The organism is Geodermatophilus sp. URMC 64, assembly GCF_053502555.1.
In genome coordinates, this window is sequence record NZ_CP199955.1 from 618,291 (window position 1) to 674,668 (window position 56,378).

The window sequence follows — 56,378 nt, forward strand, 5'->3', positions numbered from 1 at the left end:
CGGGGCTGCCGCTGCACGACGCAACCGGCGCCGGCGGCGAGCTCGGCGGGGCCTGCGTGACGCCCGAGCCGGGGCTGGACGGCATCGTCGTCAGCTGGCGCCAGCACGACCGGATGAGCGTCGACCGCGTCCACGGCGCCGCGCCCGACGTCGTCGTCCAGCAGGTCATGAACCGCGCCCTGGCCGAGGTGCTGGCGGCCCGCGGCTTCGCGGTGGAGCCCTTCGCCGGCGGTCACGTGGTCCGGGCGGCCGGCTGATCCTGCTGCGGCTCGGGCAGCGTGCGCGGGGCGCCGAGCAGGTGGGTCAGCACCACGACGGTCATCGACTCCGCGCACAGCAGCCCCACCAGGACGACGACCTGGAAGCGCGCCGCGTCCAGCGCACTCGCCCCGCCCAGCAGCGCCCCGACGAAGGCGCCGGGCAGCGTCACCAGCCCGACCGTCCGCGTCTGGTCGAGCGCGGGCACCAGCGCCTCGGCGGCCGCGTCGCGGGCGATGGCGACGACGGCGCGGCGCGGGGTGGCGCCCAGGGCCAGCCACGCCTCGACCTCCTCGCGCCGCCGCCGCAGGCCGTCGAGCAGGCGCCGGCCGGCGAGCGTCGCCGCCGTCATGGTGCCGCCGACGACGATCCCGGAGACGGCGACGAGGGTCCGCACGGAGCGGTCGAGGACCGGTAGCCCGCAGATCAGCCCGATCGTCACCGCGGCCCCGGCGCCGCAGGCCAGCACCACGGCACCGGCCGAGCCGGGCATGCCGCGCAGCCGGCGCGCCGCCGTCCAGGTGGCCACGCCGAACATGACGGCCAGGACGAGGACGACGAACCCCGGCGCGGCGAACACCCCGCGCAGGGCCAGGGCGACGACGGTCAGCTGGACCACCGCGCGGCCCGAGGCGATCAGGACCGCGCGCCGCTGCCCCACCCGGGCGAGGGTGAGCACCAGGACGGCGATGCCGGCGAGGACGGCCAGCCCGATCCCCAGACGCACGGAGTCGTTCACGCATCCTCCTCGGGGACGGACCCTAGGCTTCACCCCGACTGGAGGACCGGTGGCCGAACCGCGCCCGATCGACGAGAAGGACCTGCTGCTGACGTTCCTGCGCGGCCAGCGCGAGCACGTCCTCGGCATCCTCGACGGCCTGTCGGACGTCGACCTGCGCCGGCCGCTGCTGCCGTCCGGGTGGTCCTGCCTGGGGCTCGTGCACCACCTCGCCGTCGACGTCGAGCGGTTCTGGTTCCGCGCCGTCCTGGCGGGCGAGCAGGTCGAGCTGCACGAGGGCGACGGCGGCTGGCGGGTGCCCGACGGCATGTCCGCCGACGCCGTCCTCGCCCTCTACCGCGACGAGACCGAGCGCGCCGACGCGGTGATCGCGGCGCACGAGCTCGACGCCGGCCCCGCCTGGTGGCCGGCCGAGCTCTTCCCCGGCCTGCCGGTCCGGGACCTGCGCCGGCTGCTGCTCGCGGTGATCACCGAGACGGCCACCCACGCCGGCCACCTCGACGCGGTGCGCGAGCTCATCGACGGCCGGACCTGGCTGGTGCTGACCGGGTGAGCGTCGTGGAGCGGCTGCGGGCCGCCGGCTGCGTGTTCGCCGAGGAGGAGGCGCGGCTGCTCCTGGCCGGAGCCGCCACACCGGCGGAGCTCGAGGCGCGGGTGGCCCGCCGCGTGGCGGGGGAGCCGCTGGAGCACGTCCTGGGCTGGGCGGAGTTCCGCGGGCTGCGCATCGCCGTCGACCCCGGCGTCTTCGTCCCCCGGCGGCGCACCGAGTTCCTGGTCGAGCGGGCGGTCGCGCTGACCGGGTCCGGCGCCGTCGTCCTGGATCTGTGCTGCGGCTCCGGCGCGCTGGGCGTCGCCGTCGCCGCCGAGCGGCCGGGGATCGAGCTGGTCGCCGCCGACGTCGACCCCGCGGCCGTGCGCTGCGCCCGCCGCAACGTCGAGCCGGTCGGCGGCCGCGTGGTCGAGGGGGACCTGTTCGCCCCGGTGCCCCGGGCGCTGCGCGGGCGGGTCGACGTCCTGCTGGCCAACGTCCCCTACGTGCCCACCGGCGAGATCGCGCTGATGCCCCCCGAGGCCCGGCTGCACGAGGCGCCGGTCGCGCTCGACGGCGGCGGCGACGGGCTGGACCTGCTGCGGCGGGTGGCGGCCGACGCGGCCGGCTGGCTGCGGCCCGGCGGCTCGCTGCTCACCGAGACCGGCGGGCAGCAGGCCGCGACGGCGGCCGCCGTCCTCGCCGCCGGGGGACTGCTGCCCAGGATCGCCACGGACGACGAGGACGACGCCACCGTGGTCGTCGGTACCCGACCGGGGTGACATCGGGCGCCGCCTCGTTGACGGCGCCGTCGTGACCGGGCACCTTCGGGCCCCGAGCCGGACCACCGATCGCGTCCGCCGACCGCGAGGTGGTGCCCGTGCCGATCCGCCGCACCGGCCTGGCGACGCTGGTGGCCTGCACCCTGCTGACCGGGTGCACCTCGGTCGTCGCGGGGACGGCGTCCCCCGCCGACGGGCTGCGCACCGACGTGAGCGACAGCGAGTTCCCGGTCAACCTGGCCGGGGACGGCGACACCGACCGCATCGCCCGCAACTCCCTCGCCGACGTCGTGGCGTACTGGGAGCAGACGTTCCCGGAGGTCTTCGGCGAGGACTTCGGCACCGTCGAGGGCGGCTTCTGGTCGATCGACCCCGATCGGACCAGCGACTCCGACCTGCCCGACGACAGCGGCTGCTTCCGGCAGGACGCCGACGACCTGGCCGGCAACGCCTTCTACTGCCCGCCGGACGACGCCGTGTACTACGACCGCGCCTGGATGACCGACCTCGCCGAGGAGTACGGCCCGTTCGTGATCGCCGAGATCATGGCGCACGAGATGGGCCACGCCGTCCAGGGTCACGCCGGCATCGAGGACGACTCGATCGTCGTGGAGACGCAGGCCGAGTGCTTCGCCGGCGCCTGGACCCGCTGGGTGGTCGACGGCAACTCGCGGCACTTCACCGTCCGCGCGCCCGCGCTGGACCCCTACCTGCTCGGCTACCTGTACTTCGGCGACCCGGCCGGCAGCGACCCGACCATGGACGGCGCGCACGGCTCGCTGTTCGACCAGCTGTCGGCCTTCCAGGAGGGCTACGCCGACGGGCCGCGGGCGTGCGTCGCGTTCGACTCGAGCCGGGTCTACACCGAGCAGGAGTTCGACCCCGACGACGCCGGCGGCGACCTGCCCTTCGACGAGAGCGTGGACGTCGTCGACGACACCCTCGGCGCGTTCTGGACCCAGGCGTTCACCACCGGCTTCGCGGACACCCCGGCCCTGGGCGGGCGGTTCACCGCGCCGGAGATCCGGGCCGCGGACGGCGACGGGATGGTCTGCGGCGGCGAGGGCGAGGAGCTGGACCTGGAGTTCTGCGCCGAGGACGGGTCGGTGCGCTACGACTCCGGCGACCTGCTGGAAGCGGCGCACGACGACGTCGGCGACTTCGCCGTCGACACGCTGATCAGCCTGCCGTACGGGATGGCCGCGCGGCAGCAGCGCGGCCTGTCGAGCGACGACCCGGAGGCGGTGACCAGCGTGGTCTGCGCCGCCGGCTGGTACGCCCGCGAGCTCTACCTCGGGGCGGTGGCGGACAGCCCGGTGGTGATCTCACCCGGCGACGTCGACGAGGCCGCCGTCGTCCTGCTCAAGTACGCCACGCGGCGCAGCGTGCTGCCCGACACCGGGCTGTCCGGCTTCGAGCTGGCCGACTACTTCCGGCAGGGCTTCGTCGACGGCGGCACCGCCTGCGGCCTGTAGATCGGTCAGTTGTCGAGGAACTCCTCGATGACCGGCGCCAGCTGCTTCGCCTCGGTGATCAGCGCCAGGTGGCCGCCCCGGTAGAGGTGCAGCCGCGCGTGCGGGATCAGCCGCGCCATCATCCGGGGGTTGATCGACGGGATGATCGGGTCGTCGTCACCGGCGACGAGCAGCGTCGGCTGCCGGATCAGCCGCAGGAACGGCAGGCTGCTCCAGCCGGCGGCCGCGGCCAGCTGGTAGTAGTAGCCGCGCCGCGGCCCCAGCCGCGTGTAGGCGTGCAGGACGCGGGCCGCCCGCTCCGGGTCGAGGCGCGTCGTGCCGCCGTAGATCTCGCCGGCGATGTCACGGGCGTAGTCGGGGTCGCGGTGCCGGCGCGGCGTCAGCATCCGCGACAGCACCCGGGGGTGCGCCGGGACCATGATCGAGCCGGTGCCGGTGGCCGCCAGCACCAGCCGCCGGACCCGCCGGCGGTGCTGCACGGCGAAGTGCTGCGCCAGTCCGCCGCCCCACGAGAGCCCGAGGACGTCGACCTGCTCGTCGTGCCCGAGCTGGTCGAGCAGGGACGCCACCACCGGCGTGAAGGTGGCCAGCACGTAGGGCACGACGGGCCGCGGCGAGCCGCCGACCCCGGGGACGTCGAAGCGGATCACCGTGCGCCGCTCGTCCACCTCGTCGACGAACGGCTGCAGCACCTCCAGGCTGGCGCCGATCCCGTTCATCAGCAGCAGCGGCGGCGTGGCGGGGTCGGTGCCGGCGCGGACCGAGACCCGCAGTGTCCGGCCGGCCGCGGTGAGCGACCGCACGGTCTCCCGCGGGTGCGGTGTCTGGCTGTTCGTCGAGGACACGGTCTGGGCTGCGGAGGACACGGGCCTACTTGTCGAAGACATACGTGCCCGGTGCGTCGCCGAGCACCTCGAGGTCACCCCCGAGGGTGTCCGGTGCCGGGATCTCCTCCCCGGAGCGCTCGCCGAGCCAGGACATGAAGTCCGGCCACCACGAGCCCTTGATCGTCTCGGCCTGCGCCAGCCAGTCCTGCGGATCGGGCGGCGTGGACGACGCCACCTGGAACGTCGACTTCGGATTGCTCGGCGGGTTGACCAGCGAGGCGATGTGCCCGTTGGTGGACAGGATGAACCGGCTCTCGCCGCCCAGCAGCTGGGTGGTCCGGTAGCAGGCCTGCCAGGGGCAGAGGTGGTCGGCGACGCCGGCGGTCACGTAGGCGTCGACGTCGATGGTCGCCAGGTCCACCGGGGTGCCCAGCATCGTCGCCGTCCCCGGGGTGTTGAGCGCGTTCTGCAGGGCGACCTCGATGAAGTCCCGGTGCAGCGCGGCGCTCATCCGGGTCGTGTCGGCGTTCCAGAACAGGATGTCGAAGGCGGCCGGCGGCTTGCCCTGCAGGTAGTTGTTGACCCAGTAGTTCCACACCAGGTCGTTGGGCCGCAGCCACGCGAAGACCTCGGCCAGCGAGGCGCCGTCGAGGTAGCCCTTCTTGCGCGACTTCTCCGTGGCCTCCTTGACCGCCTCGGGATCCATCAGCGCGCCGACGGTGCCGGCCTTCGTCCAGTCGAGCACCGTCACGGCGAAGCTGGCAGCGGCCACCCGGTCCAGCCGGCCCGTCGCGGCCAGGTGGGCCAGCAGCATCGCGGTGATGATGCCGCCGGAGCAGAACGCCTGCAGGGCCAGCTGCCGGCTGCCGGTCGCCTGCTCGACGGCGTCCATCGCGTCGAGGATCGCCTGCCCGTAGGTGTCCAGGCCCCAGTCGGCGTGCCGCTCGTCGGGGTTGCGCCACGAGATCATGAAGACCTGCTGGCCGCTGCCCACGTAGTGCTCGACGATGCTGCGGCCGGGCGCGAGGTCGGCGATGTAGTACTTGTTGATCGTCGGCGGCACCATGAGCAGCGGGACGGCGCGGACCTGCGGCGTCGTCGGCTTGTACTGGATCAGCTCGAACACGTCGGTCCGGAAGACGACGGCGCCCGGCGTGACGGCGAGGTCCTCGCCGACGGTGAACGCGTCCGGCTCGACCATCGCCGGCACCCGCGGCGGCGAGCCCAGGTCGCGGATCATGCGCCGGATGCCCTGGACGGCGTTCTTGCCGCCGGTGTCGATGACCGCCTTCCACAGCAGCGGGTTGAGCGGCGTGTTGCTGGGGGCGAGGGCGTCGACGACGTTGCTCAGGGTGAACCGGATCCGCTCTTCGTCGCGCCAGTCGAGGTCGGCGTCGTCGACGAGCTTGGCCGCGGTCTGGGCGGTGGCGATGTGCGCCTGCATGACCCGCTTCAGCAGCGGGTTGCCGCTCCACGCCGGATCGGCGAACCGCTTGTCCTTCTTGTGCGGTGCGACCTCCGAGCGCCCGACGCCGATCCGGCCCAGCTCGCGGGCGAGGTAGCGGGCCCGCTTGCCGACGACGTCCGGCTTGCGCCCCAGCGCCCTGGCGAAGTTCAGGGTGGTGCGGGCCGGCGGGACGAAGCGGCGCAGCGGGCCGCGGGCGCCGTCCACCAGCACCATGTCCAGCCCGGTGACCGACTCCGCGGCCTCCGGCTCGGCCTCGGGCGCCGCGCCGGCCGGCTGCTGCGCCTTCGGCGCCTCGCGGCCCTCGGTCGTGGTGGCGTCGGTGGTGCCCGGCGCCGGCTCGGCGGTCTGCCCGGCCGCGGCCTTGCCACCGCTCCGGCCGCCGCGGCTGCTCGTGCTCCGGCCGCCACGCTTCCTCGGCGCGACCTGCGTCATCGCGGGCCTCCTCCTTGGCTGGGGCGAGGGGGACGCGCAGGGCGCCGTCCCCCGGACGCCGGTACTTCAGCCACTCAACCACACGGCGGGCGCCCCGGCAGTTGCAGCGCCGGTCACGCGGCCTCGGGCACCAGGTCGGTGCGCGGTGCGCTGTTCGGCGCCCGCCGCCACGACCGGTTGCGTTGCCAGAACACGTAGGTGAGGACGCCGAGGGGGATCGGCAGCACGTAGGTGAGGACGCGGTAGACGAGCACACCGGCCGTGACCGCGGACCGCACGCCGCCGGCCGCGGACAGCCCGGTGATCAGCGCGAGCTCGATGACCCCCAGCCCGCCGGGGGTGAACGGGATCGCGGTGAGCAGCCGGGCGAAGGCGAACACGGCCAGGATCTCCGGCCACGGCACCTGCTCGGCACTCACCCCGCAGAACCGCAGGGCCAGCAGCAGGACCAGGAACAGCGACAGGTGGCTGACCACCGTGGTCAGCGTCAGCCAGTGCCAGCGGGCCCGCAGGAGCAGCACGGTCCGGTCGCGGAACTTGGTCATCGCCTTGTCCCAGCCGGTCACCGGCCCGCGGTGCAGGGGGCGCAGCACGGCGGAGACCAGGCGGGCCAGGCCGCGCCCCATCCGGCCGGCGCTCTCCCGGCTGCGCAGCGCCAGCCAGAGCAGGACGACGGCGGCGACCAGCCCGGCCAGCCCCAGCGCCCCGCCCAGCAGCCGGCCCGGCGTCGGCGGGGCCGTGAAGGCGAGCAGCACCAGCGCCAGCACGGGCAGGCCCAGCTTGGCGAAGTTGTTCCACAGCCCGGACAGCAGCAGCGACACCGACGTCCGCGAGCGGGAGAAGCCCCAGGAGGAGTTCATCGTGTAGGTCAGGCCGACCGCGATCGCCGCGCCGCCCACCAGCGTGTTCGACACCGCGGTCGTGGTCTCGGTGGCGACCGTGGCCTGCCGCAGGGTCATCCCGGGCGTGGTCGTCACCATGACGAACTGGTACGTCGCGAGGTTCCACACCGCGACCAGCACCAGCACGGTCACCTCCCACCAGGTCATCGCCTGCACCGCCGCCCAGACGTCGGACAGGTCGGTGAACTGGGGCAGGAACCAGAAGTAGACCGCGACGACCAGCACCACGGAGAACGCCGGGCCGATCAGCCGCCGCCAGACCGGCTTCCTGTCGCGCTGCGGCGGGCGCTCCTGCTCGACGGTCGTCATGGTCAGCCGTCCCCTCCGGCGGGATCGAGGTCGAGTCGCCCGCCGCTCTCCTCGCGCACCTGCTGCTGCAGGTCCTCGCGGGAGACCACGCCGACGACCTGGGAGGCCAGGGCCAGCGCCTCCCCGGGGCTCTCGCTGTCCAGAGCGAAGACGAACGTGAGGCAACCGCCCTCGAACAGGTAGTAGCGCTCGCCCAGGTAGGTCGGGTCCATCCGGTCCACCCGCTCGAGCCGCAGCATCCCCTCGCGGTCGCTCGGCGCGGGGCTCGCGCCCTGGGTGTCGCAGGAGGCCTCGAGGCGGACCTCGACGGCCCTGTCGCCGTCACGGTTGGAGTCCAGCCAGAACCTGGACAGCCCGTTGACGGCCTCGAGGTGACGGAAGCCCCACCCGAGCGGCAGGGCGGCGCGGATGCAGGGCACCCACGTCGCCGAGGGGACGGACTGCGCCATGAGGATGACGCCGTTGCCGGCGCCGTCGTCCCCCACCGAGCACAGCGGCTCGGTGGTGATCGCGCTGTTCGGGGCCTCGCTGGCGCAGCCCGTCAGCGAGCTCGCCGCCAGCGCGCCGAGGAGGAGACCCGCGGGCGCCCGCCTCACAACGGATTCTCCAAGAGCATGGGGATCGTGATGATGAGCGCGAGCGCGAGGACCAGCAGCGTCGCCAGGGTGAGGCCGACCCGGCGCCAGCTCCACCGCTGGATGCGCACGGGCGGCAGCCGGTAGGGCAGCAGCGCGAGGAACTCGGCGTGCAGATCCCGGCCCTGCTGGCGCAGCATCCGGCGCAGCTGGGTCGGCATGGTGAGCCCGCGGGTGGCGGCGAAGGCCTCGGCGATCTCCTCGTCGGTGAAGTGCCGGACCGCCCGCCGGTACACCCGCTCGGCGTCGGTGCGCAGGCCGAGGACGAGCATCATGTTCGCCAGGTCCACCGCCTGCCGCCACGGGCTGGGCCGCACCTCGGCGAACGCGGTGTCGATGATCACCAGGCGCCCGTCGCGGACGAGCAGGTTGGCCGGCTTGATGTCCCTGTGGGCCAGCCCCACCTCCCACATCCGCCGGACGACGGCGAGCCCCTGGTCGATGATCGCGTCGTCCACCTCGGCCTCGCCGATCTCCGAGCCGCGGACGAATTCGTTGACCAGCAGGTACTCCCGCTCGGGGGTGATCTCGACGATGCCGAGCGGGCGGGCGACCGGCAGCCCGGCGTCGTCCAGGAGGCGCAGGACGTAGTCCTCGTACTGCACCAGGCGGCGCACGCTGTGGTAGGGCTGCTCGTCCTCCAGCCGGCCGTAGAGCAGCGTTCGGCCGAGCTTGTACCAGCGGTCGGAACGGACGTGCGTGGCCGCGTAGAGCTTGCCGAACACGAAGGTCTCGCCGCCCTCGTCGTCGGACTTGACGGCGATCTTCAGCGGCGTGGAACCGCCCGAGCCGGCGAGCCCGAAGGGCTTCACCGAGGTGACCAGCAGACCCAGCTGGTCCTGCAGCGCCCGCACGATGGCCTCCCCGCGGAGCCCGGTGACGTCGAGGTGGGCCGCCCGTCCGCGGCTGTAGCGGACCGGGAAGACGTCGTTCGGCGTCAGCAACCGGAAGGCGGCCAAGGTCAGCGCCACCCCGATGACGACCCCGACCACGATGTCGGTGGGGTGGTCCTGGGCCAGGTAGAGCCGGGAGAGGGCGACGAGGACGAGCACGCCGCAGGCCACCCACTTCCCGATCGTGCGGAACCGGCCGGCGGGCACCTGGCAGTACAGGATGCTGAGCAGGAGGGCGGCGAGGAGGGTCATCGGCAGCGACGGCATGGAGTAGCCGGCCCACCTGCCGAGGATCTCCACCTCGAAGGGGCGGGGGCGCTGCAGGGCGCCGGCCATGCCGGTGGCGAACGCGGTGACCACGATGCTCACGCCGACCGCGACGAACAGGTGCCGCCATCGCCGGAACACCGCCAGCGCCACCAGGTTGGCCACCCACAGGATCTGGATCGCCGGACCGGTCGCCAGCACGCCCACGACCTCCGCCGCTCCCGTGAGGGCCGGGGAGCGCAGGCCCGCCATGGCCTGGAGCACCCGGGTGTCGGCGACGTCGAAGTGCGCCACGCTGCCGGTCAGCCACACCGCGATGCAGGTGAGCACGACGACCCCGGAGGCGACGAGCCACCACTTGCCCGACTTGGCCAGGTGGCGGGGCAGCGGCGGTGGTTCGCCGGAGGGACGCCGGCGCCTCCGGACACGGCGCAGTGCTGGAGGGTCAGGGCGAGCGACCGTCCCCGTCGCGGTCACGGCTGGGGGCAGCGTCGCCATGCCGGGGAATGCTCCTCCGCCGAGGGGTGCCGCGAACACCCCTTTCCGCCTAGCCTGGCTGCCTCCCGTGCCGAGGAGGCGCCGTGCGGGCTCGCCGGGTGTTCCAGGCCGCACTGGCGGTCGTGGTGTTCGCGCTGGTCGCGTGCGCGCCGGAGGGCCGCAACGCCCCCGAGCCGGTGCTCCTCGAGGGGACGATCCGCTTCGCCGCCTACGACTTCTCCGAGAACGAGGTCCTGGTCGAGGTCTACGCCGAGGCGGCCCGGCGGGCCGGGCTGCCGGTGGTCGTGCAGCCCGGGGTCGCCACCCGGGAGGTCCTGGTGCCGGCCCTCGAGCAGGGCAAGGTGGACGTCGTCGTCGACTACCTGGGGACGGTGGAGGCCTTCGTCCGCCGCGGCCGGCCCGCCTCGGACCGGACGCCGGAGGAGCTGCACGCCGCCCTGACGCAGGAGCTGGCCCCGCGGGGCGTCACCGTGCTGGCCGCCGCCGAGGCCCAGGACCAGAACGGCTTCGCCGTCACCGCACGCTTCGCTGCCGAGCACCGGGTCCGCCGGCTCTCCGACCTGGCCCCGCTGGCCGGGGATCTGGTCCTGGGGGCGCCGCCGGAGTGCCCGGACCGGCCGCTGTGCCTGCCCGGCCTCCGGGAGGTGTACGGCCTGGAGTTCGGCAGGGTGGTCAGCCTGACCTCGCGCCGGGCCACGGTGGAGAACCTGGTCGCCGGCGCGATCGACGTCGGCCTGCTGGAGACCACCGACGCCCGGCTGACCGGCGCCTCGCTGCTGCTGCTCGCCGACGACCGGTCGCTGCAGCCGCACGAGAACATCGTGCCGCTGGTGCGCAGCGCCGTCCTGGACGGCGCGGGGGACCGGCTGAAGAAGGCCTTGGACGAGACCACCGCGCAGCTGACCCAGCAGCAGGTCGTGGCGCTCAACAAGACCGTCGAGGTCGACGGGCTGACACCGCAGCAGGCCGCCGCCCGCTGGTGGGACGCCCGCTAGCAAGGGTTCCGTCGGTCGTCCGGTTCGCCCGGCCAGGCCCCCTGCAGGGTCCCGCCGCGAGCTTCGAGCGGTGGGGGCAGGGGTTCTCAGACGATGGCTCCCCGTCCCGTCACGGCCCGCCCCACGATCAGGCTGTTGACCTCGCGGGTGCCCTCGTAGGAGTAGATCGCCTCGGCGTCGGCGACGTAGCGGCCCACGTGGTTCTCCAGCAGGATCCCGTTGCCGCCCATGAGCTCGCGCGCCCAGCCGACCGTCTCACGCATCCGCATGGTGCTGAACATCTTGGCCAGCGAGGCGTGCTCGTCGGCCAGCCGGCCCTCGTCCTGCAGCTGGGAGACCCGCGTGCACAGCGTGGCCGACGCGGTGATGTTGCCGAGCATCCGCACCAGGAGGTCCTGGACCAGCTGGAACTCGGCGATGGGCTTGCCGAACTGGGTGCGGTCGAGGGCGTAGGCCAGGGCGTGCTCGTAGGCGCCGCGCGCGCAGCCGACCGCCGACCAGGCGACGCTGGCCCGGGTCATCCGCAGCACGTTGGCGGTGTCGCGGAAGCTGTTGGCCCCCTGCAGCCGGTTCTCCTCCGGCACGCGGACGCCGTCCAGCGTGATGAGGGCGTTCTGCACGGCCCGCAGCGCGATCTTGCCCTCGAGGTCGACGGTGCTGAAGCCCGGGGTGTCCTTCTCGACGACGAAGCCGAGCACGCGGTCGGTCTCCACGTCCTTCGCCCAGATGATCACCAGGTCGGCGAAGCTCGCGTTGCCGATCCACTTCTTCTGCCCGTCGAGGACCCACTCGTCGCCGTCCCGCCGGGCCGTCGTCTCGACGCCGCGGGCGACGTCGGACCCGTGGTCGGGTTCGGTCAGCCCGAACGCGCCGATCAGCTCCATGCGCGCCATCGGCGGCAGCCAGCGCTGCTTCTGCTCCTCGGAGCCGCAGAGGTAGATCGTCCCCATCGCCAGACCGCTGTGGACGCCGTAGAAGGTGGCGACCGACGGATCCCCCCGGGACAGCTCCATCGCGACCATGCCGTCGGTGAGGAAGGACCGGCCGGGGCAGCCGTAGCCGGAGTAGGGGGTGCCCGCGATGCCGAGCTCGGCCATCTCGGGGATGAGGTGCCGCGGGAACTTGCCGCGGGTCCACCACTCGTTGATGCACGGCTCGACCCGCTCGTTCATGAACGTCCGCACCCGCTGCAGCAGTTTGCGGCCGTCGTCGTCGAGCAGGCCGGCCAGGTCGTAGAAGTCCGAGGTGCTGATCAGGTCCATCACGGCTCCTTCGGCGCGGGGTCCCGGCATGCCCCGCGACGGAGCTGGGCACACCCCCGGACCTCATCCCCCTGCGAAAGGCTCCGACGTGCCCCGATCGATCGCCGGCCAGACCACCGAGGAGCTCGGCGGGCCGGGCAGCGTGCTCGCCCGCCAGCGCCGTGACCACGAGGACCTCGACCGGCTGCTCGAGGAGCTCGACGGCACCACCGGCACCGCGCAGGAGGAGGTGCTGCAGCGCATCGACCGGCTGGTGTTCAGCCACGCCTTCGCTGAGGAGACCGTGCTGTGGCCGGTGCTGCGCCGGGTGCTGCCCGACGGCGACCAGCTGACGCTGCGGGTGGAGGAGGAGCACCAGGAGGTCAACGAGCTGGTGACCGCGCTGGAGCGGGACGGGCTCGACGACCCGCGCCGTCCCGAGCGGCTGGCCCGGCTGGCCGCCGTCCTGCGCGAGGACGTGCGCGACGAGGAGGACGTGCTGCTGCCCCGGTTGCAGGAGAAGCTCGGGGACGACGAGCTGCGCCGGCTCGGCCGGCAGTGGGAGCTGGTGCGGCGCGTCGCACCGACCCGGCCGCACCCGACGGTCTCCCGCCGTCCGCCCGGCAACGCGCTCTCGGCGCTGCCGCTGTCGCTGCTCGACCGGACCCGCGACCTGGTCGACGCCGGTGCCCGGCGGGCGCCCGGCGCTCTCGCCCCGGCGGCCCGGGCCGTGAGCACGGGGCTGGCCGCGGTCGCCGGCCTGGTCGAGCAGCTACCGCCCGCGCGCCGCGGCGACGAGCCCCCGACCAGCCGCTGAGGGAGTGGGAGGGACGCGGGAACCGCGCCCTCCCACCCTCCCCTCAGGTGGTCTGCTGCGGCTTCGGGTTCTCGCGCGCGTCGAGCTGGATCTCCTTCTCCGCGCGCGGCACGCCCTCCTTGAGCTCCTTGGACCGTTCGATCTCGGAGTCGAGCTCGATGCCGAACAGCAGGGCCACGTTCGTCAGCCAGAACCAGACCAGGAAGATGATCACGCCGGCCAGGGCGCCGTAGGTCTTGTTGTAGCTGCCGAAGTTGGCGACGTAGAAGGCGAACAGCGCCGAGGCGACCGCCCACACCAGCAGCGCCACGGCGGCGCCGGGGCTGACCCACTTGAAGCCGCGCAGCCGCACGTTCGGCGTCGAGTAGTAGAGGACGGCGATCATCAGCGCGACCAGGACGACGATCACCGGCCACTTGGCGACGTTCCAGACGGTCAGCGCGGTCTCGCTCATGCCGAGGGCCCCGCCGATCGCCTTCACCACCGGGCCGCTGAGCACCACCATGCCGACGATCACGGCCGCGAACAGCACGCCGATCAGGGTGATCAGCAGCTGCAGGGGCTTGAGCTTCCAGATCTTGCGGCCCTCGGGCGTCTCGTAGACCACGTTGGCCGCGCGGGTGAAGGCGCCGACGTAGCCCGAGGCCGACCAGATGGCGCCGGCGAGACCGAAGATCAGGCCGAAGCCGGCGGCGGTGTTGCCCGCGATCTGGTTGACCACCGGCTCGATCGTGCGCGCGGCGCCTCCGGGGATCACCGCGGTGATCGCGTCGCTGATGGTCCGGGGCTCGGCCACCAGCCCGATGATCGACAGCAGCGCCAGCAGGGCGGGGAACAGCGCCAGGACGCCGTAGTAGGTGAGCGAGGCCGCCCAGTCCGTGAGGTTGTCCTCGCTGAACTCCTTGACGGTGCGCTTCAGCGTGGCGAAGAAGGTGGGGCGGGCATCAGCCCCGGTGGGCGCGTAGTCAGCGCGGGTGCCGCTGATCGTCTCGTCGTCGGGTGCCGGGTCGCCGGCACGGTTGCCGGAGAAGCGGGTCTCCGACTTGGTACGGCTGGAGCCGGTTGCTCGGGCCATGGTGGTCCTCCGGTCACTGGATCGTGTGCCACCGTTCGTGCCCCGGTCGATCCGGTTCCATTCCCGCCCGCGACGTCCGGGCGCGTCCCCGCGGGTCAGCGCAGCCCGGACACCGGCGACCACTCGCCGGCCCGCGCGGTCGCCTCCTCGAGGTCGGCCGGCTCGTCCGGACGACGTCCGGCGCCGGACCGCAGCCCGACGAGACTGACCGCCGCCACCGCCGCGGCGCTGCCCAGCCCGACCACCCCGATGAGCGCGTACGCCGACTCGCGCGGCAGGCCGGTCACCGGGTCGAGGCCGGCGGCCAGCAGGGCCACCGCCACGGTGCTGCCCAGCGCCTGGCCGCTGGCGCGGGCGATCGAGTTCACCGCGTTGGCCACGCCGGTCTCGTCGCGCCGGACCGCCTGCACGACCAGCGTGGGCAGCGCGGCGTAGGCGACGGTGACGAACAGCTGGGTGAGCAGACCGGCGGCGACCAGCAGCCACGGGGCGCCGCGGAAGAGGGCCAGCACCGCGAAGCCGGCGATCCCGCAGCCGGCGCCGATGAGCAGCGTGGCCAGCGCGCCGATCCGGTTCACCACGCGCCCGGCCAGCGGCGCGACGACGATGCCGGCCACGCCGCCGGGCAGCAGGTAGACGACCGCGGCCTCCAGCACGCCGGCGCCGAACCCGTACCCGGCCACCTCGGGCGGGGTCTGCACGTACTGCAGCACCGCGAGGAACGAGGTGAAGATGCCGACCCCGGTCAGCAGGCCGGCGAGGTTGGGCAGCACCATGCGCCGGTCGGTCAGCAGCGCCGGGCGCACCAGCGGGTCGGTCAGGCGGCGCTGCAGCAGCACCCACCCGGTGAGGACGACGACCGCGCCGGCCAGGCATCCCAGCACGGCGGGGGAGCCCCAGCCCCAGTCGGCCGCCTGGGAGAGCGGCAGCAGGAACAGCACCAGCCCGCCGCCCAGGAGGAGGGCGCCCCACCAGTCGACCCGCCCGGAGGCCGTCGGCGGGCGGGCCGGCAGCACCCGGACGGCCAGCGCCAGCGCGAGGACCGTGACGGCGAGGCCGAGCCAGAAGGAGCGGTGGTAGTCGCCGTCGTCCCCGGTCAGCAGGCCGGTGGCCACCAACCCGACCACTCCGCCGACCGCCAGCGTGCTGCTGGCCACCGACATCGCGACGCTGAGCCGCTCCCGCGGCAGCTCCCGTCTCAGCACGCTCATCGAGAGGGGGAACAGCCCGTACGAGGCGCCCTGCAGCACCCGCGCGACGATCAGCAGCGGCAGCGAGGAGCTCAGCGCGGCGAGCAGGGTGCCCAGCGCGACGGCGACCAGGATGCCGAGGATCACCGGCCGCTCCCCGCGGGTGTCGCCGAGCCGCCCGAGGACCGGGGTGAGGACGGCGGCGGCGAGCAGGTTCGCGGTCAGCACCCAGCCGGCGGCGGCGGTCGACACGTCCAGCTCCGCGGCGATGGTCGGCAGCACCGGGACGACGAGGCTCTGCAGCATCGACAGCGTCGTGACGCCCACGGAGAGCGCCAGGACGAGCACCGCGGGCTTCGGCGCGCGTGGACTCTGCGACGCACCGGTACCGGATGCTTTCTCGGCGGCCGGCGACACATCAGGATCAGACCACGCACCCACGGGCACCGCGCCGCGGCGGTGGTGGGGCACGCCATGACCGTCGTCACACCCGGACGGGGGATTCCGGGGACCGACGATTGGAACGACGCCGGTCCGGGGAAGAAGCTCAGCACGTGACCGTGCTGCCCGGGCCCGAGCCCAGGCGGCAAGCGATGCGCTGACATGGGGGAGAACTGATGGTGCTGTGGCCGGCCGTGAGCCTGATCGGGTTCCTCGTGCTGACCGCCCTGGTGATCGCGATGGGCACCCGCTCCACCGCTCGCTACGAGCGCGAGCAGCGGGCCGCCGTCTTCGCCGACAACACCGCCACCGAGACGGTCGGGGCCGCCTAGCCGGTCAGAGGCAGCGCTCGTCGGCGTCGAGGACCGTGCGGTCCAGGGACTCCAGCAGGTCCAGCTGCACGTGCACCTTGGGCAGCTCCCAGCGGTGGAAGTACCGCGCCGCGATCCGCTTGCCCTCGTGGAACGCGCTGTCCGCGGCCCCGGTGGCGAGCGCCTGCTCCAGCCACAGCCACGCGACGACGATGTGCCCGGCCGCTTCGAGGTAGGCGCTGGCGTTGGCCAGTGCGAGCTCGGCGTCCCCGGTGCCCCGCAACGTCGCCGTCACCGAGCCCAGCCGGGCCGCCGCCGCGTCGAGGTCCGCGGCGAACGCGGACCACTCCGTCCCCGCCGCCCGTGCCGTCGTCGCGCCGATCGTCTCGCCCAGCAGCCGGAGCCCGGCGCCGCCCTGCGCCACCACCTTGCGGCCGAGCAGGTCGAGCGCCTGGATGCCGTTGGTGCCCTCGTGGATCGGGTTGAGCCGGTTGTCCCGGTAGAACTGCTCCACCGGGTAGTCGCGGGTGTAGCCGTATCCGCCGTGCACCTGGATGGCCAGGTCGTCGGCGACCGGCCCCCACTGCGACGGCCACGCCTTCGCGATCGGCGTCAGCGTCTCCAGCAGCAGGTGCGCCCGCGTGCGGTCGGCCTCGCTCTCGGCCGTCTGCTCCTCGTCGACGAGTCGCGCGCAGTACAGCCCCAGTGCCAGCCCGCCCTCCGCGTAGGACTTCGCGGCCAGCAGCATCCGGCGGACGTCGGGGTGCTCGACGATCCGCACGGGCGGTGACGCCGGGTCCTTGGCCGCGGCCGGCCGGCCCTGGGTGCGGGTCCGCGCGTACTCGAGGGCGTGCAGGTAGCCGGTGTAGCCGAGCACGGTCGCGCCCATGCCGACGCCGATCCGCGCCTCGTTCATCATGTGGAACATGTAGGCCAGGCCGCGGTGCGGCTCGCCCACCAGATGACCCACGGCGCCGGCCCGCCCGCCGGGCGTGTGCACGCCCTCGCCGAAGTTGAGCAGCGTGTTCGTCGTCCCCCGGTAGCCCATCTTGTGGTTCAGCCCGGCGAGGACGACGTCGTTGCGCTCGCCGAGCGAGCCGTCCTCGTTCACCAGGAACTTCGGCACGATGAACAGCGAGATGCCCTTCACCCCGGGTGGCCCGCCGGGGATCTTGGCCAGGACCAGGTGGACGATGTTCTCGGTCAGCTCGTGGTCGCCGCCGGAGATCCACATCTTGTTGCCGGTCAGCCGGTAGGTGCCGTCGTCCTGGGGCTCGGCCCGGGTGGTGATGTCGGCCAGCGACGAGCCGGCCTGCGGCTCGGACAGCGCCATCGTCCCGAACCAGCGGCCCTCCACCTCGGGCCGCACGTAGGTGGCGATCTGCTCCGGCGAGCCGTGCGCGATGAGCAGCCGGGCGTTGGCCATGGTGAGGAACGGGTAGGCCGAGGTGCCGACGTTGGCCGCCTTGAACCAGGCGAAGACGGCCTGCCCGACGGTGTGCGGCAGCTGCAGGCCGCCGTACTGCTCGTCGAACTCGCTCGACATCAGCCCGGCCTCGGCGAAGACCCGCAGCGCCTGCGCCACCTCGGGGATCATCTCCACCTTGCCGTCGACGAACCGCGGCTCGTTCTCGTCGGCGGTGCGGTTGTGCGGCGCGAAGTGCTCGGTGGCGATCTCCTCGGCCAGCTCGAGGACGGCGTCGAAGGTCTCCCGCGAGTGCTCCGCGTAGCGCGGGCGCTTGGTCAGGGACTCCACGTCGAGCCACTCGTGCAGCAGGAACTCGAGGTCGCGGCGGGACAGGATCAACGACGAGCGCACTCCCTCACGGTAGGCCCCGGTCAATCGAGGAACGGCTCCAGGAGGGCGAGGGTCTCGGCCGGTCGCTCCTCCACGAGGAAGTGCCCGGCGTCCACCGGGCCGCCGCGGACGTCGGTGGCCCTCTCGCTCCAGACCGAGAGCGGATCGTCCGGGCCGGTGCCGACGACGCTGCGGGATCCCCAGACCACCAGCAGCGGCGCCGACACCCGCCGGCCGGCCGCGGCGTCGGCCGCGTCGTGGTCGAGGTCGACGCTCGCGCCCGCCCGGTAGTCCTCGAGCATGGCGTGCCGGGCCGCCGGGTCGGCGTAGCTGCGCTCGTACTCGGCCAGCGCCTCGGGGGCGTACGCGTCGAGGGCGCTGCCCCAGCCGCCGAGCAGGCTGTGCAGGTAGCCGATGGGATCGCCGGCGATGAGCCGCTCCGGCACCGGCTCGGGCTGGACGTAGAAGAACCAGTGGTAGTAGGCCGTGGCCAGCCGCCGGTCCACGTGCGCGTAGACGTGCGCGGTCGGCAGGATGTCGAGCACGGCGGCGCGGGTCACCGCCTCGGGCTCGTCGAGGGCGAGCCGGTGCGTCACCCGGGCGCCGCGGTCGTGCCCGACGACGGCGTAGCGCTCGTGGCCGAGCGCGCGCATGAGCGCGGCCTGGTCGGCGGCCATCGCCCGGAACGAGTAGCCGGCGTGGCCCGGGCCGGCGTCCGGGCGGCCGGAGTCGCCGTAGCCGCGCAGGTCGGCGGCGACGACGGTGTGCCGCTGCGCCAGCCGCGGGGCCAGCTCGTGCCACATGGCCGAGGTCTGCGGGTAGCCGTGCAGCAGCAGAAGCGGCGGGCCGGACCCGCCGGTCACCGCGTGCACGCGGCACGTGCCGCCGTGCGGGGACGAGACCTCCACGTCGAGGGCGTCGAACTGCTCGAACACGCCGGTCACCGTTCCAGCTCCGGGCCGGCTCGGCCACTGCCCGGACGCCACGAGGGCCCCTCACCGCGGGTGCGGGAAGGGGCCCTCTGGTGAGGTGGCGGTCCTTACCCTCTGGGCTTGCCGGCCGGCGGTGCCGTCGACGTCGGCGCGGCGGCGCCGGCGGCGTGCGCGGTCTCCTCCTGCGGAGTGCGGTCGACGGCGGGTGGGACGGCGTCCGGCTCGGGGCCCTCGCCGGCGGCCGCCTGCTGGGCCTGGATGCCGGACATGTTCCGCAGCGGCACCTGCGGCAGGAACAGCAGGACGAAGAAGCCGACGGCGACGACGGCCGCGGCGACCAGGAACACCAGATCGAGGGTGTTCGAGAAGCCGACCCGGAACGGCGTGACCAGCGCCGGGAAGGCATTGATGCCGGTCGTGTCGGCCAGAACGCTGTCCGCCCCGGCCTGCTGCAGGGCCTGCGCCTGCTGCGCGGCCTCCGGGTTGGCCTGAGCCGCCTGGAGGATCTGCTTCGGGATCTCGGTACCGAGCCGGGTGAACATGATCGACAGGAAGACGGCGGTGCCGATCGTGCCGCCCATCTGCCGGAAGAACGTCACCGACGAGGTGGCGACGCCGATCTCCCGCGGCGACACCGCGTTCTGCACGGCCAGGATCACGGGCTGCATGTTGAAGCCCAGGCCGAGGCCCAGCAGCAGCATGAACGGCACGAGCGTCCACACGGACGTGTCGGCCTCGACGACGAAGGACAGCGCCGCCAGGGCGACGACGATGAACACGACGCCGACCAGGGGGAACAGCTTGTACTTGCCGGTCCGCGCGATCGTCTGACCGGAGGTCATCGCGCCGGTCATGATGCCCAGCACCAGCGGCAGCATCTGCAGGCCGGCGACGGTCGGGCTGGACCCGTGCACGACCTGGAGGTACTGGGGGAGCAGCAGGATGCCGCCGAACATGCCGGCACCGAGCACGATGCTCGCGACGCTGCTGACCGAGAACGTCCGGTTGGCGAACATCCGCAGCGGCAGGATCGCCTCGTCCTTGTAGGCCCGCTCGGCCAGGATGAAGGCGATCAGGCCGACGACGCCGACGACGTAGCAGAGCACGGCCTTGCCGGAGTCCCAGCCCCACGTGCGGCCCTGCTCGGCCACGATCAGCAGCGGGACCAGCGCGACGACCAGGGCGAGGGCCCCGGGCCAGTCGATGCGGTGGTCGCGGCGGGTGTGCGGCAGGTGCAGCACCCGCATGACGACGGCGAAGGCGGCGAAGCCGAGGGGCACGTTGATCCAGAAGATCCACCGCCACCCGTCGAGGCCGAGGATCGAGGCCTGGCCGGCGAGGAAGCCGCCGATGACCGGGCCGAGCACGCTGGAGGTGCCCCAGACCGCCATGAAGTAGCCCTGGTACTTCGAGCGCTCCCGCGGCGGGACGATGTCGGCGATGATCGCCAGGGCGAGCGACATGAGGCCGCCGGCGCCGATGCCCTGGAAGGCGCGGAAGGCGGCCAGCGAGTACATGTTCCACGCCATGCCGCAGAGGGCCGAGCCCACCACGAAGACGGCGATGGCGAACAGGTAGAACCCGCGCCGGCCGTACATGTCGGACAACTTGCCGTAGAGCGGCGTGGCGATCGTCGAGGTGATCAGGAACGCCGTCGTCGCCCAGGCCTGCAGGTCATAGCCCTGCAGGTCGTCGGCGATCGTGCGGATCGCGGTCGAGACGACCGTCTGGTCGAGCGCGGCCAGGAACATGCCGAGCATCAGGCCCGACAGGATCGTCAGGATCTGCCGGTGGGTGAAGACGCCGCTGGCATCCGGCGCTGCGGCCGCCGCGCGGGCGCCCCTGCGGTCGGCCGCGCTGGTGCGGGTGGAGGTCTGGCTCATCGCTTCTCTCTCGGGGCGGGAACGTCGGTCGTGGCGGAGGGGGCGTCGCTGCCCGGGCCGCAGGGATAGCCGGGGAGCCCGGCGGTGAGGTCGTCGAGCAGGCGGGTGAAGAGCGCCGTGAGCGTGGCGAGCTCGTCCTCGCTCCACCCGGCGGTGGCCCGCTCGAGGTGGGCCTCCCGCTCGCGGCGGAACTGCTCGAGCTCCGCGCGCCCGGCGTCGGTGACCACCAGCCGGCTGGCCCGCCCGTCGGTCTCATCGGCGACGCGGGTCACGAGGCCACGCTCCACCAGGGAGGTCACGTGCCGGCTGACGGTGGACGGGTCGGCGTGCATCAGTTCGGCCAGCGCGCTCTGCCGCAGGGGCCCGAGCCGGACGAGCGGGAAGAGCAGGACCAGCGCGGCGCGGTCACGGCCGTCGGCGGCCTGCTGTGCCTTGAGCGCGTGCACCAGCCGCCCGAAGCGGGGCAACTGCTCGGAGAGCGCCCGCAGGTGGTCGAGCCGGTGGCCGGCGCCGACCGGCGGGACGGGCGAGGTGGTCACAGAAGGCTCCAGACAGGGGGCTGGGAAACATGTGCAAGGTACAACCTGTTGCTCCGTACACGCAATCAGTTGCGCCGTGCAAGAAGCTGTGACCTGGCCGACGGCGGCGCAGGCCGTCGGCGGTGGGATCCTCGGATCGGGGTACCCCACGTCGCGCGCCGGTATCCGCAGGTCCGCCGACCCCCAGGACGAAGGAGGCTGCGCCGTGAGCGCCCCCGACGACGCCCCCGCGCGCAGCGGCGCCGGCCCCGACGACCTCCGGGCCCGGCTGACCGGTCTGACCATCGAGGACGAGCACCGGCTGCGCCGCCGGCTGGACGGGCTGCGGCGCACCCGTGACGCGGAGGCCCGGGCGCGCCAGCGCGAGCGGATCGCCGCGGACGTGGCCGCCGCCGAGGAGCGGATCGCCCGCCGGCGGGCCGCCGTCCCCGTGGTGACCTATCCCGGCGAGCTGCCGGTGAGCGCCCGCCGCGACGACATCGCCGCCGCCCTGCGCGACAACCAGGTGGTCGTCGTCGCCGGTGAGACCGGCTCGGGCAAGACCACCCAGCTGCCGAAGATCGCCCTCGAGCTCGGCCGCGGCGTGCGGGGGCGGATCGGGCACACCCAGCCGCGCCGGATCGCCGCCCGCAGCGTCGCCGAGCGGATCGCCGAGGAGCTGGACAGCCCGCTCGGCGAGGCCGTCGGCTTCAAGATGCGCTTCACCGACCACGTCAGCGACACGACGGTGGTCAAGCTGATGACCGACGGCGTCCTGCTCGCCGAGATCACCCGCGACCGGCTGCTGCGCCAGTACGACACGATCATCCTCGACGAGGCGCACGAGCGGAGCCTCAACATCGACTTCCTGCTGGGCTACCTCGCCCAGCTGCTGCCGAGGCGGCCGGACCTGAAGCTGGTCATCACCTCGGCGACCATCGACGTCGAGCGCGTGGCGAAGCACTTCGGCGACGCGCCGATCGTGGAGGTCAGCGGCCGGACCTACCCGGTCGAGGTGCGCTACCGGCCGGTCGTCGACCCGGACGCCCCGGAGGGCGACCCGGCCGCCGATCCCGACCGCGACCAGGTCAGCGCGATCCTCGACGCCGTCGACGAGCTGGTGGCCGAGGGGTCCGGCGACGTCCTGGTGTTCCTGGCCGGCGAGCGGGAGATCCGCGACACCCAGGACGCGCTGGAGGAACGCGGACTCCCGAACACCGAGATCGTCCCGCTGTACTCGCGGCTGTCGGCCGCCGACCAGCACAAGGTCTTCGCCGCGCACACCGGCCGGCGGATCGTGCTGGCCACCAACGTCGCCGAGACCTCGCTGACCGTGCCCGGCATCCGCTACGTCGTCGACCCCGGGACGGCGCGCATCTCCCGGTACAGCCATCGCACCAAGGTGCAGCGGCTGCCGATCGAGCCGGTCAGCCAGGCGTCGGCGCGCCAGCGGGCCGGCCGCTGCGGGCGCACGTCCGACGGCGTCGCGATCCGGCTCTACACCGAGGAGGACTTCCTCTCCCGGCCCGAGTACACCGACCCGGAGATCCTGCGCACCAACCTCGCCTCGGTCCTGCTGCAGATGGCCGCGCTGGACCTGGGCGACGTCCTCGAGTTCCCGTTCGTCGACCCGCCGGACCGCCGCGCGGTCGCCGACGGCCTGGCCCTGCTGGAGGAGCTCGGCGCGCTGGACTTTGCCGGCCACCCCGCCCACCCGAGCCTCACCGACGTCGGGCGCTCGCTGGCCGCGCTGCCGCTGGACCCGCGGCTGGCGCGGATGGTGGTCGAGGCCGACCGGCGCGGGGTGCTGGAGGAGGTCCTGGTCATCGCGGCCGGCCTGACCATCCAGGACCCGCGCGAGCGCCCGTCCGAGCACCAGCAGGCCGCCGACGAGGCGCACGCCCGCTTCGCCGACGAGCACTCCGACTTCCTCGCGCTGCTCAACCTGTGGCGCTACCTGGCCGAGCGGCAGGAGGCGCTGTCCGGCAACCAGTTCCGCCGGACGGTCAAGCGGGAGTTCCTGCACTACCTGCGCATCCGCGAGTGGCAGGACCTGCACGGGCAGCTGCGCGGCACCGCCCGCCGGCTCGGGATGGCGACGGGCGAGCTCGCGACTGAACCCGACGAGCGCGGCGTCACCGCGGCCCTGCTCGCCGGCCTGCTCTCCCACGTCGGCGTCCAGGCCGAACCCCCCAAGGGCCAAAGTGGCCACAACGGCCCTTCCCGGAGGCCGAGCCGGGAGTACCTGGGCGCCCGCAACACGCGGTTCGTCCTCGCGCCGGGGACGCCGCTGGCGAAGAAGCCGCCGCGGTGGGTGGTCGCCGCGGAGCTCGTGGAGACCAGCCGGCTCTTCGCCCGCACCGTGGCCCGCGTGGACCCCGACGTCGTGGAGCGGGTGGGCGCGCACCTGGTCAAGCGGCAGTACTCCGAGCCGCGCTGGGACGCCAAACGCGGCTCCGTCGTCGCCAGCGAGCGCGTGACCCTCTACGGCATCCCGCTCGTCGTCGGGCGCCGGGTGCAGTACGGCTCGATCGACCCGGTCGTCTCCCGCGAGCTGTTCATCCGGCACGCGCTGGTCCAGGGCGAGTGGACGACGCACCACCGGTTCTGGGCCGAGAACCAGCGGGCGACCGAGCGGGTGGCCGAGCTCGAGGAGCGCGCCCGCCGGCGCGACATCCGCGTCGACGAGGAGACGCTGTTCGAGCTCTACGACGCCCGCGTCCCGGCCGACGTCGTCTCCACCCGGCACTTCGACCGCTGGTGGAAGACCGCCCGCCGGCAGACCCCCGACCTGCTCACCTTCACCCCCGAGATGCTCACCAACGCCGCGGCTGCCGGGCAGGTGCGCGTCGAGGACTTCCCCGACCAGGTGGCGCTCACGCAGGGCCTCACCCTGCCGCTGTCCTACGCGTTCGCGCCGGGCACGCCCCAGGACGGCGTCACCGTCGACGTACCGCTCGGCGTGCTGGACACCGTGGCCGAGCGGACCTCGGGTGAGTCCCTGGCGTTCACCGTGCCCGGCCTGCGCGAGGAGCTGGTCACCGCGCTGCTGCGGACGCTGCCCAAGCAGCTGCGCCGCACCCTGGTGCCCATCCCGGACCGCGTGCGCGAGGTGCTGCCGCACATCGATCCCGGTGAGCCCCTGCTGCCGGCGCTGGAGCGGGAGCTCCAGCGGGCCGTCGGCGTGCCGATCCCGCCGGACGCCTGGCAGCCGGCGCAGGTGCCCGACCACCTGCGGGCCACCTTCCGGGTGCTCGACGACGCGCAGCGCCCCCTGGCCACGGGCAAGGACCTCGCCGCGCTCAAGGCGGAGGTCGCTCCTCAGGCCCGCGCCGGCCTGGCCCGGGCGGCCTCGGACCTCGAGCGCACCGGCCTGACCTCGTGGGAGCTCGGCAGCCTGCCGCGCACGGTCGAGGTGCGCCGCGGCGCCCACGTGGTGACGGCGTACCCGGCGCTGGTCGACGAGGGGACGACGGTCGGCGTCCGCGTGGTCGCCACCGAGGCGGAGGCGAGCCGGCTGACCTGGGCCGGGGCACGCCGGCTGCTCGTGCTGGCCGCCGGTTCCCCCGCCCGGCAGGTGGTCAAGAGCCTCTCGCCGCGCACCCGGCTGGCCCTGCAGTTCAACCCCGACGGCGAGATCCCGGCCCTGGTGGACGATGTCGTCGACGCGGCCGCCGGCGAGCTGATCGCCGCCGCCGGCGGGCCGCCGCGGGACGAGGCCGCGTTCGCCGCGCTGGTCGAGCGGGCGCGGGCCGAGCTGCCGCCGCTGACCACCGAGGGCGTCCGCCGGGTGGAGGCCGTCCTGACCCAGGCCCGAGAGGTCGCGGTCGCGCTCGGCGCGGCCCCCGGCCGACGGGTACCCGAGACGGCGATCGCCGACCTGCGCCGGCAGATGGGCGGCCTGCTGCACCGGCGGTTCGTCACCGAGACGGGGCTGCGCCGGCTGCCCGACGTCGTCCGCTACCTGCGGGCGATGGCCCACCGGCTGGAGAAGCTGCCGGCCAACGCCGCCCGTGACGCGGTCTGGATGGAGCAGGTCTCCGCGGTGACCGAGGAGTACGAGCAGCTGCGGGCGCGGGTGCCGGCGACGGGGGCGCCGGACGACCCGGTCACCCGCATCCGCTGGATGATCGAGGAGCTGCGCGTGGGGCTGTTCGCGCAGGGCATCGGCACCCCGCGGCCGATCTCCGAGCAGCGCGTGTACAAGGCGATCGACGCGCTGGTCCCCTGACCACGGGCCGAGGGCCCGTCACCTGGCTGGTGACGGGCCCTCGGTCCGTTCCGTTGTGGTGGTGCGGTGGGCTCACCCCGGAGGGTGCACCCGGTCCGTCACCCGTTCGCGACGGTGATCGGGGCGCTCACCCCGCCGCCGCTGGAGACCACGACGACGCGGCCGGGGTTGGTGGTGGGGACACCCGTCCGGAGCCGCCAGTCGAAGGCTCCGATGGTCACGGTCGCCGTCAGGGTGCCGATCTGGGTGGTCCGGTTCCCCTGCGCGTCGACCCGCCACACGGTCACGGTGCTCCCGTCGACCGACCCGGTGCCGCGGACCCGGAAGTCGTTGCTCTTCCAGGAGGCCGACGTCGCCCGCACGGTGTCAGCGGCCGGCGCAGCCGGGGTCACCTGCTTGGCCGCCGAGGCCGGGCCGTCACCGACCGCGTTGGTGGCGAGGATGGTCACGTCGTAGGTCACGCCGTTGACCAGGGTCAGCGTGGCGCTGGTCGCGTTCGGGCCGGGGTTGGCCGTCACCACGGCGGGCAGCGGGGTGGCCCCGCTCACCGGCGTCGCCGTGAGCGTGTACGTCTCGGTCTTCACCTGCGACGTGTTGTTCGCAGCGTCGATCGCGACGTACTTCAGCGTGACCGAGCTACCGGTGGCCGGCTTCTCGACCGTGAACGGGGCCTCGTACAGGGTCGCGGCCGGGTTGATGCCGTCCGGGCCCTCCAGCGGGCTGGAGCCGTCGAGCGTGTAGTAGATCTGCGCGTCGGCGGAGTCACTGCTCAGCGTGATCTGTGCGGGGCCGGTGAAATTGGTGCCGGCCGGCGCCGCGGTGACGGAGGGCGCGGTGGTGTCGGACGAGCCGCCACCGGCCGCTGCGCCGTCGAGCGCCGGCGGCCACGACTCACCGGCTTCGGTGATCGTCCGCACCTCGATGCGGTTGCCGTCGAGCGTGCCGGGCAGCGAGGCGGACGCCGCCGCCGGGTCGAAGATCCGCCGGCCGAACTCGGACTGGGCACCGTCGGTCGTGGCCTTGGAGACCGCGCGGACCGAGTAGCCGAGGACGGGCGAGGTGCCGGGGTTCTGCTCGGCGGGGGTCCACGTGACGGCGATGTTCGTGCCGTCCTGCGCGGCGGTGACGCCGGTCGGGGACTTGGGGCCCTGGCCGGTGGCGCCGGCCGGGCAGCCGCCCATGCCCGGACCGTCGATCTCACCGAACTCGCTGATGGTCAGGCCCTGCCGGTTGGCGTCGGCGTCCTCGTTCTGCCAGGCCATGATCCGCAGCTGGCCGGAACTGCGGTTCTGGGCATGATCGTCTCCGCGTCGGAGGTCCGCCGCTCGGGTGAGCGGGGCATGCGGGAACAGTCACCCTCGATCGGGGGGATGGTCAGCCGTGGGGAGGGGGTCCATTGGACCCCCAATCGGTGGAGCAAGCCCCGGTTGCGCCGAGCCGCGGCGCCTCCGGTGGAACTCAGTCGGCCACCGCTGCGGGCTCGTCGGCCTGGGCGCGTTCGCGCAGGAGGGCGGAGATCCGCTGACGGGTGACGCCGAACAGCGCGGCGATCCGGTTGATGCTCACGTGCTCCGCCTGCAGGGAGTACGCCTGCTCGCGGCGGAACGTGCTCCCGGCCCGCGCCAGCGTGGCCAGGACGGTGCTGATCGACTCGACCACCAGGGGCCGGGTCTCCGAGGTGACGAGCTCCAGCCAGCTGGTGCCCTCGCCGCGCGCCTCGAGCAGTTCCTCCGCGCGGACGCGGGCGGCCGAGAGGCGCTCGATGCAGTCGTCGATCGAGGTCACCAGGTCGGCGAGCGCACTCGTCGCGGCGTCGGGTTCCGGGGGACGGTGCATCACGGCGGCTCCCGGTCTTGCTGTCAATTCGATTGCACACTACCAAAGTGGAACGGCCGTTGCGCGGCACCTGAGGGTCGCTGGTTTGCCGGCCCCCGCGGCCGGGGACGCAGCCTGGTGACGATGTCCGCCGGATCGAAGGAGACCGCGAGATGAGCGAGCCCAGCAGCCGGACCCAGGCCGCCGGTGAGGGCCTGTCCGACGAGGAGATGGTCCAGAAGGTGGCCGAGCAGACCGCCAGCGACCTGCCGGAGAACGCCGACAAGGCGGGCAAGGACTGGAACGGCGATCCCGGCAGCGCCCCCGCCCCGACGGAGTAGTGCGCGGACGGCGCCGTCCGCGGCGGCGGCGCCGTCGGTGATTCCTGCCAGACTGCGGCGGTGACCCGCGCCCCCGTCGCCGCGACCCCGACGGCCGATGCCGTCGTCCCACGGACCGCCCGGACCGACTCGCGCACGGTGGCCCGCTGGGCGGTGCGCCACGGCCTGCCCGCCGTCTACCTGTCCCGGGCCGCGCGGCGCGGTGACCTGGTCGGCCGGCTGCTCCGGGACCCGGCGGTGCGCGAGGACCCCTACGGGCTGTACGAGCAGCTGCGCGCCGCTGGGCCGCTGACCCCCGGCAGCCTCGGGCTGACCACGACCTCCCACGCCCTGACGCAGGAGGTGCTCCGCTCCGAGTCGTTCGGCGTGGGCTGGGACCGGTCGGCGGCGCCCCGGGCGATCCGCTGGGCGCTGGAGTACGGCGACGACCTCGACGCCACCGGTGTGGCCGAGCCGCCGTCCATGCTCGTCGTCGACCCGCCCGACCACACGCGCTACCGGCGGCTGGTCAGCCGCGCCTTCACCCCGCGCGCGACCGCGGCCTTCGAGCCGATGATCCGGCGGACGGCGGACACGCTGCTCGACGCCCTCGAGGCCCGCACCGCGGCCGACGGCGGGCCGGTCGACCTCGTCGACGCCTACGCCGCGCAGCTCCCCGTGCTGGTCATCGCCGAGCTGCTCGGCGTCCCGACCGACCGGCGGGAGGACTTCCTGCGCTGGGGCGCGGCCGCCGCGGCGACCCTCGACCCCGGCCTGCCGTTCCGCCGCTACGTCGCCGCGGAGAAGGCGCTGCGCGCCATGCACGCGTTCCTGCGCGGCCACTTCGAGCGGCTGCGCCGCGACCCGGGGGACGACCTGGTCAGCCGCCTGGTGGGGCTGCCGGGGGAGGAGGCGCTCAGCGAGCGGGAGCTGCACGCCACCGTGATGCTGCTGCTCGGCGCCGGGTTCGAGACCACGGTGAACCTGCTCGGCAACGCGATCGTGCTGCTCGACGCCCACCGGGACCAGTGGGACGCCCTGCGCGCGGCGCCCGAGGGCTGGGCGAATGCTGTCGAGGAGGTGCTCCGCCACGACAGCCCGGTGCAGATCACCGGGCGGAACGTGCGCGCGGACGTCGAGCTGGGCGGGCGCCGGCTGCGGGCCGGCGGCCGGATCACCGTGCTGCTCGGCGCCGCCAACCGCGACCCCGACGTGTTCACCGACCCCGCCCGCTTCGACGTCACCCGCGCCAACGCCCGCGACCACCTGGCGTTCTCCGGTGGCATCCACTACTGCCTCGGCGCGGGGCTGGCCCGGCTGGAGGGCGTCGTCGGGCTGCGGGCGCTCACCGACCGGTTCCCGGGCCTGCGCGTCGACGGCCGGCCGGTCCGCCGCGACCTGCAGACGCTGCGCGGCTTCGAGCACCTGCCGGTGCGGCTGCGCTAACGCGCCGCGGCGGGCTCGGCGGTCCGCTCGTCGGTGCTGAGGACGGCGTCGCGCGCGGCGCCCCAGCCCGCCCAGAGCATCGGCACGAGCGCGGCCAGGAGCAGCGCCAGCGGCCAGGCCCAGCCGCCGGTGAGGTCGTGCAGCCCGCCGAGCACCGGTGGCCCGCCGGCGGCGAGCAGGTAGCCCAGGCACTGCGCGACCCCGCCGAGCCGGGCCGCGGTCAGCGGGGTGGGGCTGCGCAGCACGATCAGCGTGAGCGCGAGGGCGAACCCGGAGCCCTGGGCGATGCCGAACGCGCAGACCCACAGCAGCGTCCAGGAGTCGGCCGCGACGAGCAGGCCGCCCAGCCCGACGGCGTAGGCCACGGCGACGGCGAGGACGAGCGGCCGCTGGGTGCGCATCCGGCCGGCCTGCGCGGGTGCGACCAGCGCCCCGGCCGCGCCGATCACGTTGGCCACCCCGAGCAGCAGGCCGCCCTCGCGGACGGGCACCCCGCTGTCGGCGAGCAGCGTCGGCAGCCAGGCGGAGACCGCGTAGAACTGCACGCTCTGCAGCCCCAGGTACGCCGTGACCTGGCGGGCCAGCGGCTGGCGCAGCAGCGACCAGGAACCCGAGCTCACCACCGGCGGTGCCGCGCGGCGGCCGCGGCCGGTGCCGGCCACCGGCAGCCAGAGCGCCAGCGCGGCGAGGGCGAGGACCAGCCACAGCCCGAGCCCGGCGCGCCAGTCGAGGCCGAGCGCCGCGGCCAGCGGCACCGTGGCCGCCGCGCCCGCGCCCGCGCCGACGTTCAGGGCCGCCGAGTACAGGCCCATCACCGCGCCGGGCCGCAGGAACTCGCGCTTGACGTACGCCGGCAGCAGCACGTTGGCGACCGCGATGGCGGCCCCGGCGATGAGGCTGCCGGCGTAGAGCAGGGCGACCGGCGGGAGCAGCCGCAGTGCGATGCCGGCCGCGAGGAGCAGCAGGGACAGCGCGACCGCCGTCTCCAGGCCGATCCGCCGCGCCAGCCGCGGGGCGAGCGGCGCGAACGCGCCGAAGCAGAGCACCGGCACCGTGGTGAGCAGGCCGGCCATGGCGGCGGACAGCCCGGTGTCGGCCCGCAGGTCGCCGAGCACGGGGGCGATCGCGACCACGGCGGGCCGCTGGTTGAGCGCCACGGCGACGATCGCCAGCAGGAGCGCCGCGGTCGCCGCCCGTGACCGCGCCGTGCGGAGCTGGTTCATCGGCCCCCACTCCACCACACCGGGCCTTCCGCCTGGGAGGACCCATATGTGGGCAGGCTCACGTCTGTCTGACAGAGTGCCCGAGAGCACCCGCCTGAGACGAAGGAGCCGCATGAGCATCCTGGGCACTCGCGTGGTCCGCACCGAGGATCCGCTGTTCCTCACCCGCGGCGCGACCTACACCGACGACCTGGTCGACGAGCGGCTCACCGGGGCCGTCTACGCGACGTTCGTCCGGTCGCAGGTCGCCCACGGGCGCATCCTGTCGGTCGACGCCTCCGCCGCCCGAGAGGCGCCCGGTGTCGTCGCCGTCTACACCGCCGACGACCTCGACCTGGACCCGATCCCCGCCGGTCTGCCGATGGTCCCCCCGGCCATGACCCGGCCCTGGCTGGCGAAGGACACCGTCCGGTTCGTGGGCGACATCATCGCCGTGGTGCTCACCGAGGAGCGCTACCAGGGCGAGGACGCCGCCGAGATGGTCGCCGTCGACATCGACCCCCTCCCCGCGGTCGTCACGATGGCCGACGCCGCCAAGGGGGACGTGCTCCTGTTCCCCGAGGCCGGCACGAACGTGATGGCGACCTTCGGCGAGGCCGCGCCGGCCAACTTCTTCGCCGACTGCGAGGTCGTCGTCACCCAGCGGGTGGTCAACCAGCGGGTGGCCCCCGTCCCGCTCGAGACCCGCGCAACCGCGGCGGCGTGGGGCGAGGACGGCCGGGTGACGATCTGGTGCACCAACCAGGGCGCGCAGCAGGCCAAGGGCGAGATCGCCGGCTGGCTCGGCCTGGACCCGGCGGACGTGCGCCTGGTCACCCCCGACGTCGGCGGCGGCTTCGGCGCCAAGATCGGCGCCGACCCCGAGTACGCCTTCGTCGCCTGGCTCGCCCGGCAGATCGGCCGGCCGGTGCGCTGGACGGAGAACCGGTCGGAGAACCTGGTGGGCATGCTGCACGGCCGCGGCCAGGACCAGATCGTGACCATCGGCGGCAGCCGGGACGGCACGGTGCACGCCTACAGCCTCGTCGTGGACCAGGACGCCGGCGCCTACCCGCGGATCGGCATCGTCCTGCCCACGCTCACGATGCTCATGGCCTCGGCCGTGTACGGCTTCCCGAAGGTGCACGCGCAGGCCCGCGTCCTGGCCACCAACACGACGTCGATCGGCGCCTACCGCGGGGCGGGCCGCCCCGAGGCCACCGCCGCGGCCGAGCGGGCGATCGACCTGTTCGCCGCCGAGATCGGCATGGACCCGGCCGACGTCCGCCGCAAGAACCTGCTGCCGCCGTTCCACGAGCCGCACACCACCCCGACCGGCGCCACCTACGACAGCGGGGAGTACGTCGCCGCGCTGGACAAGGCGCTGGAGGCGGCCGGCTACGCGGAACTGCGGGCCGAGCAGGCCCGGCGCCGCGAGCGCGGCGACGCCCGGCAGCTGGGCATCGGCATGTCGGTGTACGTCGAGATCACCGGCGCGGACACCGGTCTGGGGGCGGCCGAGTCGGCGTCCCTCGAGGTGCACCCCGACGGGACGGCCACCGTGCTGACCGGCACCTCGCCGCACGGACAGGGGCACGCCACCGCCTGGGCGATGCTCGCCAGCGAGCAGACCGGCATCCCGATCGAGAAGATCACCGTTCTCCACGGCGACACCGACCGCATCCCGCGCGGCGGCGGCACGATGGGCTCGCGCAGTCTCCAGCAGGGCGGCGCCGCCGTCCACCAGGCCGCGGTGGAGCTCGTCGAGGTGGCCAAGCAGCGCGCCGCGGAGGTCCTGGAGGCCGACCCGGCCGACCTGGAGGTCGACCTCGGCGCGGCGGGGCTGCGGGTCAAGGGCAGCCCCGGCTCCGGGGTGAGCCTCGCCAAGCTCGCGGAGAAGGAGCAGCTGCGGGTCGACACCCGGTTCGCCGCCGCCGGCCCGACCTTCCCGTTCGGCGCGCACGTCGTCGTCACCGAGGTCGACGTCGAGTCGGGCAAGGCTGAGGTCGTGCGGGTGGTGACCGTCGACGACGCCGGCACGATCGTCAACCCGCTGCTGGCCGAGGGGCAGCGGCACGGCGGGATCGCGCAGGGCGTGGCGCAGGCGCTGCTCGAGGAGGTCCTCTACGACGCCGACGGCAACCCGCAGACCTCGACGCTGGCCGACTACCCGTTCGTCTCGGCGACCGAGCTGCCGAGCTTCGAGCTGGTGGACATGGCCACGCCGACACCGATGAACCCGCTCGGCGCCAAGGGGATCGGGGAGGCCGGGACGATCGGCGCCACCCCGGCGGTGCAGAACTCCGTCATCGACGCCGTCTCGTACCTCGGCGTCCGGCACATCGACATGCCGTGCACGCCCATGCGGGTGTGGCGGGCCATCAACGAAGCCCAGCAGACAGAGCACGCCCAGCAGGGAGGCAGCAACTGATGCAGGTGTCCATGACGGTCAACGGCCGGCAGCGCACGGACGACGTGGAGCCCCGGCTGCTGCTCGCCCACTACCTGCGCGAGGTCTGCGGGCTCAAGGCCACGAACATCGGCTGCGACACCACCTCGTGCGGCGCCTGCACGGTGATCGTGGACGGGCTGTCGGTGAAGTCGTGCACCGTCCTGGCCGCGCAGGCCGAGGGCGCGCAGGTGACGACCCTGGAGGGGCTGGCCGGGCCGGACGGCGAGCTGCACCCGATGCAGCAGGCGTTCCGCGAGGAGCACGGTCTGCAGTGCGGCTTCTGCACCCCGGGCATGGTCATGGCCGCGATCGGCGTGCTGGCCGACAACCCGGACCCGAGCGACCGCGAGGTCCGCGAGGGCCTGGAGGGCAACCTCTGCCGGTGCACCGGCTACCACAACATCGTGCGGGCGGTGCGGGCCGCCGCAAAGGCCGGCCCCGCCGCCGGTCAGGTGCCCACCTCGGAGGTGACGGCATGATCCCGGGGCCGTTCGAGTACGTCCGGGCGGGCTCGGTCGAGGAGGCGATCGCCGCGCTCGGCGAGCACGGGGACGACGCCAAGCTGATCGCCGGCGGCCACTCGCTGCTGCCGCTCATGAAGCTGCGGCTGGCGATGCCCGCCGTCCTGGTCGACATCAGCGCGATCCCGGACCTGTCCTACGTCCGGGTCGACGGCGACGAGGTCGCGATCGGCGCGGGCACCCGGCACTACGAGCTCGAGCGCTCCGACGTCGCCCGGGCCGAGGTGCCGCTGCTGCCGCACGTCGCCGCCCGGGTCGGTGACCCGCAGGTCCGCCACCGCGGCACGCTCGGTGGCACGGTCGCGCACAGCGACCCGGCGTCCGACCTGCCCACGGCGCTGCTCGCGCTGGGCGGAACCGTCGTCGTCCAGGGACCCGGCGGACGCCGGTCGATCCCGGTCACCGAGTTCTGGCTGGGCTTCTTCGAGACCGCCCTGGAGCCCGACGAGGTGATCGTCGAGCTGCGGGTGCCGCGCACCGGGGCGGCCGGCTGGGGATACGAGAAGTTCACCCGGCGGGAGAACGACTGGCCGATCGTGGCCGCCGCCGCGGTGGACGGGCGCGTGGCGCTGGCCAACATGGCCGGCTCCGTCGTCCGGGCGACCGCGACCGAGGAGGCGCTGGCGGGGGGCGCGTCGATCGCCGACGCCGCCGCGCTGGCCGACCAGGGCCTCGAGCCGTCGTCGGACATGCACGCCGACGCCGAGTACCGCCGCCACCTCGCCCGCCTGCTCACCCGCCGGGCCCTCGAGAAGGCCGCGTAGCCGCGGTTTTTCGGGCCAACCCACGGTGGGTTGGCCCGAAAAGCCACGCGGTCAGGAGGCGGGGGTGAGCATCCCGGCGCCGACGGTGGCGTTGGTGGCCTCGTCGACGAGGATGAACCGCCCGGTGACCCGGTTGCGGCTGTAGTCGTCGACGAACAGCGGCTGGGTGGTGCGCAGCTTCACCCGGCCGATATCGTTGAGGCCCAGCTCGCCCGCCTCGCGGTCGCGGTGCAGCGTGTTGACGTCGAGCCGGTAGCTGAGCTCCTTGACCATGGCCCGCACCGAGCGGGTGGTGTGCTTGATCGCGATCCGCTGACGGGGGCGCAGCGGCTCGTCGGTCATCCAGCAGACCAGCGCGTCGAGGTCCTGGGTCACGTGCGGCACGTTCGCCGGCCGGCAGATCAGGTCGCCGCGGGAGACGTCGAGGTCGTCGGCGAGCCGCACGGTCACCGCCATCGGCGCGAACGCCTCCTCGACCGGGCCGCGGGGGCCGTCGATGCCGGCGATCGTCGTCGTCAGGCCGCTGGGCAGCACCTGCACCTCGTCGCCGGGGCGCAGCACGCCGCTCGCGACGGTCCCTGCGTAGCCGCGGTAGTCGTGGAAGGCGTCGGACTGCGGCCGGATCACGTACTGGACCGGAAACCGGGTGTCGACGAGGTTGCGGTCGCTGGCCACGTGCACGTGCTCGAGGTGGTGCAGCAGCGACGAGCCCTCGTACCAGGGGGTGTTGGCCGAGCGGGTGACGACGTTGTCGCCGTGCAGCGCCGAGATGGGGACGACGGTCAGGTCGGGCACGTTCAGCTTCGCCGCGAACGAGGTGAACTCGTCGCGGATGCGCTCGTAGACCTCCTCCGACCAGTCGACGAGGTCCATCTTGTTGATGGCGACGACGAGGTGCGGCACCCGCAGCAGCGAGGCGAGGAAGGCGTGCCGGCGGCTCTGCTCCAGCATGCCCTTCCGGGCGTCGACCAGCACGATCGCCAGGTCGGCGGTCGAGGCGCCGGTGACCATGTTGCGCGTGTACTGCACGTGGCCGGGGGTGTCGGCCAGGATGAACGTCCGCCGCGGGGTGGCGAAGTACCGGTAGGCGACGTCGATGGTGATGCCCTGCTCCCGCTCGGCCCGCAGGCCGTCGGTGAGCAGCGCCAGGTTCACGTAGTCGCCGCCGGCGCTGGCCCGCTCGACCGCCTCGTACTGGTCCTCGAAGACCGCCTTGCTGTCGAACAGCAGCCGGCCGATCAGCGTGCTCTTGCCGTCGTCCACCGAGCCGGCGGTGGCGATGCGCAGGATGTCCTTGCGGGCGACGGCGATGTCGTGGGCCTGCTCGGCGGCGGCCGAGTGGACGTCGACGGGCGGGTGGTTGCCGGGCTGGGCGGCGGTGTCAGTGGCCATCAGAAGTAGCCCTCCTTCTTCCGGTCCTCCATGGCGGCGTCGCTGACCTTGTCGTCGCCGCGGGTGGCCCCGCGCTCGGTCAGCCGGGTCACCGCGATCTCGGCGATGACCTCCTCGACCGTGGTGGCCTCCGAGCGGACCGCGGCGGTGAGGTTGGCGTCGCCGACCGTCCGGTAGCGGACCTTCTCCCGGCGGACCTGCTCGCCCTCGCGCGGGGTGATGAACTCGTTGACCGCGTAGAGCATCCCCTGGCGCTCCACGACATCCCGCTCCTGCGCGAGGTAGAGCGGCGGGATCTCGATCTCCTCGCGGGCGATGTACTGCCAGACGTCGAGCTCGGTCCAGTTCGACAGCGGGAAGACCCGGATGGACTCGCCCAGGTGGATCCGGCCGTTGTAGAGGTCCCAGAGCTCGGGCCGCTGGTTCTTCGGGTCCCACTGGCCGAACTCGTCGCGGAAGCTGAACATCCGCTCCTTCGCGCGCGCCTTGTCCTCGTCGCGGCGGGCGCCGCCGAACAGGGCCGTGAAGCCGTGCTTCTCGACCGCGTCGAGCAGGACCGGGGTCTGGATCCGGTTGCGCGAGCCGTTGGGCTCCTCGCGCACCAGGCCGGCGGCGATCGCCTCGGGCACCGAGGCCACGATGAGGTGCACGCCCAGCTCGGCGACCCGCTTGTCGCGGAACTCGAGGACGTCCGGGAAGTTCAGCCCGGTGTCGACGTGCATCACCGGGAACGGGATGCGGGCCGGGGCGAATGCCTTGCGGGCGAGCTCCAGCATCACGATCGAGTCCTTGCCGCCGGAGAAGAGCAGCACGGGCCGCTCGAGCTCGGCGGCGACCTCGCGGATCACGTGGATGGACTCGGCCTCCAGCGTCTCCAGCTGGGTCAGCCGGTAGTCAGGGGTGGTCACGCGCGCGGGCTCCGGAGCTCGACGTCAGGGGGTCGAAGTGATCCCAACCGCATCGACGCGATGGGGATTCCCGCCCCAGTGTCCCTGATCACCCGGAGGCCACCGCCGTGAGAATGGTCTCGGCCGGCAGACCACCGGGTCCGGCAGCGGCGGCACGGGTGACGTCGACGTCCCTCATGCCGGATCCCCGGGCTCGGCTACCGCCGTCGCGTCGGTGGGCCGGCCGGGCGGCGCGTGCCGGCCCGAGGCGTCGGTGACCGCGCCGAAGTAGTCGGCGACCTTCTCGGGGCGCGGGGCGACGAAGATCCCGCGCGCCTCGACGAGCACGCCGTCGGGCGCGTCGGCGCGGGCGATCGTGCCGGCGGCGCCGGTCTTGCGCCCGGCGTCCTCGACGACCCGGCCCCGCAGCTCGATGGGGACGTCGAGCGGTACCGGCCCGCGGTAGTCCAGCTCCAGCCGGACCGTCATCCCCCAGAGGCCGGCGGCGATCACGGCCGACCCGAGCATCTGGTCCATGAGCAGCCCGCTCATCCCGCCGTGCAGGAACCCCGGCGGCCCCTCGTAGGCCAGGCCCAGGACGGTCCGGGCGACCACCTCGTCGCCCTCGTGGCGGATCCGCAGCGGCGGCGCGAACGCGCTGCCCACGCCGGTCACCGGGTTGTAGACGCGGCGGAACGCCACGGGGTCGTCGAGCGACGGCAGCCGGCCCGCGGGGCGCCGCGCGGCGGCGAGCCGGGCGGTCAGCGCCCGGGCCTCCTCGGCGGCCGCGACGAGCTCTCCGGCGTCGAGCGCCGTCCGCACCGAGGCGTCGACGAGCCCGCGCAGCGCCTCCCCGAGGTCGCTGACGGCCGCCATCAGCGCGGGGTCGTAGGGCGTCTCGACGGGTCGCTCGGGCACGCCCCGACGCTAGGGCACGAGATGGTCGGCCGCGCCCGCGTCCGCGGCGGGCGGGCCCGAGCGGCGCAGCCGCACGCTGAAGGCCGCGCCCTTGCCCGGGGCGGTCAGCAGCTCGACCGTGCCGCCGTGCGCGGCCACCAGCGAGGCGACGATGGCCAGGCCCAGCCCGGTGCCGCCGGCCTCCCGGGTGCGCGCGGTGTCGGCTCGGTAGAACCGCTCGAAGACCCGCTCGGCGTCGGTCTCGGCCATGCCGGGCCCCTCGTCGGCGACCCGGAGCACGAGCACGTCCGGGTCGGCGTCCTGGGCCACGGTGACGGTCACCTTCGCAGTCGGCGGCGTGTGGGTGAGCGCGTTGGTGACCAGGTTGCCGACCACCTGGCGCAGCCGGGCCTCGTCCCCGAGGACGACGGGGACGTCGGTGAGCGACTCGTCCAGGTGCAGGGAGATCGGTCGGTCCGGCTGCACCGCGCGGGCGTCGTGCACGGCGTCGCCGGCGATCTCGGCCAGGTCGACGGGGGTGACCGTCAGCGGCCGCTGCTGGTCCAGGCGGGCCAGGTGCAGCAGGTCCTCGACCAGCAGGCCCATGCGCGCGCCCTCGGCCTCGATGCGCTGCATCAGCCGCCGGGTCTCCTCGGGACTGCTGACGGCGCCCTGCCGGTAGAGCTCGGCGAAGCCGCGGATCGAGGTGAGCGGGGTGCGCAGCTCGTGGCTGGCGTCGGCGACGAAGCGGCGCATCCGGTCCTCGGACGCGCGGGCCTGGGCCTCGGAGGCCTGCTGCGCCCGGAAGGATCGCTCGATCCGGGCGAGCATGCCGTTGAGCGCGGCCGACAGCCGGCCGACCTCGGTGCGCTCGTCGCCCTCCGGCACCCGCTGCGAGAGGTCGCCCGCGGCGATGGCCCGGGCCGTGGACTCCACCTCGGCGAGCGGCCGCAGGCTGTTGCGCACGAGCACGTACCCGGCGGCGCCCAGGACGACGAGGACGATCAGGCCGACGACCACCTCGATGGCGACCAGCCGGTCGATCGCAGCCTGGTCCCCGGCCAGGTCGGCGCCGATGACGACGGTCCAGCCGTCGCGCACGAAGCTGATCACACGCCAGTCGGTCGAGCCGTCCGCGGCGCTCACCGTGATCGGCGGGATCACCGAGCCCTGGTCGGGGACCGCCCGCTGGAGGTCCGGCAGGTGGCCGAGGTCGTCGGAGGGGCCCTGGACGGTGACCAGGGTGTCGTCGCCGGGTGGCGCGCACGCCACGAAGACGGCCCCCGGGCTCTGCCGGTACGTGCCCTCGGCGCAGAGGTCGAGGATGAACGGTCCGTGCTGGACCTGCCGGACGGTCGCCGCCAGTCCGGCGTCCTGCTGGTCCATGAGGTAGCCGCGCAGCAGCGACGTCGCGGCGATCCCCGTGGCGCCGAGCCCGACGGCGACGAGGACCGCCATCAGCGCGACGAGCGTGATCCGCAGCGGCACCCGGGGCACCCGCGGATCCCGCGCGGCAGGCGGACCGCTGTCGATCAGCCCGGTCGTCATCGCGCTCCGGGCGGGTTCCCCCGAGGCCTGGTCGCTCACGTTCCGCGCGGCAGCCGCAGGGTGTAGCCCACGCCGCGGATGGTGTGCAGCAGCCGCGGCTCGGTGGTGTCGACCTTGCGGCGCAGGTAGGAGATGTAGGACTCCACGACGTTGGCCTCGCCGTTGAAGTCGTAGTTCCACACGTGGTCCAGGATCTGCGCCTTCGACAGGACCCGCCCGGCGTTGGCCATCAGGTAGCGCAGCAGCTTGAACTCGGTCGGCGAGAGGCTGATCACCTGGCCGGCCTTGATGACCTCGTGGGACTCCTCGTCGAGCTCGATGTCGGCGAAGGTCAGCCGCGGCGCGTCGGCCGCCCGCTGCGGACCGCTGCTGCGCCGCAGCACCGCCCGGATGCGGGCGAGCACCTCGTCGAGGCTGAACGGCTTGGTGACGTAGTCGTCGCCGCCCAGGGTGAGCCCGGAGACCTTGTCCTCCGCCGCGTCGCGGGCGGTGAGGAACAGCACGGGGGTGTGCCGCCCGCTCTGCCGCAGCCGCCGGACGACGCCGAACCCGTCGAGGCCCGGCATCATCACGTCGAGCACGAGCAGGTCGGGGCGGAAGGACGCCGCCAGCGCCAGGGCCTGCTGGCCGTCGGCGGCGGTGGCGACCTCGAAGCCGGCGTAGCGCAGGCTGGCCGAGAGCAGCTCGCGGATGTTCGGCTCGTCGTCCACCACCAGGAGGCGCGCCTCGGGAGCCGGGCGGCCGTTCGGCTGGGTGCCGGTCACAGCTCCTCCCACGGGGCGTGCGGATGCCGTCGTCATGCCTGAGAGCCTCCTGGCACCGGCTGCGGCTGCCCTGGACGCTACCTGTGAATCGGCTGAGCGAGCCGTCAGCCGCCGGACGGGGCCATGGCGCGCCCCCGGCGCCAGTAGCCGATCGCGTGGTGCTGCGCCCGGCCCAGTCCCCAACGCCCCCGCAGGTCCGCCCGGACGGTCCGGACGGCGGCGGACTCGGCCGCGACCCAGGCGAACAGGTCCTCGCCGGCCGGCCGGTCGAGGGCGGTCACCGCGTCGGCCAGCAGCGTGCCCTCGCCGGGCGGGGTGCCCTTCCGGTGCAGCCAGCGGACCTCGACCGCGCCGGGCGCCGGCAGCGGCTGCTCCTCCTCCGGTCCGGCCACCTCCACCAGGGCCAGACCGCGCGCGGACGGCGGTGCCTCGGCGAGGATGCGGGTGATCGCCGGCAGCGCGGTCTCGTCGCCGGCCAGCAGCAGCTCACCCGCCGGGCGATCCCCGAGGGGCGCCCCGCCGGCGACGGCGAGCACCGCGCCGGGGGCCGCCGCGGCCGCCCAGGCGGCGGCCGGGCCGGTGCCGTGCAGCACGAAGTCGATCTCGACGGTGCCCGCGGCGGGGTCCTGCCGGCGGGCGGTGTAGCTGCGCAGGCTCACGCCGTGGCTGCCCTGCGGCCAGACGATCCGCCCGTCGCGGGCGATCGACGGCCAGCGCGGGTCGTCGTCCCCGACGCGGGGGACGAGCAGGTGCACCGTGGGCCCGGCGGCGGCCGCCGCGGACGGGCTCCCGCGCAGCAGCACGCGACGCACGGTCGGCGTCACGTCCGCGACCGTGTCGACGGAGAAGACGTCGACCGGCCGCGTCTCGGGAGCGGTCACGGATGGCTAGCGTAGGAGCGGGCCGACCCGGCCGACCCCGGGGGAATGGGGTCGACCGGGCCGGCGATCGAGGACGGGGCACCGCTCTCACGGTGCGTAGTCGCCATGTCCGCACGGACCTGCACGGTCGGGCGACGATCTTCCGTCGGTGAACACGCTACGTCACCGGACGCCGGATGCCAGTGCCCGCACGGGTGAGACCGCGTTCCTTTCGGGTGATGTGTGCCCGGAGCCGACCAGGGGCAGGGGCAGGGGGAGTGCCCGCGGCGAGCGAGGAGGGGCGATGAGCGACGACCTGCAGAAGGGTGACCACGTCACGTGGAACAGCCACGGAGGGCAGGCCGAGGGAACCGTCCGCCGGAAGATCACCGCGGACACCGAGGCCGCCGGGCGCACCGTCCGGGCGAGCGAGGACGACCCGCAGTACGAGGTCGTGAGCGAGAAGAGCGGTGGCGCGGCGGTCCACCGGCCCGGCGCCCTGCGCAAGAACTGACCGAGACAGTCATCAGGCACCAGGAGGAACCGTGACCGAGAGCGGCGAGCAGTTCGCCGGCACGTCCGCGCGCAGCACCAAGCACAGCCCCCGCGTCGACGAGGAGCTGGAGCACGAGATGCAGGGGATGCTCCGGGCCGAGCGCACCACCCGCGCCGAGGAGTGGCGCGACGTCGAGCCCGCGGCGGAGGGTGACCCGGACATCGACACCGATCCGGCCGGGACCCTGGTCGGGGGCACCCCGGTGGGCATGGACGCCGACGCGGTGGTCCGGCGGGCCGAGCTCGCCCGGTGGCTGGACCGCGCCGACTTCCCCAACGACGGCCCGGCCCTGGTCGAGGCCGCGCGCGACCACCGCGCGCCCGACGCGGTGGTCGCCGAGCTCGAGCGGCTGCCCGAGGGGGAGACCTACGAGCGGATCGGCGACGTCGTCCGCGCGCTGGGCTACCCGACCGAGACCTGACCGGCGGGCGGGCCGCCGGTCACGAGCCGGCGGTCTGCTCGTCCTCGTCCTGCGCGATCTCCTCGGCGCCGCGCCGGCGGAACAGCCGCGAGCCGGGGAACCCCTTCACCACCTGCCGCACGTCCTGCATGGTGTCGAGCAGGTCGTGCACGTCGTCGCCCACGTTGCCCATCGACGCCAGCACCGGCAGCACGTTCTCGTCCAGGCGGACGACGAGCTCCGGTAGCCGGTCGACCAGCGTCACCAGCGCCTCGACCTCGTGCGGCTCGAACGTTTCCGCCAGCCGCTGGATCGACGGCGCGAGCAGCTGCAGCGGCTCCGCGTAGTCGACGGTCAGCGGCTCCACCCGCCCGACCAGGCCCTCGGCGCGGGTGAGCGTGTCGTCGGCGCGCGACGTCGTCCGCACCACGGCGGTGATCGCCTCGTCGGCCCGTGTCTGCGTCGTCCCGACTGCGGCGATCGCGTCGTCCGCCTTGCGCTGGGTCTCGCCGACGGCGGCGATCGCCTCGTCGGCCCTGCGTCGGGTGTCGCCCATCCCCTCGATGGCTTCGTCGGCCCTGCGTCGGGTGTCGCCCATCTGCTCGATGGCTTCGTCGGCCCTGCGTCGGGTGTCGCCCATCTGCTCGATGGCCTCGTCGGCCTTCCGCCGGGTCCCGCCGACGGCGTCGATCGCCTCGTCCGCCCGGGCGCGGGTGGCCTCGAGCCCGCTCAGCGCGGTCTCCGCGCGGCCGACCGCGTCCTCGGCCCGGCCGACGACGGCGTCGACCCGGTCGAGCAGCTTCTCCACCCGGCCCACCACGGCACCGATGCGCGGCACGAGGGCGAGGGCGTCGTACACGCCCTCGCGCAGGCCTTCCACCGCGGAGAGGACATCGGACGGTCCGGGTATGGACGGCAGCCTCACGGGCAGACGGTACGGGCGGGAAAGGTCCGCCGCTCTTCGGTGCCCGCGCGTCGGGCCGGTCCCGGGCGAAGTTTCCGTATCGTGGGAGGACCGCCGCACGGGTGCGCGGGCACCGGCGCGTGCGCCGGAAACGACGGACGGCGCAGCCGACGACGATGGGAAGTCGACACCGGTGGGGGATCAGCCGACACGGGGGAACGCGGGCGATCGCCGCGTCCCCGGCCGGTCCCGGGCACGCGCCGACCAGCCGGGCTCGCAGCCGATCACCGTCGAGCAGCTCCTGGCCCGCCAGGGCGGTCCGGCCACCGGCCGCCGCCGCGCGGTGCGCCGCGGCGAGCCGGAGCCCCGCGGCGAGGGAGAGGGCCGCGGGCAGACGCCGCGGCCGAAGGCGCCGGACGCCCCGCCCGCCGGCACCCGCGGCGGGATGCCGCCCGTCCCGGGGGCGCCGGCGTCGTCCCCGCCCCCGCCGCCGTCGTCCACCACGCCACCGCCGGGCCGCCGCAGCAGCCTGCCGCCCGTACCCGACGCCCGGTCGCGCCCCTCCGGGCCCGTCCCGCCGCTGCCGCCGGCCCGGCCGACGGCCGCCCCGGCCGAGTTCCCGCCGCCGGACCTCCCGCCCGGCGTGCGCCCCTCGCGCCCGGTCGCCCCGCTGCCGCCGCTGCCCGGCCGGCGCCCGCCGAAGCAGGAGACGCCGAAGCGCGAGCGGCCGGTCGCCGGCTTCGCCCACCGGGCCGCGCAGCGGGCGACCGCCACCCCGCGCCGCCGTCGCACCACGCGGGTGGTGCTCGCGGTCGTCGCGGTCGTCGCGCTGGTCGCGCTCTACCACCTCGGCCTGTACGTCTACGTCGACCGCAGCATCGGCCGGGTGGACGCGCTGGCCACCGACGGACCGGAGGTCCTCGCCCCGCAGCTGCAGGCCGACACCGAGAACTACCTGGTCGTGGGCACCGGCGTTCCCGGCGAGGAGGGGCCGGCCTCGGTGGCCACGCTCATCGCCTCGGTCTCCGGCGACGAGGAGCGCGCTGTCCTGGTCAGCGTTCCGCCGACCGCCTTCGTCGACACCCCGGCCTGCCGAACGTCCGACGGAGAGCTGCGCCAGCCGACGTCGGAGGCGTTCGCCGCGTCGCTGCTCGACGGCGGGCCGGCGTGCCTGGTCCGTGCCGTGCAGCAGCTGTCGGGCCTGCGGGTCGACCACTACCTCGCGGTGGACCTGGCCCGGCTGCCCGCGATGGTGGACGCCCTCGGCGGCATCTCGATGTGCGTGCCGGACTCACCGGCCGTGGCCGCGGCCGCCGAACCGCTGCCGCCCGGGGCCAACGACCTCTCCGACGCGCAGATCACCGGCTACCTGACCCCCGGGGACGCCGGCTCCGACGTCACCGGCGCCGCCGTCGCCGAGCGCGCGCAGCTGCTGCTCACCGCGACCCTGCGCCGCGCGATGTCGAGCGGCACCCTGCTCAACACGGTCACGCTCACCCGCTTCCTGTCGCGGGCCACCGACGCGCTCACCGTCGACGAGCAGACGACGCTGGGCGACCTGCGCGGCCTGGCCGGCGCCCTCGGCAGCCTCCCCGACGGCGCCGTGCAGCGTGCGGGGCTGCCGGTGGCGCAGGTCGGCTACGTCCCGGCCGGCACCGACCAGGCGTACGTGCTGCTGGACGCCGAAGGCACCCGCAGCCTCTTCGACACGGTCATCGACCGCACCGAGCTCCCCGAGGGGGTCGGGGACGACGCCGCCGCGGCCGACCCCACCGGCGAGCCGCAGGAGACGGCCGCTCCGGCCGCGTCCGCGGAGGCGGAGGCGCCCGCCGCCGCACCCGGCCCCGAGCCGCTCACCGCCGCGCCGAACACGATCACCGTCGACGTCCTCAACGGCACCGGCACGACCGGGCTCGCCGCGCAGGTGGCCGACCTGGTCCGCGCCCAGGGCTTCGGCGTCGGGACCGTCGGCAACGAGCCCGGCACGGTCAGCCAGACCCTGGTGCGCTTCGGGCCGGCCGCGCAGGAGCAGGCGCGCACGGTCGCGGCGGCGGTGCCGGGCGCGGTGCTGCAGCCCAGTGACTCGATCGGCAACGCCGTCCAGCTGGTGATCGGCCCCGGCTACACCGGGGTGGTGCCCGTCCAGATCGGCGCGCCCGCCGCGCCGGAGACGCCGGCCGCGGAGACGACGGAGCCGGCCCAGCCGACGGCGACCGCGCCGCCCTGCAGCTGAGCCGGCCCGTTCAGGCCGAGCGGCCGATCACCCGAAGCGGCCGGAGATGTAGTCCTCGGTCGCCTTCTGGTCGGGGTTGCTGAAGATCTTCTCGGTGGGGTTGAACTCGATCAGCCGGCCCGGCTGGCCCATCCCGTTGAGGTTGAAGAACCCGGTGTGCTCGCTCACCCGCGCCGCCTGCTGCATGTTGTGGGTGACGATGACGATCGTGTAGCGCTCCCTGAGCTCGGTCATGAGGTCCTCGATCGCCAGCGTCGAGATCGGGTCCAGGGCCGAGCACGGCTCATCCATCAGCAGGACGTCGGGCTCGACGGCGATCGCCCGGGCGATGCACAGCCGCTGCTGCTGCCCGCCGGAGAGACCGGCGCCGGGCCGGGCGAGCCGGTCCTTGACCTCGTCCCACAGGTTGGCCCCGCGCAGCGACCGCTCGACGAGGGCGTCGAGGTCGGCCTTCTTCATCTTCTTGCTGTTCAGCCGCACGCCGGCGGCGACGTTGTCGTAGATCGACATCGTCGGGAACGGGTTGGGCCGCTGGAAGACCATGCCGATCTGCCGGCGCACGTCGACCGGGTCGGTGTCGGCGCCGTAGAGGTCCTGGCCGTCCATGACGACCTTGCCCTCGACCCGGGCGCCGGGGATCACCTCGTGCATCCGGTTCAGCGAGCGCAGGAAGGTCGACTTCCCGCAGCCGGACGGGCCGATGAGGGCGGTGATCGCCCGCGGCTCGAGGGAGACGGTGACGTCCTGCACCGCGAGGAAGTTGCCGTAGTAGATGTTCAGGTCCGAGACGTCGATGCGCTTGGCCACGAAGGACTCCGGGGTGGTCGGCGGTCGGTCAGCGACCGGTCTTGGGGGCGAAGAGCCGGCTGATCAGCCGCGCGATGAGGTTGAGGACCAGCACGATCGCGATGAGCACGAGCGCGGCGGTCCAGGCCCGGTTGATGCCGTTCTCCGGCGGCACGCCGGGCTGGGTGAGCTGGTAGTACGCGTAGACGGGCAGGGTGGCCATCCGGCCGTCGAACGGGTCGAAGTTCGACGCGTTCGTGATGCCGACGGTGACCAGGAGGGGCGCGGTCTCGCCGATGACGCGGGCGATCGCGAGCGTGACGGCGGTGCCCAGGCCGGCGAGCGCTGTGGGCAGGACCACCTTCACGATCGTGCGCCACTTGGGCACGCCGAGAGCGTAGGAGGCCTCCCGCAGCTCGTTCGGCACGAGCTTGATCACCTCCTCGGAGGAGCGGACGACGACCGGGATCATCAGCACCGACAGGGCGACCGCGCCGACGAAGCCCATCCGCACGCCCGGGCCGAAGAAGAGGGCGAAGAGGGCGTAGGCGAACAGGCCGGCGACGATGGACGGGATGCCGGTCATGACGTCGACGAGGAAGGTGACCCACTTCTTCAGCCGGCCCCGGCCGTACTCGACCAGGTAGATCGCGGTGAGCAGGCCGATCGGCACGGACATCAGCGCGGTGATGAGCGTGATGATCAGGGTGCCGAAGATCGCGTGGTAGGCCCCGCCGCCCGGGCCGAGGACGCCGAGCATCGAGGAGCCGAAGAACTCGCCGTCCAGCCGGGCGATCCCCTTGCTGACGACCTCCCACACCAGGCTGACCAGCGGCACCATCGCCAGCAGGAACGCGCCGTACACCAGGCAGGTGACGAAGCGGTCCGTCGCCTTGCGGGAGCCCTCCCGCGTCCGGGACAGGCCGACGACCACCGCCGTCCCGAGCGCCGCGACCAGCAGCACGAGCACGACGGGGTTCAGGTCGGTCGCGAGGCCGAGCGCGACCGCGACGACGGCGAGCCCGCCGAAGACCGCGGGGGTCACCCAGCCCGGCAGCGGCCGGCGGGAGCCGGGCGCGGGCAGGCCGCCGGAGGGCGCGGGGGCGGTCTCGGGGGTCCGGGTCGGGGTGCTCATCCCATTCACTCCGAGAAGTCGGCCCGGCGGTTGACGATCGCCCGGGCGAAGAAGTTGACCGCGAAGGTGATGACGAACAGCGCCAGGCCGCTGGCGATGAGGGTGTTCACGTCCAGACCGCTGGCCTCGGGGAAGTTCAGCGCGATGTTCGCGGCGATCGTCGAGGGGTTGGTGCTGCTGATCAGGTTGAACGTGACCACGCCGGAGGCGGACAGGACGATCGCGACGGCCAGCGTCTCGCCGAGGGCGCGGCCGAGACCGAGCATGGCGCCGCCGATGACGCCGGAGCGGCCGTAGGGGAGCACCGCGATGCGGATCATCTCCCAGCGGGTGGCACCGAGGGCCAGTGCGGCCTCGCGGTGCAGCGCCGGCGCCTGGGCGAACACCTCGCGGGAGATGGCGCTGATGATCGGCAGGATCATGACCGCGAGCACGACACCGGTCGTGAACATCGTCCGGCCGGTGGAGGAGGCGGGACCGGCGAAGAGCGGGATGAACCCGAGGTTCCGCTCGAGCCACTCGTAGAACGGGACGAGCTTCGGCGCCAGCCAGGCGATGCCCCAGAAGCCGTAGACGATGCTCGGGATCGCGGCGAGCAGGTCGACGAGGTAGCCCAGTCCCTGGGCCACGCGGCGGGGCGCGTAGTAGGTGACGAACAGCGCGATGCCGACGGCGAGCGGGGTGCCGATGAGGAGGGCGAGCAGGGCGGCGATCAGGGTGCCGAACAGCAGCGGCCAGACGTAGGCCACGACTCCCTCGCCGCCGGGCACGTCGGAGGCATCGGCGGTCAGCGCCGGCACGGACTGCCAGACGAGGAAGGCCGCGACGCCGGCGAGGACGACCAGGATCAGGATGCCGGCGCCGCTGGCGCTGCCGGCGAAGAGGCGGTCGCCCAGCCGGCGGACCGAGCGCTTCGGCCGCTCCTGCTGAGGGGCGCTGGTGAGGGTCACCACGACTCCGGTTCGGCGAGATGGGGCTGGCGGCCGGACGGCCCGGGGCGTCGGACGACGCCCCGGGCCACCCGGGAGGAGCGCACGGTCAGGCCGCGGTGATCGCGTCGACGGCCTTCTGCGCCTGCGCGCGCAGGGCGTCGGAGATCGGCGCCGAGCCGGCCTGGTCGGCCGCGGCCTGCTGGCCGTCCTCGCTGATCACGTAGCCCATGAAGGCCTTCACCAGATCGGCCTTCTCCTGGTCGTCGTACCGGACGCAGCCGATGTGGTAGCTGACCAGGACGATCGGGTACTCGTCGGCGGCGGTCGTGGTCCGGTTGATCTCGTAGGCGAAGTCGAACTCGCCCCGGCCGGAGATCAGCTCCGAGCCCTCGACCACCGCGGCGGCGGCCTCGGGGCTCGGGGTCACGAACTGCTCGCCCACCTTGATGTCGGCGATGCCGAGCTCACCGGCCTGGCTCTCGTCGGCGTAGCCGATGGCGCCCTCGCCGGCCTGCACCGCGCTGATCACGCCGGAGGTGCCGTTGGCGGCCTCGCCGCCCTCCAGCGGCCACTCGCCGTCGGGTTCGCTGGTCCACACGTCGGGCGCCGCCGCGGAGAGGTACTGGGTGAAGTTGGTGGTGGTGCCCGAGTCGTCCCCGCGGTGGACCGGCGTGATCGCCGTGCTCGGCAGCTGCGCGTCCGGGTTGTCCGTGGCGATGGCCGGGTCGTTCCACGTGGTGATCGCGCCGGTGAAGATGCCGGCGACGGTGGCGGGGGACAGGTTCAGCTGGTCGACGCCGGGCAGGTTGTAGACGACGGCGATCGCGGAGATGTAGTTCGGCAGCTCGAAGACGCCGGCGTCGCCGCAGACCTCGGCGGCCGCGGTGAGCTCCTCGTCGTCCAGCGGGGCGTCCGAGCCGGCGAAGTCCACGCCGCCGGTGGTGAACTGCTCCCGGCCGCCGCCCGAGCCGACCGGGTCGTAGTTGACCGTGGCCCCCGGCTGCTCGCTGCTGAACCCGGCCGTCCAGCCCTGCATGGCGGCCTGCTGGGCGCTCGAGCCCGCTCCGTTGATGGTGCCGCTCAGCTGCTCCGCGCTGCCGCCACTGTCACCTCCGCCGGCGGTGTCCGTCTCGTTGGAGGCGCCGCACGCCGTGAGCGCGAGGGAGCCGGCGAGCGCCACCGCCAGGGGAAGGGCGCGCGTCTTGGTGCTGAGCTTCAACTGGTTGCCTCTCGACCTGGCCCGGACGTCGATGCCGGGCGCACTGGACCAACGAATCCAGAAGTTAGGGAGCCGAGGTGGCCTGATTCCGGTCGCCCGGTGAACGGCGAATGAACGGCCGCCGATCCTTGTCCGACCGAGTGAGAAAGGGATCACGACCGTCCGGTGAACGCGTGCGCGTCCGCTACCGCCTGGAGGGATCCCGTCGCCAGAGGACGTCGACCGAGTACCGCCGGAAGCCGGTGCGCTCGTACAGCGCGACGGCGGCGGTGTTGTCCTCCTCGGTGTAGAGCAGCACCTCGCCCAGGCCACGGCTGCGCAGGTGCGCGAGGCCCAGGTCGGTGAGCGCGCGGCCCAGCCGCATCCCCTGCGCGTCGGGGTCGATGCCCAGCACGTAGATCTCGCCGACGGCCTCGGGTCCGGCGTCGCCGGGCGGGTGCACCTTCGTCCAGTGCGAGCCGAGCAGGACGCCGCCGTCGTCGGGGTCGCCGCGCCAGGCCAGCAGGAACCCGGCCGGGTCGAACCACGGCTCGTCCTCGCGCAGCTGCAGGTCCGCGGGCGTCCAGCGGCCCTGCTCGGGGTGGTGCGCGAAGGCCCGCGCGTTCACGTCGAGCCAGGCCGCCTCGTCGCGGCCGGGGCGGAACGGCAGGACCCGCACGCCCTCGGGCAGCGCGGGGCGGGGATCGGGGTCGACGCCGTCGAGGTCGCGGCGCATCTGCAACAGCACCCGGGCTCGCCCGTAGCCGCGCCCGGCGGCCAGCGCGCTCCCCCCGGGCAGGTCGCCGTGCGCCCACACCGCGAGCGGTCGTTCCCCGGCCAGCCGCTCCACGCGGTCGAGCAGCGCCGCCCCGATCCCGCGCCGCCGGGCGACCGGGTCGACGACGATCTCGGCCACGGCCTCGGGCTCCGTCTCGAGCCGCGCGTACCCGAGCAGCACGCCGTCCGGCCCCTCGGCGAGGACGTCGCGCCCACCCGGCGGGCCGCCGTGCTGTAGCCGCAGCTCGCTCTCCTCGGAGACCGGCCGGACGCCGTCCGCCTCGTGCGCCGTGGACAGCAGCGCGCGGACGGCGGCGACGTCGTCCGGGGCGAGCCGGTCGACGTCCCGGAGGGAGGCTGTGGCGGTCAGGGCCGGCTCAGACCAGGGGTGCGGGGGTGTTCTCGGCCTCGGCCTTCGCCGCGGCCGCGGCGGCGTCGGCCACCTGCTGGTCGAGCTTGTAGCCGACGTTGCGCACGGTGCCGATCAGCGCCTCGTGCTCGGTACCGAGCTTGGCGCGCAGCCGGCGGACGTGGACGTCGACGGTGCGGGTGCCGCCGAAGTAGTCGTAGCCCCAGATCTCCTGCAGCAGCTGCGCGCGGGAGAAGACCCGGCCCGGGTGCTGGGCCAGGTACTTCAGCAGCTCGAACTCCTTGTAGGTCAGGTCGAGCGGGCGGCCGCGGAGCTTGGCCGAGTAGCTGTGCTCGTCGATGACCAGCTCACCGGCCTTGGTGACGCCGCCGTCGCCCCCGTCGACCGGCGTCGCGGCGGCGAGCCGGCGGCCGGTGGCCCACTTCAGCCGGGCGTCGACCTCGGCCGGGCCGGCGGTGTCGAGCAGGACGTCGTCGATGCCCCAGTCGGCCGACAGCGCCACCAGCCCGCCCTCGGAGAGGACGGCGACCAGCGCGGAGGCCACGCCGGTGGAGGAGAGCAGGCTGCACAGCGTGCGGGCCTGGATGAGGTCGTGGCGGGCGTCGACGAGCACGACGTCGCCGGAGTCGCCGTCGAGCAGGCTGGACAGCTCCGGGGCCACCACGCGCACCTGGTGGGCCAGCAGCCCCAGCGCGGGCAGAACCTCGGTCGTCGCCTGGCGCGCCGCGGTCATGAGCACGAGTCGCATGCTGTCTCCTCGGTGGGGAGGCCCCGACGGCGCTGTCGAGCGTGAGCACGCAGGATAGCTGACGTGCTGTTAGCGCGCCCATCACTCACCGACGTCAGGGCGTTGCGCGTCCGCACCGAGGACGGCGTGACGCTGTCGGGGATCGCGGTCCCGGCGGCCGCGCCGGCGCGCCCCGGGGCGCGTCCGCTGACGTTCGTGGTGGCGCACGGCTTCACCAACTCGATGGCCCGCGCGCCGTTCGTGCGGCCGGCCGGCTGGCTGCGCCGGGGCTGCGATGGGCGGCGGCGCGCGCTCCCAGAAGAACCCCGCTGCCCCCCGCCACTCGCACGCTCGCGGCGGGTCCCTGCAGCGGGGCCGAAGGACGTGCGCGACACCCGGCCGATGCGCCGGGGGCACTGGCTGCTCGAGACGACCGCCGGGCGCTCGCACGCGTCGCGGCTGGTGCGGCTCCGGCTCGACGAGCCGTGGCTGACGCCCCCGCCCGCGCCGCTGCAGGTGGTCAGCCGGATCGCGCCGACCCCGCTGCTGCTGGTGCACGGCGACCGCGACGAGAACTTCCCGCTCGAGCACTTCCGCACGCTGGCCCAGGCGGCGGGGCCGACGGCGACGGCCTGGGTTGGCCCGGGCTTCGGGCACGCCGAGAGCGGCGCGACCGCTCCGCTCGTCGAGCGGATCGGGCGCTGGGCGTCTGCCACGATCAACCCATGACCTACTCGGAGGTGGAGGCGGCGGTCTCCCCCCGCACGCACCACCTCCCCGCCGCCGCGCTCGCCGCCGTCTCCGTCGCGCTGCTGATCGCCGCCCCGGAACTCGCCGGCGACACCGGGCTGCTGGGCGCGGTCGCGCTCGTGCAGCTGGCCTTCGTGGCCGCGTGGGCGGTGGCCACGGGCACCGGCGGCGCCCTCGGGACGGCGATCGTCGGCGTCCTCGCCGCGGCCGGCGCCGACGCCGCGCTCGTCCTCCCCGACCGGCCGCGGCTGGGCGGGCTGCTCGCGGTTCTGGGGCCGGCGTTCCTGGTCGTCGTCCTCGCCCAGATGTTCCGCCGGCGCCGGGAGGACATGGTCGCCGCGCTCTCCGGCGGGGTGCTGCTCGTCTGCGCCGTCTCCTCCCTGGCCGTGCTGCTGCTGCTCGGCCGCTCCGAGCCGGCGGGGCTGGCCACCTCGGCGCTGCTCGCGGTGGGCGCCGCGCTCGTCGTCGGGCACCTGGTCGATCTGGTCCTGCCGCGTCCGCAGCTCGCCCCTGAGGTCCCGCGCGGCCTCGTGGGCCTGCTCCTCGCGGTGGCGGCGGGCGCGGCGGTCGGGTTCGCCCGCCGCGGCACCGGCGACCTGGTGGACAGCGTCTCCGCGGTCACCTTCGGCGCGGTGCTGGGCGCGGTGGCCGCCCTGGTCGCGGTGGCGGCCAGCTACGTCGCCGCCGAGACCGATCCGGACGGCGGTCGCGGGCGGGCCGCGGCGCTGTGGGTGGTCCAGGCCCTGCTGCCGATCGCCGCCTGCGCGCCGGTCGCCCTCGGCCTGCAGACCGCGCTGTAGAGGCTCAGGGCTGGTCGCGCCGGAACCGGTCCCACCCGAAGGCCAAGCAGGCGCCGGATCACCGCGACGAACGTGAGATCGAGGGGATTCCCCGTCCGATCCCCTCCCCGCGGTCATCCTCCGCACACCGGTGCGCTCGGTGGAACCCCTCCCGGGCGTGGGACCGCGGTGGCGGCAGCGCGGTGGGGGAGACTGGCGCGGGTGAAGGGCCTGCTCATCGCGCTCGTCGTCCTGCTGGGACTGGCGGTCGCGGCCGACCGGATCGCCGTGGGCATCGCGGAGGACCGGGTCGGCGAGCAGCTCGCGACGAAGGGCGGCCTGCAGGGAACGCCGTCGGTGGACATCAACGGGTTCCCGTTCCTGACCCAGGCCGTCGCCGGCGACTACGAGGACGTCCGGATCGCCCTGACCGCGGCCGACCTCGGCCAGCCGGAGGGCACCAGCGCCGACGTCGCCCTCCACGGGGTGCACGTGCCGCTGTCCGACGTGCTCTCCGGATCGGTGAGCGAGGTGCCGGTCGACCGCGTCGACGGCACCGCGACGCTGTCCTACGCGCTGCTGTCCGCGCAGCTGGGCGGGGACACCACGCTGCGCCGGGAGGGCGACGGCCTGCGGATCACCAGGACGGTCGAGATCGCCGGCTTCACCCTGCCGCTCACCGCGGCCGGCACGGTCACCCTGGACGGCGACGACCTGCTCGTCGACGTCGAGGAGGCCTCCGGCGCCGGGGTGGACGTCCCGGGCTTCCTCGTCGGCCAGGTCAGCGACCTGCTCGACATCCGCTACACGATCCCGGCGCTGCCGTTCGGCCTGCAGCTCACCAGCGTGCGCCCGGCCGACGACGGCGTCGTCGTCACCGTCGAGGCACAGGACGCGGTGCTGCGCGGCTGATCCCGGTCCGGGAATGCGTCCGGCGCGCGGCCGGTTGCGAGCGGGGATGAGTCCGATCGGAGCGGTCGTGCTGGCCGCGGCCCTGGTGCTGACGGCGGCCGCCTCCTGGTGGCTGCGCACACGGAACGGCGCCGTCCGGACGCCGGGAGGCGGAGGGGACGACGTGCCGGGCGGTCCGCAGGCGGTGCTCGAGCGGCTCGGCGTCCGCCCGGAGGACGCCGACCTCACCGTCGTCCAGTTCTCGACCGCCTTCTGCGCCCCGTGCCGCGCGACCCGGGCGCGCCTCGCGCACCTGCAGGCGACCCGTCCGGGGCTGGCCTACGTCGACATCGACGCCGAGCAGGAGCTCGACGCGGTGCGCGAGCTCGACGTCCGGCGGACACCGACGCTGTTCTACCTGCGCCGCGACGGGAGCCTCGTCGGCCGCAGCAGCGGTGCCCCCCGGCCGGAGGAGCTGGCCGCCCTCGTCGACGCGCATGTCGGAAGTTCCGCGTGATCGGTTACTCTCGCCCCGTGGGCACCTTGCTGACCTCGCGCCGCACAGTGGACCTGTGCCGCGTCGGCAGCTGCCTCTGTCCGACCTGCTGAGGTCGGTTGCCGACCGTCCCGACGTGCCCTGTCCGCCGTCCGAAGGTCTCTCCTCTGTCATGACTGCACCGTCGCGCGAGGTCGACGTGCGGGGTCCGCGCTTCGCCGCGTGGGTCACCGCCGCTGTCCTCGCCGTCGCCCTGCTCACCGCCGCCGGCTGGCTGGTCGCCGCGCAGGCGGTCGTCTTCGCCGTGGGAGCCTTCGCCGGCCTGCGGTACGCGCCCTACGGGGTGCTCTTCCGGGTCCTCGTCGCGCCGCGGCTGGGCCCGGTCCGCGAGCGGGAGCCGGAGGCGCCGCCGCGGTTCGCGCAGCTCGTCGGCGTCGTCTTCGCGACGGTCGGCGCGCTCGGCTACCTGCTCTCCGCGCCGCTGGTCGGCGCCATCGCCACCGGCCTGGCGCTGGTGGCGGCCCTGCTCAACGCGGCCACCGGCTTCTGCCTCGGCTGCGAGATGTACCTGCTCATCCGGCGGGCGACCTCCCCTCGTACGACCGCCGCCTGACCCGCCCTCCACCAGGAAGGAACCACCCATGAGCCGCACCGACGTGCTCGTCACCGCCGACTGGGCCCAGGAGAACCTGAACCGCCCCGGCATCGTCTTCGTCGAGGTCGACGAGGACACCAGCGCCTACGACAAGGGCCACATCGAGGGCGCGGTGAAGCTGGACTGGAAGAAGGACCTCCAGGACCCGCTGCGCCGCGACTTCGTCAGCAAGGAGCAGTTCGAGCAGCTGCTCTCCGAGCGGGGCATCAGCAACGACGACACCGTCGTGCTCTACGGCGGCAACAACAACTGGTTCGCCGCCTACGCCTACTGGTACTTCAAGCTCTACGGCCACCAGGACGTCAAGCTGATCGACGGCGGCCGCAAGAAGTGGGAGCTCGACAGCCGCCCGCTCTCCGAGGACGCGGTCTCCCGCCCGGCCACCCAGTACAAGGCCAGCGAGCCCGACACCTCCATCCGCGCCTTCCGCGACGAGGTCGTCGCCGCGATCGGGCAGAAGAACCTGGTCGACGTCCGCTCGCCCGACGAGTTCGCCGGCAAGCTGGTCGCCCCGGCGCACCTGCCGCAGGAGGGCGCGCAGCGCCCGGGTCACATCCCGACCGCGGTGAACGTGCCGTGGAGCAAGGCGGCCAACGAGGACGGCACCTTCAAGAGCGACGACGAGCTGCGCCAGCTCTACGCCGACGCCGGCCTCGACACCGGCAAGGACACCATCGCCTACTGCCGCATCGGCGAGCGCTCGAGCCACACCTGGTTCGTCCTGCGCGAGCTGCTCGGCCACGAGAACGTGAAGAACTACGACGGATCGTGGACCGAGTACGGCTCGCTCGTCGGCGTCCCGATCGAGAAGGGGGTCTGACCATGTGCGGAGCACCGAAGCAGGGCGGCAGCCTGGCCGGCATCGACCTGGACACCCAGACGGTGATCCAGGGCTCGGTGTGGCACGACGGAGCGCCGGTGGCCGGCGCCTACGTCCGGCTGCTCGACGCGACCGACGAGTTCACCGCCGAGGTGGTGACCAGCCCGGAGGGTGAGTTCCGGTTCTTCGCCGCCCCGGGCCAGTGGAAGGTCCGCTCGCTCGCGCCGGTGGGCAAGGGCGAGCGCGTCCTCTCCGCCGACGTCGGCCTCAACGAGACCACGGTCGCCCTGGACTAGCAGTCGCGGCGACCAGTGAGCGCCCGCCCCGGCTCCGGCCGGGGCGGGCGCTGTCGTCTTCCGGGGGTCACACCGGGACGGACGCCGTGGGCCTGGCGGCCGGGCGGCGTCCGCGCGCCGCGACCAGTGCGATGACCGCGCCGGCGGCGATCGCGGCGAGCCCGCCAGGGATCCCCCAGCTGTCGGGCTGCTCGGGCAGGGCGACCGCGACCGCGCCGAGGTACACCCAGGCCGTCGCGGTCACGGCCGCGAACGGCCGCCATCCCGGCAGGCCGCCGGCCGCGAGCAGGGTGCCCAGCACCAGGGTCGTGAGGTGCTCGGCGTAGGTCGCCCACTGGTTGGTCGCGGCCATCTCCCCGACGCCGGCCAGCTGGTGCCGGAGGGCGGTGACCACCGGAGCGGCGAGCGCCGCCGCCGCGAGCACCGCGACCCCGGCCAGGACGGGATCGGGCCGCAGCATCCGCCGCACCCCCGCGACCAGCCGCCGGTGCGGATACGTCACCAGCACCAGCAGCACCGGCGCGAGGGCGAACAGCAGCGACGGCCCGGTGAACGGCAGCACGAGCGCCGAGGCGACCAGCGCACTCGACGCGAACGAGAGGACGACGAGCGGATGCCCCGCCGGGCGGCGCAGCAGCAGCACCAGCAGGACCAGCCCGGCGACGTCGCCGGTTCCCTCGACGGCGCTGTGCCAGCGGGCGAGCTCGGGGTGGTGGACGTCGGGCTGCAGGTTGACGTCGATCCACGGCGCCAGCACGTTCGGCGCCGCCAGCAGGAACAGGGCGATCGCGAGGCCGGTGACGACCCGGAACGTCCACAGCCGCCGGGTGCTCGGGGTCGGGGAGGTGTTCATCGCTGGCTCCTCGGAGCGGGGCCGGCCCACTGCCGGCGGACGACGACGCTAGGAAGTGCGGCCCGCGGCGTCGTCCCGCTGCGGGTCGACTCCGCGCGGGCCGCCGTCCACCCCGGTGCGGTGGCGCGGTCCACCCCGCGGTGGACGTCCGGGGCGCCGCAGCCCGCGTAACCTGCCCGCATGACTCCCCCGGGGGAGCCCGGGACGCCGGCCGGCAGGCCGCCCCGGACGGACGTCGCGGTGGCCGCCGCGCTGCTGGCGGCCGGTCTCGCCGAGGTCTGGTTCCTCCCGGGTGGCGGCTCGCCGTGGTGGGGCAGCGCTGCGGTGGCGACGGCGACCGTCCCGCTCGCCTGGCGGCGGCGCGCCCCGCTGACCGTCGCCGTGGCGGTCGCGCTCGGCATCGGGGTCGCCGCCCCGGCCTCGGCCCTGGTCCAGTTCCTCGCCGTCCTCGTCGCGGCGTTCGGCGTGGCGGCGTACGCGCCGTTCCGGTCGGCCGTGCTGGGCCT

At 74.2% G+C, this 56,378-nt stretch carries 54 protein-coding genes (2 of these 54 cut by a window edge); 24 read left to right on the top strand and 30 right to left on the bottom strand.

Annotated features, from left to right (window positions below):
- Positions 1-257, top strand: the end of a protein-coding gene (locus ACWIYF_RS03065; protein ID WP_448626644.1) for a hypothetical protein. Its footprint begins 352 nt before the window's first position; 257 of the gene's 609 nt are visible here — the last part of the coding sequence; its start codon lies off the left edge, out of view; it ends in the stop codon at positions 255-257.
- Here the strand turns inward: ACWIYF_RS03065 and ACWIYF_RS03070 are convergent.
- Positions 233-997 (bottom strand): ABC transporter permease, encoded by a 765-nt coding sequence (locus tag ACWIYF_RS03070; RefSeq protein WP_448626645.1) that lies wholly within the window; start codon positions 995-997, stop codon positions 233-235. The two genes, ACWIYF_RS03065 and ACWIYF_RS03070, sit on opposite strands and share 25 nt — an antisense overlap.
- Positions 998-1,046: 49 nt before the next feature.
- On the opposite strand from ACWIYF_RS03070, the gene ACWIYF_RS03075 reads away from it, so the two are divergent.
- The 3 genes from ACWIYF_RS03075 to ACWIYF_RS03085 all read left to right on the top strand — a co-directional run bounded on the left by ACWIYF_RS03075 (position 1,047) and on the right by ACWIYF_RS03085 (position 3,783).
- Positions 1,047-1,550 carry a DinB family protein gene (locus ACWIYF_RS03075; protein WP_448626646.1) on the top strand — a complete coding sequence of 168 codons (504 nt, stop codon included), beginning with the start codon at positions 1,047-1,049 and terminating at the stop codon, positions 1,548-1,550.
- Positions 1,547-2,308 carry a putative protein N(5)-glutamine methyltransferase gene (locus ACWIYF_RS03080; RefSeq protein WP_448626647.1) on the top strand — a complete coding sequence of 254 codons (762 nt, stop codon included), beginning with the start codon at positions 1,547-1,549 and terminating at the stop codon, positions 2,306-2,308. The genes ACWIYF_RS03075 and ACWIYF_RS03080 overlap by 4 nt, the downstream gene beginning before the upstream one ends.
- Before the next feature lie 98 nt (positions 2,309-2,406).
- Positions 2,407-3,783 (top strand): neutral zinc metallopeptidase, encoded by a 1,377-nt coding sequence (locus tag ACWIYF_RS03085; RefSeq protein WP_448626648.1) that lies wholly within the window; start codon positions 2,407-2,409, stop codon positions 3,781-3,783.
- Positions 3,784-3,788: 5 nt separating this feature from the next.
- Here ACWIYF_RS03085 and phaZ read toward each other — a convergent pair whose 3' ends face one another.
- From phaZ to ACWIYF_RS03110, 5 genes are all read right to left on the bottom strand, one after another.
- Entirely contained in the window at positions 3,789-4,649 is an 861-nt protein-coding gene (phaZ, locus tag ACWIYF_RS03090; protein WP_448626649.1) for a poly(3-hydroxyalkanoate) depolymerase, read from the bottom strand.
- A gap of 4 nt (positions 4,650-4,653) precedes the next feature.
- Positions 4,654-6,510 carry a PHA/PHB synthase family protein gene (locus ACWIYF_RS03095; RefSeq protein WP_448626650.1) on the bottom strand — a complete coding sequence of 619 codons (1,857 nt, stop codon included), beginning with the start codon at positions 6,508-6,510 and terminating at the stop codon, positions 4,654-4,656.
- A 113-nt stretch (positions 6,511-6,623) separates the two neighbouring features.
- On the bottom strand, positions 6,624-7,721 hold the full coding sequence (locus ACWIYF_RS03100; protein ID WP_448626651.1) for a lysylphosphatidylglycerol synthase transmembrane domain-containing protein: 1,098 nt from the start codon (positions 7,719-7,721) through the stop codon (positions 6,624-6,626).
- A 2-nt stretch (positions 7,722-7,723) separates the two neighbouring features.
- Positions 7,724-8,317, bottom strand: coding sequence for a hypothetical protein (locus ACWIYF_RS03105; protein ID WP_448626652.1), 594 nt, complete (start codon positions 8,315-8,317; stop codon positions 7,724-7,726).
- Entirely contained in the window at positions 8,314-10,014 is a 1,701-nt protein-coding gene (locus tag ACWIYF_RS03110) for a phosphatase PAP2 family protein (protein WP_448626653.1), read from the bottom strand. Before ACWIYF_RS03110 ends, ACWIYF_RS03105 begins: the two co-directional genes overlap by 4 nt.
- Positions 10,015-10,097: 83 nt before the next feature.
- Between ACWIYF_RS03110 and ACWIYF_RS03115 the strand changes: the two genes are divergently transcribed.
- Positions 10,098-11,009 carry an ABC transporter substrate-binding protein gene (locus ACWIYF_RS03115; RefSeq protein WP_448626654.1) on the top strand — a complete coding sequence of 304 codons (912 nt, stop codon included), beginning with the start codon at positions 10,098-10,100 and terminating at the stop codon, positions 11,007-11,009.
- An 86-nt stretch (positions 11,010-11,095) separates the two neighbouring features.
- Here the strand turns inward: ACWIYF_RS03115 and ACWIYF_RS03120 are convergent, their stop codons facing one another.
- A complete protein-coding gene (locus tag ACWIYF_RS03120; RefSeq protein ID WP_448626655.1) occupies positions 11,096-12,271 on the bottom strand; it encodes an acyl-CoA dehydrogenase family protein in 1,176 nt (391 codons plus the stop codon).
- An 88-nt stretch (positions 12,272-12,359) separates the two neighbouring features.
- On the opposite strand from ACWIYF_RS03120, the gene ACWIYF_RS03125 reads away from it, so the two are divergent.
- Complete coding sequence (locus tag ACWIYF_RS03125) at positions 12,360-13,067, top strand: hemerythrin domain-containing protein (protein ID WP_448626656.1); 708 nt, start codon at positions 12,360-12,362, stop codon at positions 13,065-13,067.
- Between the two features lie 43 nt (positions 13,068-13,110).
- Here the strand turns inward: ACWIYF_RS03125 and ACWIYF_RS03130 are convergent, their stop codons facing one another.
- Together ACWIYF_RS03130 and ACWIYF_RS03135 are read right to left on the bottom strand one after the other, a co-directional pair.
- Positions 13,111-14,142 carry a YihY/virulence factor BrkB family protein gene (locus ACWIYF_RS03130; protein ID WP_448626657.1) on the bottom strand — a complete coding sequence of 344 codons (1,032 nt, stop codon included), beginning with the start codon at positions 14,140-14,142 and terminating at the stop codon, positions 13,111-13,113.
- A gap of 95 nt (positions 14,143-14,237) precedes the next feature.
- On the bottom strand, positions 14,238-15,680 hold the full coding sequence (locus ACWIYF_RS03135) for an MFS transporter (RefSeq protein WP_448626658.1): 1,443 nt from the start codon (positions 15,678-15,680) through the stop codon (positions 14,238-14,240).
- 269 nt (positions 15,681-15,949) lie between these two features.
- Here ACWIYF_RS03135 and ACWIYF_RS03140 point away from each other — a divergent pair, with 269 nt between their 5' ends.
- Positions 15,950-16,105: a hypothetical protein gene (locus tag ACWIYF_RS03140; protein ID WP_448626659.1), complete on the top strand. Its 156-nt coding sequence runs from the start codon at positions 15,950-15,952 to the stop codon at positions 16,103-16,105.
- Between the two features lie 4 nt (positions 16,106-16,109).
- Here the strand turns inward: ACWIYF_RS03140 and ACWIYF_RS03145 are convergent, their stop codons facing one another.
- The 4 genes from ACWIYF_RS03145 to ACWIYF_RS03160 form a co-directional block, all read right to left on the bottom strand.
- On the bottom strand, positions 16,110-17,903 hold the full coding sequence (locus tag ACWIYF_RS03145; RefSeq protein ID WP_448626660.1) for an acyl-CoA dehydrogenase: 1,794 nt from the start codon (positions 17,901-17,903) through the stop codon (positions 16,110-16,112).
- A 20-nt stretch (positions 17,904-17,923) separates the two neighbouring features.
- Positions 17,924-18,826 carry an alpha/beta fold hydrolase gene (locus tag ACWIYF_RS03150; protein WP_448626661.1) on the bottom strand — a complete coding sequence of 301 codons (903 nt, stop codon included), beginning with the start codon at positions 18,824-18,826 and terminating at the stop codon, positions 17,924-17,926.
- 95 nt (positions 18,827-18,921) lie between these two features.
- On the bottom strand, positions 18,922-20,697 hold the full coding sequence (locus tag ACWIYF_RS03155; protein ID WP_448626662.1) for an MDR family MFS transporter: 1,776 nt from the start codon (positions 20,695-20,697) through the stop codon (positions 18,922-18,924).
- Positions 20,694-21,236, bottom strand: a complete 543-nt coding sequence (locus ACWIYF_RS03160) for a MarR family winged helix-turn-helix transcriptional regulator (RefSeq protein ID WP_448626663.1) — start codon at positions 21,234-21,236, stop codon at positions 20,694-20,696. The genes ACWIYF_RS03155 and ACWIYF_RS03160 overlap by 4 nt, the downstream gene beginning before the upstream one ends.
- Before the next feature lie 205 nt (positions 21,237-21,441).
- Between ACWIYF_RS03160 and hrpA the strand changes: the two genes are divergently transcribed.
- Positions 21,442-25,446, top strand: coding sequence for an ATP-dependent RNA helicase HrpA (hrpA, locus tag ACWIYF_RS03165; RefSeq protein ID WP_448626664.1), 4,005 nt, complete (start codon positions 21,442-21,444; stop codon positions 25,444-25,446).
- Positions 25,447-25,544: 98 nt separating this feature from the next.
- Here hrpA and ACWIYF_RS03170 read toward each other — a convergent pair whose 3' ends face one another.
- A complete protein-coding gene (locus tag ACWIYF_RS03170) occupies positions 25,545-26,708 on the bottom strand; it encodes an FN3 associated domain-containing protein (RefSeq protein WP_448626665.1) in 1,164 nt (387 codons plus the stop codon).
- A gap of 196 nt (positions 26,709-26,904) precedes the next feature.
- Positions 26,905-27,282: a hypothetical protein gene (locus tag ACWIYF_RS03175; protein WP_448626666.1), complete on the bottom strand. Its 378-nt coding sequence runs from the start codon at positions 27,280-27,282 to the stop codon at positions 26,905-26,907.
- Between the two features lie 152 nt (positions 27,283-27,434).
- On the opposite strand from ACWIYF_RS03175, the gene ACWIYF_RS03180 reads away from it, so the two are divergent.
- Positions 27,435-27,602, top strand: a complete 168-nt coding sequence (locus ACWIYF_RS03180) for a hypothetical protein (protein WP_448626667.1) — start codon at positions 27,435-27,437, stop codon at positions 27,600-27,602.
- A gap of 60 nt (positions 27,603-27,662) precedes the next feature.
- Positions 27,663-29,027, top strand: coding sequence for a cytochrome P450 (locus tag ACWIYF_RS03185; protein ID WP_448626668.1), 1,365 nt, complete (start codon positions 27,663-27,665; stop codon positions 29,025-29,027).
- Here ACWIYF_RS03185 and ACWIYF_RS03190 read toward each other — a convergent pair.
- Positions 29,024-30,250: an MFS transporter gene (locus ACWIYF_RS03190; protein WP_448626669.1), complete on the bottom strand. Its 1,227-nt coding sequence runs from the start codon at positions 30,248-30,250 to the stop codon at positions 29,024-29,026. The genes ACWIYF_RS03185 and ACWIYF_RS03190 overlap by 4 nt on opposite strands.
- Positions 30,251-30,362: 112 nt before the next feature.
- Here ACWIYF_RS03190 and ACWIYF_RS03195 point away from each other — a divergent pair, with 112 nt between their 5' ends.
- The 3 genes from ACWIYF_RS03195 to ACWIYF_RS03205 are packed head-to-tail and all read left to right on the top strand — an operon-like array spanning position 30,363 to position 33,966.
- Positions 30,363-32,660, top strand: coding sequence for a xanthine dehydrogenase family protein molybdopterin-binding subunit (locus ACWIYF_RS03195; protein ID WP_448626670.1), 2,298 nt, complete (start codon positions 30,363-30,365; stop codon positions 32,658-32,660).
- The gene (locus tag ACWIYF_RS03200) at positions 32,660-33,160 is read left to right on the top strand and encodes a (2Fe-2S)-binding protein (protein WP_448626671.1); all 501 of its coding nucleotides are present in this window, start codon (positions 32,660-32,662) and stop codon (positions 33,158-33,160) included. Before ACWIYF_RS03195 ends, ACWIYF_RS03200 begins: the two co-directional genes overlap by 1 nt.
- A complete protein-coding gene (locus ACWIYF_RS03205; RefSeq protein ID WP_448626672.1) occupies positions 33,157-33,966 on the top strand; it encodes an FAD binding domain-containing protein in 810 nt (269 codons plus the stop codon). Before ACWIYF_RS03200 ends, ACWIYF_RS03205 begins: the two co-directional genes overlap by 4 nt.
- A 51-nt stretch (positions 33,967-34,017) precedes the next feature.
- On the opposite strand, the gene ACWIYF_RS03210 is transcribed toward ACWIYF_RS03205, so the two are convergent.
- The 6 genes from ACWIYF_RS03210 to ACWIYF_RS03235 form a co-directional block, all read right to left on the bottom strand.
- Positions 34,018-35,358 carry a sulfate adenylyltransferase subunit 1 gene (locus tag ACWIYF_RS03210; RefSeq protein ID WP_448626673.1) on the bottom strand — a complete coding sequence of 447 codons (1,341 nt, stop codon included), beginning with the start codon at positions 35,356-35,358 and terminating at the stop codon, positions 34,018-34,020.
- Positions 35,358-36,266, bottom strand: a complete 909-nt coding sequence (gene cysD / locus ACWIYF_RS03215; RefSeq protein ID WP_448626674.1) for a sulfate adenylyltransferase subunit CysD — start codon at positions 36,264-36,266, stop codon at positions 35,358-35,360. The genes ACWIYF_RS03210 and cysD overlap by 1 nt, the downstream gene beginning before the upstream one ends.
- Before the next feature lie 174 nt (positions 36,267-36,440).
- Positions 36,441-37,163 (bottom strand): PaaI family thioesterase, encoded by a 723-nt coding sequence (locus ACWIYF_RS03220; RefSeq protein ID WP_448626675.1) that lies wholly within the window; start codon positions 37,161-37,163, stop codon positions 36,441-36,443.
- 9 nt (positions 37,164-37,172) lie between these two features.
- On the bottom strand, positions 37,173-38,690 hold the full coding sequence (locus ACWIYF_RS03225) for a sensor histidine kinase (protein WP_448626676.1): 1,518 nt from the start codon (positions 38,688-38,690) through the stop codon (positions 37,173-37,175).
- A gap of 35 nt (positions 38,691-38,725) precedes the next feature.
- Complete coding sequence (locus ACWIYF_RS03230; RefSeq protein ID WP_448626677.1) at positions 38,726-39,454, bottom strand: response regulator transcription factor; 729 nt, start codon at positions 39,452-39,454, stop codon at positions 38,726-38,728.
- Between the two features lie 104 nt (positions 39,455-39,558).
- Entirely contained in the window at positions 39,559-40,335 is a 777-nt protein-coding gene (locus tag ACWIYF_RS03235; protein WP_448626678.1) for a siderophore-interacting protein, read from the bottom strand.
- A gap of 283 nt (positions 40,336-40,618) precedes the next feature.
- On the opposite strand from ACWIYF_RS03235, the gene ACWIYF_RS03240 reads away from it, so the two are divergent.
- Both ACWIYF_RS03240 and ACWIYF_RS03245 read left to right on the top strand, forming a co-directional pair.
- Positions 40,619-40,828, top strand: coding sequence for a DUF2945 domain-containing protein (locus ACWIYF_RS03240; RefSeq protein ID WP_448626679.1), 210 nt, complete (start codon positions 40,619-40,621; stop codon positions 40,826-40,828).
- Positions 40,829-40,859: 31 nt separating this feature from the next.
- Positions 40,860-41,291 carry a DUF2795 domain-containing protein gene (locus tag ACWIYF_RS03245; protein WP_448626680.1) on the top strand — a complete coding sequence of 144 codons (432 nt, stop codon included), beginning with the start codon at positions 40,860-40,862 and terminating at the stop codon, positions 41,289-41,291.
- 19 nt (positions 41,292-41,310) lie between these two features.
- Here ACWIYF_RS03245 and ACWIYF_RS03250 read toward each other — a convergent pair whose 3' ends face one another.
- Positions 41,311-42,195, bottom strand: a complete 885-nt coding sequence (locus ACWIYF_RS03250) for a hypothetical protein (protein ID WP_448626681.1) — start codon at positions 42,193-42,195, stop codon at positions 41,311-41,313.
- A 172-nt stretch (positions 42,196-42,367) separates the two neighbouring features.
- On the opposite strand from ACWIYF_RS03250, the gene ACWIYF_RS03255 reads away from it, so the two are divergent.
- Positions 42,368-44,407 (top strand): LCP family protein, encoded by a 2,040-nt coding sequence (locus tag ACWIYF_RS03255; RefSeq protein ID WP_448626682.1) that lies wholly within the window; start codon positions 42,368-42,370, stop codon positions 44,405-44,407.
- A gap of 27 nt (positions 44,408-44,434) precedes the next feature.
- Here the strand turns inward: ACWIYF_RS03255 and pstB are convergent, their stop codons facing one another.
- The 6 genes from pstB to ACWIYF_RS03285 form a co-directional block, all read right to left on the bottom strand.
- Complete coding sequence (gene pstB, locus ACWIYF_RS03260; protein ID WP_448626683.1) at positions 44,435-45,214, bottom strand: phosphate ABC transporter ATP-binding protein PstB; 780 nt, start codon at positions 45,212-45,214, stop codon at positions 44,435-44,437.
- Between the two features lie 28 nt (positions 45,215-45,242).
- The gene (pstA, locus tag ACWIYF_RS03265; RefSeq protein WP_448626684.1) at positions 45,243-46,328 is read right to left on the bottom strand and encodes a phosphate ABC transporter permease PstA; all 1,086 of its coding nucleotides are present in this window, start codon (positions 46,326-46,328) and stop codon (positions 45,243-45,245) included.
- 5 nt (positions 46,329-46,333) lie between these two features.
- Positions 46,334-47,278: a phosphate ABC transporter permease subunit PstC gene (gene pstC / locus ACWIYF_RS03270; protein ID WP_448626685.1), complete on the bottom strand. Its 945-nt coding sequence runs from the start codon at positions 47,276-47,278 to the stop codon at positions 46,334-46,336.
- A gap of 88 nt (positions 47,279-47,366) precedes the next feature.
- A complete protein-coding gene (gene pstS / locus ACWIYF_RS03275) occupies positions 47,367-48,479 on the bottom strand; it encodes a phosphate ABC transporter substrate-binding protein PstS (RefSeq protein WP_448626686.1) in 1,113 nt (370 codons plus the stop codon).
- 184 nt (positions 48,480-48,663) lie between these two features.
- Entirely contained in the window at positions 48,664-49,605 is a 942-nt protein-coding gene (gene mshD, locus ACWIYF_RS03280) for a mycothiol synthase (RefSeq protein ID WP_448628723.1), read from the bottom strand.
- A gap of 7 nt (positions 49,606-49,612) precedes the next feature.
- Positions 49,613-50,353 carry a winged helix-turn-helix domain-containing protein gene (locus ACWIYF_RS03285; RefSeq protein ID WP_448626687.1) on the bottom strand — a complete coding sequence of 247 codons (741 nt, stop codon included), beginning with the start codon at positions 50,351-50,353 and terminating at the stop codon, positions 49,613-49,615.
- A 63-nt stretch (positions 50,354-50,416) separates the two neighbouring features.
- Here ACWIYF_RS03285 and ACWIYF_RS03290 point away from each other — a divergent pair, with 63 nt between their 5' ends.
- From ACWIYF_RS03290 to ACWIYF_RS03320, 7 genes are all read left to right on the top strand, one after another.
- A complete protein-coding gene (locus ACWIYF_RS03290; RefSeq protein WP_448626688.1) occupies positions 50,417-51,061 on the top strand; it encodes an alpha/beta hydrolase family protein in 645 nt (214 codons plus the stop codon).
- Positions 51,058-51,882, top strand: coding sequence for a hypothetical protein (locus ACWIYF_RS03295; protein ID WP_448626689.1), 825 nt, complete (start codon positions 51,058-51,060; stop codon positions 51,880-51,882). Before ACWIYF_RS03290 ends, ACWIYF_RS03295 begins: the two co-directional genes overlap by 4 nt.
- Before the next feature lie 201 nt (positions 51,883-52,083).
- Positions 52,084-52,773, top strand: coding sequence for an LmeA family phospholipid-binding protein (locus tag ACWIYF_RS03300; RefSeq protein WP_448626690.1), 690 nt, complete (start codon positions 52,084-52,086; stop codon positions 52,771-52,773).
- 46 nt (positions 52,774-52,819) lie between these two features.
- Entirely contained in the window at positions 52,820-53,269 is a 450-nt protein-coding gene (locus ACWIYF_RS03305; protein WP_448626691.1) for a thioredoxin family protein, read from the top strand.
- A 151-nt stretch (positions 53,270-53,420) separates the two neighbouring features.
- The gene (locus tag ACWIYF_RS03310; protein WP_448626692.1) at positions 53,421-53,861 is read left to right on the top strand and encodes a DUF4395 domain-containing protein; all 441 of its coding nucleotides are present in this window, start codon (positions 53,421-53,423) and stop codon (positions 53,859-53,861) included.
- A gap of 28 nt (positions 53,862-53,889) precedes the next feature.
- Positions 53,890-54,723 carry a sulfurtransferase gene (locus tag ACWIYF_RS03315; protein WP_448626693.1) on the top strand — a complete coding sequence of 278 codons (834 nt, stop codon included), beginning with the start codon at positions 53,890-53,892 and terminating at the stop codon, positions 54,721-54,723.
- Between the two features lie 2 nt (positions 54,724-54,725).
- The gene (locus ACWIYF_RS03320; RefSeq protein ID WP_448626694.1) at positions 54,726-55,019 is read left to right on the top strand and encodes a DUF1416 domain-containing protein; all 294 of its coding nucleotides are present in this window, start codon (positions 54,726-54,728) and stop codon (positions 55,017-55,019) included.
- 67 nt (positions 55,020-55,086) lie between these two features.
- Here the strand turns inward: ACWIYF_RS03320 and ACWIYF_RS03325 are convergent, their stop codons facing one another.
- Positions 55,087-55,872: a hypothetical protein gene (locus tag ACWIYF_RS03325; RefSeq protein ID WP_448626695.1), complete on the bottom strand. Its 786-nt coding sequence runs from the start codon at positions 55,870-55,872 to the stop codon at positions 55,087-55,089.
- A gap of 180 nt (positions 55,873-56,052) precedes the next feature.
- Here ACWIYF_RS03325 and ACWIYF_RS03330 point away from each other — a divergent pair, with 180 nt between their 5' ends.
- On the top strand, positions 56,053-56,378 hold the beginning of the coding sequence (locus ACWIYF_RS03330) for a sensor histidine kinase (RefSeq protein WP_448626696.1). The gene runs 862 nt beyond the window's last position; 326 of the gene's 1,188 nt are visible here — the first part of the coding sequence; its start codon is at positions 56,053-56,055; its stop codon lies beyond the right edge, outside the window.

What these genes read in the sequence shown, in the direction of transcription:
- ACWIYF_RS03095 (WP_448626650.1), bottom strand. Translation starts at nt 6,510, where the DNA reads ATGACGCAGGTCGCGCCGAGGAAGCGTGGCGGCCGGAGCACGAGCAGC.
- ACWIYF_RS03100 (WP_448626651.1), bottom strand. Translation starts at nt 7,721, where the DNA reads ATGACGACCGTCGAGCAGGAGCGCCCGCCGCAGCGCGACAGGAAGCCG.
- ACWIYF_RS03110 (WP_448626653.1), bottom strand. Translation starts at nt 10,014, where the DNA reads ATGGCGACGCTGCCCCCAGCCGTGACCGCGACGGGGACGGTCGCTCGC.
- ACWIYF_RS03120 (WP_448626655.1), bottom strand. Translation starts at nt 12,271, where the DNA reads ATGGACCTGATCAGCACCTCGGACTTCTACGACCTGGCCGGCCTGCTC.
- ACWIYF_RS03130 (WP_448626657.1), bottom strand. Translation starts at nt 14,142, where the DNA reads ATGGCCCGAGCAACCGGCTCCAGCCGTACCAAGTCGGAGACCCGCTTC.
- ACWIYF_RS03140 (WP_448626659.1), top strand. Translation starts at nt 15,950, where the DNA reads ATGGTGCTGTGGCCGGCCGTGAGCCTGATCGGGTTCCTCGTGCTGACC.
- ACWIYF_RS03155 (WP_448626662.1), bottom strand. Translation starts at nt 20,697, where the DNA reads ATGAGCCAGACCTCCACCCGCACCAGCGCGGCCGACCGCAGGGGCGCC.
- ACWIYF_RS03170 (WP_448626665.1), bottom strand. Translation starts at nt 26,708, where the DNA reads ATGGCCTGGCAGAACGAGGACGCCGACGCCAACCGGCAGGGCCTGACC.
- ACWIYF_RS03175 (WP_448626666.1), bottom strand. Translation starts at nt 27,282, where the DNA reads ATGCACCGTCCCCCGGAACCCGACGCCGCGACGAGTGCGCTCGCCGAC.
- ACWIYF_RS03180 (WP_448626667.1), top strand. Translation starts at nt 27,435, where the DNA reads ATGAGCGAGCCCAGCAGCCGGACCCAGGCCGCCGGTGAGGGCCTGTCC.
- ACWIYF_RS03190 (WP_448626669.1), bottom strand. Translation starts at nt 30,250, where the DNA reads ATGAACCAGCTCCGCACGGCGCGGTCACGGGCGGCGACCGCGGCGCTC.
- ACWIYF_RS03195 (WP_448626670.1), top strand. Translation starts at nt 30,363, where the DNA reads ATGAGCATCCTGGGCACTCGCGTGGTCCGCACCGAGGATCCGCTGTTC.
- ACWIYF_RS03200 (WP_448626671.1), top strand. Translation starts at nt 32,660, where the DNA reads ATGCAGGTGTCCATGACGGTCAACGGCCGGCAGCGCACGGACGACGTG.
- ACWIYF_RS03205 (WP_448626672.1), top strand. Translation starts at nt 33,157, where the DNA reads ATGATCCCGGGGCCGTTCGAGTACGTCCGGGCGGGCTCGGTCGAGGAG.
- ACWIYF_RS03210 (WP_448626673.1), bottom strand. Translation starts at nt 35,358, where the DNA reads ATGGCCACTGACACCGCCGCCCAGCCCGGCAACCACCCGCCCGTCGAC.
- ACWIYF_RS03225 (WP_448626676.1), bottom strand. Translation starts at nt 38,690, where the DNA reads ATGACGACCGGGCTGATCGACAGCGGTCCGCCTGCCGCGCGGGATCCG.
- ACWIYF_RS03240 (WP_448626679.1), top strand. Translation starts at nt 40,619, where the DNA reads ATGAGCGACGACCTGCAGAAGGGTGACCACGTCACGTGGAACAGCCAC.
- pstA (WP_448626684.1), bottom strand. Translation starts at nt 46,328, where the DNA reads ATGAGCACCCCGACCCGGACCCCCGAGACCGCCCCCGCGCCCTCCGGC.
- ACWIYF_RS03285 (WP_448626687.1), bottom strand. Translation starts at nt 50,353, where the DNA reads ATGCGACTCGTGCTCATGACCGCGGCGCGCCAGGCGACGACCGAGGTT.
- ACWIYF_RS03295 (WP_448626689.1), top strand. Translation starts at nt 51,058, where the DNA reads ATGACCTACTCGGAGGTGGAGGCGGCGGTCTCCCCCCGCACGCACCAC.
- ACWIYF_RS03305 (WP_448626691.1), top strand. Translation starts at nt 52,820, where the DNA reads ATGAGTCCGATCGGAGCGGTCGTGCTGGCCGCGGCCCTGGTGCTGACG.
- ACWIYF_RS03310 (WP_448626692.1), top strand. Translation starts at nt 53,421, where the DNA reads ATGACTGCACCGTCGCGCGAGGTCGACGTGCGGGGTCCGCGCTTCGCC.
- ACWIYF_RS03315 (WP_448626693.1), top strand. Translation starts at nt 53,890, where the DNA reads ATGAGCCGCACCGACGTGCTCGTCACCGCCGACTGGGCCCAGGAGAAC.
- ACWIYF_RS03320 (WP_448626694.1), top strand. Translation starts at nt 54,726, where the DNA reads ATGTGCGGAGCACCGAAGCAGGGCGGCAGCCTGGCCGGCATCGACCTG.
- ACWIYF_RS03325 (WP_448626695.1), bottom strand. Translation starts at nt 55,872, where the DNA reads ATGAACACCTCCCCGACCCCGAGCACCCGGCGGCTGTGGACGTTCCGG.